We start from the raw sequence: 57671 nt of genomic DNA, 5'->3' as shown, positions 1-57671 counted from the left end.
GGGAACATTACCCCGGACCTCGTCTATTTCTCAAACCAGATCGGCACCTATGCCGCACCAGTGAGTCGTGTCCCCCTCAATCACCCCAACAACCGGGTCCTGTTCCTGCAATGGGGGCCCCGCCTTCTGGACCCCGGCCAGTCCGATACAATCATTCTTTCCATAGGGATGGCTGACCGTGACCCGATGTCGGGATTTCCGGTCAAGCCGGATACCCCCCTCGATCCAGCTCTTCTTGAGCCGTTCTTCGCCCCGGGGTCCTAACCCGCTGCCCCGCTCATTTTCCCCGCAAAACTCTCCACAAACCGCCTGTCGATGAAATCCTTGAGGCGAAACGCGAGTCGTCCCCGCCAGACGATACCGTTGCGCACGAGGAGGGCGGTGTCGTCTCCCAGGTTGAGAAGCTGCAGGAAACTGCGCTGGGGATTGAACGGCAACAGCCGCTTACCGGTGAGCTGTGCCTGAAGGTTGTGGAAGAGGATCGGCCCCTGGCGCACGGCATAGACGCCGACCCGCGGGAGTGGCTGCTCGGCCAGGGTGATGCAGTCGCCGCCTCCGAATACGGCCGGTGACCCTGTCGAACGGAGGAAGCGGTCCACGAGGAGCGAGCCGTCCGGGGCCAGGGGGAGCCCGCATTCCCCCAGAAGCGCAGGAGGTTTCACCCCCGTTGCCACCAACGCCAGGTCCCAGGCAACCGTTCGTCCGTCGGAGAGGACCGCTCCACCGTCCATCCATCCTTTCACGCTCACTCCTTCCACTGTTTCGATCCGACTCTCTGCAAGGGCATTGAGCACCACTTCGCGCGCCCGTGGGGGAAATCGGTGCAAAATTGGGCTTGAGGCAACGAGGGTGATATCCCCCCTGTCCCTGAGAAGTCGCCGGACATTGCCGGCAATCTCGACTCCCGCTGCCCCGCCCCCCACGACGAGAACATGGGGGGGCTTCGAACGTGCGACCGCCAGGAGCCGTTCCCGGGCAGCGACCAGGTTTGCGATGGGTTTCACCGGAACGATGCAGTCAGAGGGAAGGGGATTGTCGGCCACGATTGAGCCGATGTTGAGGGACAGGGCGTCGTAAGAGAGAGTGGTGCCGTCGGCCAGGTGGAGCCGTCTGGCCTGGGAATTGATCCTCTCAGCAGGGGCGACGACGCAGCGGGCGCCACCGCCCTCCGCGAGACTCTGCACGTCGATGCGGATATCCTCAGGGCGATAGCGCCCGCCAAGCATCCCCGGCCCCATTCCCGAGTAGTAGTGGAAGCGGTCCGGGGTGACAAGGGTAACGGCGATTCCCCGGCCGATGAGGACGCGAAGACGGCGAAGGGTGTAGAGGTGGGCATGCCCGCCCCCTACCAGGACCAGGTGTGGTGAGCCGCTGCCGGGTGGCATTGCTTTCGGGCCTGTTCAGGCCTGTGCAGAGAAGCGGCTTGCGGTGAGAGGCTCCGCTGGCTCCATCCTTATGCCGTGGTCCGGGTTGGCAGCCATATGGAGTAGCGTCCTGAAGACCGTCTCCGCTGTGTCGGGACGACCGAGGGCCGCGGCAATCTCATCGGCCGTCAGAGAGGAACCGGTCCCGCGCAGGTGGGCGATGATGCCGGCCTGGAGCGAGAGCACCGTGCCGGCCGCCTTCTTCCCCGCCTCCACCCCCGGCTGGTGATAGGCGTTGATGTTCACCAGCGAGGCGTAGAGCCCCACCGCCCGCTCGAACAGGGCGATGAGCATGCCGACGGTGCGGGGCGACACCTCGGGGATGGTGATGGTGAGGGATTCCCGCCCTTTTTCGCTGAGGGCCGTGCGGCTCCCCTGGAGAAAGCCGGCCAGGTAGTCGCCGCTGGTCACCCCCGGTTCCACTGGCAGGGACATTCCGCGCCGGTCCCGGAGCACTTCGACGAAGGTGACGAAGAAGTTGTTCACCCCCTCGCGGAGCTGCTGCACGTAGGCGTGCTGGTCCGTGGCCCCCTTGTTGCCGTAGACCGAAATCCCCTGGCAGACCACGTTCCCGTCACGGTCCAGCTCCTTGCCGATGGATTCCATGATGAGCTGCTGGAGGTAGCGGGAGAAGAGGAGGAGCCGGTCCTTGTAGGGGAGGACCACCATATCGCGGGAACCTTTGCCGCCGGTGGCGTGGTGCCACATGAGGGCCAGGAGCGCCGCCGGGTTGCGGGCCGTGTCGGTGCGGCGGGTTAGAGCATCGCAGAGCCGTGCCCCCTCCAGCATGCTGTCGATGTCGAGCCCCTGGATGGCGGCGGGGAGAAGCCCCACGGCCGAGGTCACGGAGGTGCGGCCCCCGACCCAGTCCCACATGGGGAAGCGGGCAATCCAGCCGGCCTGGGTGGCAGCCCGGTCCAACTCGCTTCCCTCGCCGGTGACCGCCACGGCGTACCGGGGGAAATCGAGTCCGGCCCGGCGGTAGGCGGCCTCGGCCTCAAGCATGCCGTTGCGGGTCTCCTTGGTGCCGCCGCTCTTGGAGATGACCAAAGTCAGGGTTTCGGCAAGGCCTGCGCCGATCCCGGCGAGGACCCGGTCCATGCCGTCGGGGTCGGTATTGTCGAAGAAGTAGGGAGTGAGCGGGTTGCCTGCATCCCCCAAGGCGTCGGCCACGAACTGGGGCCCCAGGGCCGAGCCGCCAATCCCCACCACAAGGAATTTCCGGAAGGGGCGCCCGTCCGGTGTCGCGATGCTGCCGTCGTGGACGCCGGCGGCGAATTCCCTGATCCGTCGCACTGTCTCGCCAATTTCCGCGGCGATCTCGCCGGTGGGGGCGAGGGCTGGAGTCCGCAACCAGTAGTGCCCCACCATCCGCCCCTCGTCGGGGTTGGCGATGGCGCCTCCCTCAAGCTCCGCCATCTCGGCGAATGCCTTGCGGATGGCCGGTTCCATGGCCTCCAGGAAGCCCTCAGAGAAATTCATCCTGCTGATGTCCAGCATGAGTCCCGTTTCGGGGTCGTGGAGAAGGTGGGTTCTGTAACGGTTCCAGAGGGTTATGGTATCCATGGTGGTCTCCTTTTTTACGCCAGTGAGCCGGTGCAGCTCGATCCCTCGCCGGCGGTGCAGCAGTAGCAGTGCTGGGCCAGGACGAGTTCAGTCCCCGTAGTGGCCGCCTCATCAAGGTTGTCTATGGTAAGAATTGTACCATTGCTCCCGGTTATCGGCTGGCCGATGGCCTGATTAAAGTCGCAGTTGTAGAGAATCCCCTGCCAGTCGATGCTGACGAGGGTCCGGCACATGATGGCGGGGGCCGCGTCGGGGTTGAAGCGGGTGGCGAGGGTGGTCAGGTAGCGCTCGTAGGTGCCGGTTGCCTCCAAGTGTTCCCGGAAACGGCCGATGGGGGCGTTGGCGATGGTGTAGAGGTTGTTGAAGCGGATGCCGTAGCGCGTCAGGAGTTCTGCCCGGTAGGCTTCTTCCAGCTCCCGCTGGGAGCCGGGTATGAAGGGACCGCCCGGGTTGTAGACCAGGTTCAGCTCCAGGGTGACACCGTAGCCGAGTACGTTCAAGGTCCGCAGGGCATCGATACTCCGGCCGAAGACACCCGGACCCCGCTGACGGTCCACGTTCTCCTCCAGATAGCAGGGGAGGGAGGCGATGACCACCAGTTCCTGATCCCGGTAGAAGGCCGGCAGCCACTCCATGCCCGGTTCGGTCAGAATGGTCAGGTTGCTCCGCACCATCCGGCGGGGGGAGTGGCCCCGGGTTCCCTCCACCAGGAAGCAGAAGTGGGGATTCATCTCCGGGCAGCCGCCGGTGATGTCAAGGGTAATGCCAGGGCGGCGGGACAGAAACCCCACGATCTTCTCCATCACCTCCGGCCCCATGATCCGGTCTCCGGCAGGGGATGCGTTCACGTGGCAGTGTGCGCAGCGCAGGTTGCAGAGGTTGCCCAGGTTCACCTGGAGGGCCTGGAGCTCCTCGAAGGTGGCGTACCCCGGGTCGAGTTCGCGCAGCCGTTCCTTAAATACAGCAACCATCAGCTTCTCCTTACGAGTTTTTTGTAGATGACCGGGATCAGGGAAAAGAGCCCCAGCAGGGCGAAGGAGCCCAGGACCCGGGGTGAGGCGGCGTCAGCCGGGTTCGTGATGGTGGCGAGGCTCGCCCCGGCGTTCACGTAGACGAAGCCGCCGGGGATGATGCCGATGAGGGTGCCGATGAAAAAGGTACGCAGCGGAAGGCGGGTGAGCCCGGCGGCAAGGTTGATGAGGAAAAACGGGAAGAGGGGGACGAGCCGGAGGAAGAGGAGATAGTTGAGCCCGGCCGTTTCCAGTTCCCGGTTGATGGCGGTGAGCCGATGGCCGAATCTCTTCTGGACCGCGTCGTGAAAAAGGTAGCGGGTCACGAGGAAGGCGAGGGTGGCGCCAATGGTGGCCCCGGTTACCGCATAGACCGTACCCATGAATGCTCCGAAGATGGCGCCGGCCGCTAGGGAGAGGATGGTGGCGCCGGGGAGGGAGAGGGCGGTCTGCGCCACGTAGATGCCTATGAACAGCGAGACGGCGGCGAGGCGGTTCTGCTCCGCAAACGAAACAAGAATATTCCGGTTCGCCTTGAGGGACTCAAGGGTCAGGTACTTGCCGAGCCCCGACGCGAAGAAAAGCGCCACAATAAGCACGATGACGGCGATGATGATGAATTTCTGTCTGGTCATGGGAAGTTTATAACTGCCACCTGAGCCGGGTGTCGAGTACTTTCTTGACGAAAAGGGGTACGCTGGGCCGGTTGTGGGAGTTGTCGGGAAGTAGGGCCGGTGCCATGGGGGCCTCTCTGGGGTGCGGTTACGTCAACCTCAGTATAGCCGAGGTGGGCCGCCGGGCAAATCAACCGGACGTTGAAAGCTGGTTAATCCGCGTTGGATGGCGGTTTGCGGGGGCAGAAAAGCTTTGACAAAACAGGCGTAATTCCCGTAGTATTGCCGAAATCTTAGTCTGAGGTTGTCTTAATGCATGCTGCTCTTGCCCTGGTCGGTGACGACCTGAAAAACGTCGAAGCACAGTTCAAGAAGGACCTTGAATCGGATGTCTACCTGATCCGCAAGGTGGGGGAATACGTCCTCGCCAGCGGCGGGAAGCGGATCAGGCCGGCGCTCCTTCTCCTCTCCGCCAAACTGTGTGGCTACACCGGTGATCGGCATGTGCCCCTGGCAAGCGTCATCGAATTCATCCACACCGCAACGCTCCTCCACGACGACGTGGTGGACAGTGCCACGTTGCGCCGCGGCAACGCCTCGGCCAACGAGGTGTGGGGCAACGAGGCATCGGTTCTCGTGGGCGATTTCCTCTTCTCCAAGTCGTTCTCCCTCATGGTTGAGGCCGGCGATCTGCGGGTCCTGAAGGTCATGTCCGGCGCCACCACCATCATCGCCGAGGGAGAGGTCCTCCAGCTTCTCTGCACGAGCGACATGGATATGACACAGGAGCGCTATATCGAGGTGGTTAAGAGCAAGACCGCCGTCCTCCTCTCCGCCGCATGCGAGGCGGGCGCCATCCTCGGGAAGGCCACGCCGGAGCAGGAGCTGGCCCTGCGGGACTACGGCATGGACCTCGGCATTGCCTTCCAGCTCATGGACGACACCCTCGACTATACCGCCAGCGAGGAGCAGTTCGGCAAGGAGATCGGCCACGACCTGGAAGAGGGGAAGATCACCCTGCCGCTCATCCACACCCTTCGCAAGTGCACTGACGAGGAGCGGGAGACGATCGCCGCCATCGTGGAGAAGGAAGTCATGGAGCCGGGCGACTTCGAGGCTGTTTTCACCCTCGTCCACAAATACGGCGGCATCCAGTACACCACCCAGGTGGCCGGCGAGTACATCGCCCGCTGCAAGGAGCACCTTGAGGCATTCCCCGACTCGACGGAAAAGCGCGCGCTCGTGGATGTGGCAGACTACGTTGTGAGCCGCAACCGCTAAAGCCCTTCACTGTTTCCCGGAAAGCACCCTCGACACCAGTCTTACCGCTCTCGGCTCATCCGGTCCGGCGCCAGCCGGGCCTGGCTGATTTCTCCCTTGCAATCTAGCCGGCCATCCTCTACATAATCAGTCCATGACGCTGACAGGCCCCCTCCGCATCCTGCTTCTTGCCGTTTTTGTCGTCGGGATCAGCCTTTTTCACTACCTGACCCCGCTTCATCTCCCCGCGCTTCATGACATCTTTCAGAGGCTCTACTACCTGCCGATTATTCTGGCGGCCCTCTGGTTCGGTCTGCGGGGCGGTCTCGCCGCCTCGGTCATCGTCAGCATCCTCTATGCCCCCCATATCCTCTTCCAGTGGGGGGCCAGCCCGTCCCTGGAGCTGGAAAAGTTTCTGGAGATTCTCCTCTACAACGTGGTGGGTGGGGTCACGGGATTTCTCTGCCAGAAGGAGGAGGAACGCCGCGAGGAGCTGGAACGGACTGCCCGGCGCCTGGAGGAGTCGTACCGCACGCTCCGGGGCCAGGCCGACCTCATCATCGGCATCGAGGAGCAGCTGCGCCGGGCCGAGCGGCTGTCGGCCCTGGGGGAGCTCTCGGCGATGCTGGCCCATGAGATACGCAACCCCCTCGGCTCCATCCGGGGGACCGCGGAGATCCTGCGGGACGATTTCCGGCCGGGGCATCCGAAATACGAGTTTCTGGAAATTCTCCTCAAGGAGACAGACCGGCTGAACCGGGTGGTGGAGGATTTCCTCCGGCTTTCCCGCCCCATCGACGGGGAGAGAAAGACCTGTGACCTGGCCGCCGAACTGCGGGAACTGGTAACGCTCCTCGGGAGCGACGCCGCGGCCCGGGGGGTGCGCATTTCCCTTGAGGTGGACGAGATCCCGCCGGTGACCGGAGACCGGGAAAAGCTGCGGCAGGCTTTCCTGAATCTGCTCCTGAACGGTATCCAGGCCACGGGCGCGGGGGGGACTGTGGCCGTGCGGGGGGCAGTGCTTCCCCGCCGCGGCGATGAGCCCCCCTTCGTGGAGCTTGCGTTTACCGATACCGGGGTAGGGATCCCGGGGGAGAGCCTCGGGAAGATCTTTACGCCATTTTTTACCACAAAAGAGGGTGGAACTGGCCTCGGGCTCGCCATCACCCAGCGGATTGTGGAGGGGCACGGCGGGATAGTGACGGTGGAGAGCGAACCGGGGCAGGGGACCACTTTCAGGGTGCGACTCCCTGTGTGAGGAGTGAAGAGTGGGGAATGGCGAAAAGAAAACTGTCAGGGTTCTGATTGTCGACGACGACGTGTCGCTGCGTCGGGTGCTCGAATACAACCTCCAGGAGGAGGGGTACGAGGTGCTTACCGCCGGCAGCGGCGAGGAGGGACTGCGTCTCTTCGATGAGCGGGGACCGGCGCTTGTGGTGACTGACCTCAAGATGCCCGGCATGGGAGGCTTTCAACTCCTCAGGGAGGTGAAGGAGCGCTCGCCCGATACGGTCGTCATCGTTATCACCGCCTTCGGCGCCGTGGAGGCGGCGGTGGAGGCCATGAAGGCCGGAGCCTATGATTTCATCACCAAACCCTTCAACCGCGAAGCCCTGAAACTGACGGTCCGCAAGGCCCTGGACATGCAGGGGCTCTCACGGGAGAACCGGCGCCTGAAGGAGGAGCTCTCCGAGCGGGAGGAGTTTCGCAGCATCATCGGCATTTCCCGACCCATGGAGGAGGTTTTTCGGGTCATCGACCGGGTGGCCGATACGGACGCCACGGTTCTCATAACCGGCGAGTCGGGGACCGGCAAGGAGCTGGTGGCCCGGGCCATCCATGGCCAGAGCTCTCGACGCACCGCCCCCTTTGTCGCCATCAACTGCGCGGCCATTCCGCGGGATCTGCTCGAAAGCGAGCTCTTCGGCCACGTGAAGGGGGCCTTTACCGGAGCGGTCCGGGACAAGGCGGGGAAGTTCCAGCAGGCCGAAGGGGGGACCCTCTTTCTCGACGAGGTGGGGGAGTTGCCGGTGGAGCTCCAGTCGAAGCTTCTGCGCGCCCTGCAGGAGCGTGAGGTGCAGCCGGTGGGGGGAACAGCTACGGTAAAGCTCGACGTGCGGATGGTGGCTGCCACCAACGCCGACCTGGAAGAGGCCATTGCCGACGGGCGCTTCCGGGAGGATCTCTTTTACCGTCTCTCGGTGATCCCAATACACCTGCCGCCACTCAGGGAGCGGAAGGAGGATATCCCGCTGCTGGTCCGCCACTTTGCCGCCAAGCACGGGGGTGCTACGGTGACTTTCACGCCGGAAGTCCTGGAGGCCATGGCCGCCTATGGTTGGCCCGGCAACGTGCGGGAGCTGGAGAACACCGTGGAGCGGATGCTCATCATGCGCAACAGCGACGCGATTCTACCTGACGATCTCCCCGAGAAGGTGAGGCGCGGCCGCCAGCCCCAGCGGGAGTGCCAGATCATCAACCTTCCTGACGAGGGGTACTCCCTGGAGCAGCTCGAAAGGGAGATTGTCGTCGAGGCCCTGGAACGTAACAACTGGAACCAGAGTTCGGCGGCCCGCTTTCTGCGGATACCGCGCCATACCCTCATCTATCGCATGGAGAAGTACATCATCACGACTCCGGAGAGAAAGAAATGAGAAAGATTTTCCTGGCCCTGCCGATTCTTATCCTGGTGACCCTCATGGGGTGCACCAAGGGGACGAAGCCCGCCGTCGAGGGGAACCCGGCCCCCGATTTTACCCTCAACACCCTGACCGGTGAGGTGGTGAAGCTATCGGACCTCAAGGGCCAGGTGGTGCTCCTCAACTTCTGGGCCACCTGGTGTCCCCCCTGCCGCCAGGAGATTCCCTCCATGATGCGGCTCAATGCAGCCATGGCGGGAAAGCCGTTCCGGATGCTCTGCGTCTCCATCGATGAGGGGGGGAAAGTGGCGGTGGAGGAATTCTTCCGCACGAGCGGTTTCAGCCTCCCTGCCCTCATCGACACCGACAAGCGGGCCGGCAAACTCTACGGTCTGACCGGTGTCCCCGAGACTTTTGTCATCGACAGGAACGGTGTTATACTCAAAAAGGTTGTCGGTGCCATGGAATGGGACCGCCCCGAGGTGATCGCTTTCCTGAACGACGCAGTTTCCAAGACGAGGTAGTTAATGGAATCATCCAACGTCAGTTTTTTCGGCGCCTTCATTGCGGGGCTTCTTTCGTTCCTCTCCCCGTGCGTGCTGCCGCTCATCCCTTCCTTCATAACCTACATCACGGGACTGTCTTTCGCCGATCTGCAGGAGGAGCACCCAAGCCACAAGGTACGGCAGCAGACCATCATCCATACGCTCCTCTTTATCGCCGGATTCACCACAGTCTTCGTCCTCCTGGGGGCATCGGCGACCTTTATCGGCGGTTTTCTCCATGAGCACATGAACGCCATCCGGAAGGTGGGGGGGATACTGATCATCATCTTCGGCATCCATGTTACCGGGCTTGTTCCTATCCATCTACTGCTGGGAGAGAAACGGGTCACCGTCCACCGCAAGCCGGCCGGCTACCTGGGAAGCTTCCTCGTGGGGCTTGCCTTTGCAGCCGGGTGGACCCCCTGCATTGGCCCCATCCTCGCTTCCATTCTCATGGTGGCGGCCACGGAGGAGACGGTTTCCAAAGGTATACTGCTCCTCTTCATCTACTCCATGGGACTCGCTATTCCGTTTTTCGCCTCGTCCCTGGCCATGCACCAGTTCCTCGTCGTCTTCAACCGCTTCAAGAAGCATATCCGTATCTTCGAGATCATTACCGGCGTATTCCTCATCATCGTCGGAGTCATGATTTTTTCCAACTACCTGAGCGTCCTGTCGCGGTTCAGCATGAAGTGGTTCGGCGGGGAGTGACATCGTGGCGGGGACCGGTGTCTCAATCCAGTTGACCGTCGTGGACCTGGATGCCACCGAGGCGTTTTACGCCGGCATCCTGGAGCTTGACGTCATGCGGGCGCTGACCGCCCGCGGAGCCCCTGAACACCTGACCCTGAAGCGGGACGGATGGGAGATCATCTTCGTGGAGGAGGATGCGGTGGTGCGGGCTCACCCGGCGCTGGGGGAGCATTTCGAGGAATTCCCCAAAGGGGTCGGCATGACCATCCACGTGGCGGTCGACGACATTCTTGAGACCTACGAGGCGGTGGTGGAAGAGGAACTGGAGATCTTCTATCCGCTGGAGACCAAGCCCTACGGCATCAAGGAATTCTGGTGCTTTGACCCCGACGGGTATCTCGTTGCCGTGGAAGAGGCCCGCAGCTGAGGGGTAGCAGAAAGCAGTTATAAGAAAAGGGTCGTGAATCTCACGCCCCTTTCTCGTCATCCTTCTTCTCGTTCTTCTTCCCGGAAGAACAGGTATCGGCCATTCAGGTGGGAACACCGAGCCTCGGCAGAACTATTTTGTTGAGGACGACCCAGAAGGCCAGGAAACCTGCCATCATCAAGAGTTCGTTCATGATATCACCTCCGAATCAACTCTACCAAATATACAGAAAGATGAATAGACATTTTCTCCTCTCCCCCACGTACTTTGTCAGCTGTCGCCTCCTGTGCTGCCGGGGTACGAGCGCCATTCCCGGCTCGTGATCAGGCGGGCTCCCCGGCCGAAGGTGAGATACGACCATCCCCAGTGGAGGATAACGAAGAAGCGGTTCTTGAAGCCGGCCAGAAAATAGATATGGACGAAGAGCCAGGCGAGCCAGGCGATGAAGCCGGAGAAGCGCACCCGCCGGATCTCGCCGATGGCCCTGCTTCTGCCGATGGTCGCCATGTGTCCTTTGTCCAGGTAGGAGAATGATTTGCGCGGCTCTCCCCGCTGGTCTCGAAGGATGTTCCGGGCGCAGAGGCGCCCTTGCTGGAGGGCGACGGGGGCCAGGCCGGGGAGCGGCTCCCCGTGCTCGTCCCTGCAGTGTGCCTGATCGCCGATGACGAAGACCTCGGGGCGCCCCGGAAGGCTCAGGTCAGGCTGCACGATAACCCGCCCCTGGCGGTCCAGCTCGCTTCCGAGCATTGCGCCGATGCCCGAAGCCTTCACCCCCGCTCCCCATAGGACCGTCGCGGCGGGGGTGGTTTCACCTCCCGCCTCGATGCCGTCAGCGTCGATCCGCGTTACCATGCACGAGAGTCTGACCTGGACCCCGAGTTCTTCCAGGTAGCGGGTAGCATCAGCGGAGAGTTTTTCCGCGAAGGCGGAGAGTATCCGCGGCCCTGCCTCGATCAGGATCACACGGCTCATGGTCGGGTCGATGGTCCGGAAGTCCCGGGCCAGGGTGTAACGGCTCATCTCCCCGATGGCGCCGGCCAGCTCAACCCCTGTGGCTCCCCCCCCGATGACGACGAAGGTGAGGAACTTCTGCTGTCGCTGCGGATCCCGCTCAAGCTCCGCCTCCTCGAAGGCGGAGAGGACCCGGCGGCGGATCTCCGTTGCCTGTTCCAGGGTCTTCAGCCCCGGCGCGAACTCCTCCCATTCCTCGTGACCGAAGTAGGCGTGCTGGGCCCCGCAGGCGAGGACCAGGTAATCGTACGGAAACCGTTCGGCGGAGACCGCGACGGTCCTTCCGGCGAGGTCGATCTTCGTCACCTCACCGAGCAGGACCCGGACGTTGCGATGCCCCGCCAGCAGGCCCCGGATCGGGGCGGCGATGTCGGCCGGGGAAAGCCCTGCCGTCGCCACCTGGTAGAGGAGGGGCTGGAAGAGGTGATGGTTCTTCCGGTCGATGAGGGTTACATCGACCCCTGGCCTGCTCCCCAGGACCTTGGCGGCATTCAGTCCGCCGAAGCCGCCGCCGACGATAACGACACGTTTCATGGCGCGATCCTGTCCGCCGGTGTGCCGGCGTTTCCGGTCACTCGGCCTTCATGAACTTCAGGGCCGCGGAGTTCATGCAGTAACGCAGCCCGGTCGGCTTCGGCCCGTCGTCAAAGACATGGCCCAGGTGGGCGTCGCAGCGGCTGCAGAGGACCTCTGTCCGGGTCATGAAGAGGCTGCGATCGGTCTTGGTGGCGATGTTCTCCGGGGCGATCGGTTTCCAGAAGCTGGGCCAGCCGGTCCCCGACTCGAACTTGTGTTCCGAGCTGAAGAGGTCGTTGTCGCAGCAGACGCACTGATAGATCCCCTTCTCGTGATGGTTCGCGTACTGGCCGGAGTAGGCCCGTTCGGTCCCCTTCTCGCGGGTGACGTGGTATTGCTCGGGAGTGAGCAGCTTGCGCCATTCGGCGTCGCTCTTGATGACCTTTTCACTCATGAAATACCCTTTCTTCTGCACCGAGTAGAGTTTGATGACGGCCGATTTCGCCCTTTCGCCCGAGGCGGCCGCAGCCAGGGCGAAGATTACCAGCAACACCGTCAGCACTTTCAACAGTTTCATGTCGCATCTCCTTTGATGTACCTCGATTCGTTCGTTCACCACGTCTCCGGATACCCCTGCGCCAACCGACGATAGGCGAGAAGGTCGCGGAGGAATTGCCGTACTGTCACGGGGCGGAACCCCCGCCGGCGGTTCCGGGCGCCGATCTCGAAGAGGATGCCGAACTGCTCGAAGAGCACTGAGTATCCCTCCGTGAGGCGTGTCCGGGCATCCCAGATGTGGGTCGCCTCGGCGCCGGCGCCGTTGATCTCGACGATGGCGAACCCTTCGCCCCGTGTAAGCTCTTCCTCGGACCGGAAGCGGAGGTCGATGCGGCCGAAGTGAAACTCCGGGATGGAGCGGGCGATTTCGTCGATCCGGGCGGCGAGCGCCGGCGTGGCCAGCTCTCTTCCGTTGCGAAAGATCGCCCCCTGACAGTGGTTCCCGGCAAAGACCAGGGGCACCCGCTCTCCGGTCGCCGGAATCGCCTCCTGCCTCTCCCGGTGGCGCCGAAGGTAGACCCGACGCAGGCGACGGGCACGGGGATCGGCCAGAATCAGCTCCCGCAGGGTCCGCTGCCCGTCACCCGTCACCGCGGGAAATTCCTTCCGGGTGACGGAGAAGATCCTCCCGCGCTCCTCCCCCGGCAGCCGGTACCAGAGGATCCCCGCCTCATGGGGAAAGGGAACGAGCGCCTGAAGGATCATCCGGGCGCCGGCTGGAAACGCCTCCAGGTAATCCCTGAGCTCCCGGCCGTCGTGAAGCGGCCTGACCCCCGCTCCCCGCTGTCCCACGTTGGGCTTTGCCACGAGGGGGAAGGCGAGGCCGCTCCGTTCCAGGACGGCGGCTGCTTCGGCGCAGGCCGCGTCGATGGAGACGCCGGCCTCCTTCCGCCAGGCCACCCACGGGGCCACCCAATGCCGCTGCTCCTGCGGCACGAGCGCCAGGATCGCCCCCTTCGACTCCCCGATGAATCCGCCGGCGTAGATGGAGGGGTTCGCCGCCGTCGGCAGCAGTATCCCCCGGTGCCGCAGGGAGAGCCAGAGCCACCAGGGGACCACCGGCAGGTAGAAGAGCCACGGGGGCCAGAATTCAAAGACAGAGGTGATCGGCTCCGTTGCCTCCCGGCCGATCTTCCTGCGGCGCCGGGCCCCGAGCCACTGGCCGAAGGCGATGAGCGCCACGAGGGTGAGTCCCACGGGGAGCTTCATCCGCCCCGCCCGTTCCAGGGCTGCCCCGCCGAGGTGGACGGTAAGGGAGAGGAGGATGAGGGTCCAGGCGACCGATGCGGCCACTGCCACGGCGAGGAACCTCCCCGCCGGCACCTTGAGAATGCCGGCGGCCACGTAGGTGGGGAGCCGCATCCCCGGCAGGAAGCGGGATGAGAGGACCGCCGAGGCCAGGTTCCGTCCGAACCAGGCCGAGGCCCGCTCCAACCGCTCGTGGTCGATGATTCCCCACCGCTCCACCCGTTCCTTGGCGAACCGCCCCAGGAGATAGAGGCCGAAGTCCCCTCCGGCGATTCCTATGGTGAGCCCCACAAAGGCGGTGGCGAACGACATCTTTCCCGCCGCCACCAGGAGGCCGCTGCCGACGGTGGTCGGGTCTTCCAGGACGAAGGTGCAGAGAGCGGCGATGGCTCCCTGGAGGAGCGGCATCCCCATCGCCCCGCGGGCGAGTTCCATGAACCAGTGGGCGAACTCCAAGGGCTACTTCAGGACGCCGGGCCAGTTCTTGTTGGCCTTCTCGATGAATCCTGGGATGTCCGCCTGCCACTTTTTCTGGATGTCCTGGTCGTAGTTCAGGTAGAGCTTGCTGTCGACGATCTTCCAGGCCTTCGGATCGATGTCGGCCGTCTTCCCCATGGCCACCGCATAGGCGCAGTAGCCGCCGTACCGGGGGGCGTACTTGTCAGGGGCGGCCTTGAATTGGTCACGGTGCTCGGCGCTTGCGAAGAACCACTTGGCCCCCTTCCATTCGTAGGTGAACTCCTTCTTCCCTTCTACCGGTTTCCCATCGGTGAAATAGGCCACCGGGTCGTACCCCTTGATTGCCTTCTTGCCGATGAGGGTGGTGTTGATCTCGCTCTTGGCTCCCCAGGCGACGGGGGCGGCGATGACGAGCATCAGGCCCACAAGTATGAGTGATGACAGCGTTTTCATGGTGAACCTCCTGTTTCATGTTGTGGGGAAAAAGCCGAACCCGGACCACGCCCGAAAGCGGGTCCGGGACGGCGGACAACACTATCGGGTTATGGGTTCCCCTGTCCCGAGAGGAGCGTCAGCGAGTATGTCGCCGGCGGCGCGTAGTGCTGCTGCTTGAAGAGCAGCTTCACGTCGATGCTCTGGCCGGGAAGAAGGACACCATCGGGGAGGAACACGCGCAGATACGGATCGCCGGCGCTCGTGGTCCCGCTGGCGTTGTCCAGTCGGCTTTGCTGCGAAAGGCCTTTGACGACCACGAGAAGGTGCGTGTCTACCATCGACGAACTGCTGTTGGTGAACCTGTAGTCGTCGATCTGGCTCCGGCCGTTGCCCCTGCGGGTGGAGTTGCTCAGTGCCATGTCCACCTGCCCGGTCACGTCCAGGAACTCGAGACCCATGTCGCGCCGGGAAAGGGCGTCGTTGTTGTCCTGCGGCAGGCCGCTGAGTGGCCGGCCGTCAATGGCGCCCAGGGCCGCGAGATCCGGACGGTATTTCGAGTAGGTGAAATCACGCTCGTTCAACTGGAACATCCTTGTCGGCGATTTGGGATCGTGGCGCACGAACGCGGGATCGTAGAGGCCGTTCTCGAGGAAGTCGGTGAGATCGTCCACTTGATTGTCGCTCAGGCCCAGGCCGGGAGGCGAGCCGGGTCCGCGCGGGTGCGTGAAGCGCTCTGACAGCGTCCCTGCCGCGGCGGCCTCTGTGTCCTGTGGCACACCGGCGTTGAAATACCGGACCACGTCCTTCACGCTCGTGAACGAGCCGTTGTGGAAAAAGAATCGGGCGTCCTTGAGCTGCCGTAGCGTCAGCGTGCGGAACTTGAAGGCATCGCTGTCACGGCCCGTGATTTCCCTGCGTCCGTCATCGCGGAAGTTGGGATCATTTCTCGCTACCTTATTCAAGGCCTGGAGCGGGTGGTCGGCGAGCCCGAGGTTGTGAAAGTTCTCTTCCACGAACTGACCGACGCCGGCCACGTCGGGATCGTTCACCTGCTTGTTGAGCATCGGTCCGCTGTGGCAGGTGTAGCAACCGGCTCCACCCTCTGTCGCCGGCGTGAAAAAGAGCCTGGCGCCCCGGCGCTGCTTGAGCGTCAGCGCACGATTATCTCCGGCCAGGTACCGGTCCCAGGGAGTGTCCCGGGTGACCGTGGTTCGCAGGAAGGAAGCCGTCGCCCGAAAGATGTTCATGTCGTTGATCAGCAGGTTCAAGTCGCCCGCGGCGTCGGCCTGGGCGGCCTCCTCGGGGAACGCATCCCGGAAGAGCTTCTGATAGGTGGCGTACTTCTGCAGTTCGGCCGACTGAGCTTCCAGCATCCGGTGAGCATCGAGCAGCAAGAGCGCGATGTTCTCCTGCGCGGGATGCCCGAACGGGTTGAGGCCCCCGGGCGATGCGTCGGGCTCGCCTGCGAACCCGCCCATCAAGAGGCGGTTGTTGAAGGCGGCGCCGATACAGCCTGGCGCATTGCGCGCGACGCTGTCCAAGGCGTCGAGTCGACCGGTTCGCAGCAGCTGACCAGGGTCCGGTAGCTTGCGACCCCGGGCTGGACTGCCCACCGCGAACTCGTAGATGTCCGTGAGCGTAGGGATCTCGTCCACCAGCGCGTCACCGGGGAAGAGAGGGGTCTGCCGCAGGATCGGGAGTATGGACAGGTCCGGCCGCCGGCGCGGAATGAAGTTCCCCTGTGCGTCCGTGTAGTGCCGCCCCTCGCCTCCGGCGGCGAAGTTCAGCAGCGTGCCGGCCTTCGACGCCGATTCGCCCTGGTGGCAGGTGGCGCAGGAGGCGGTCTGCGCGGTGGCGGGGATGCCACCGAACTCCGGCCGAATCCTGACCATTCTGACCGGGTCGTGGAAGAGCTGTTTGCCGAGGTAACGCTTCGCCTCGGTTGTCTGGAAGAACGGGTCAGGCATTCCATTAGGAAGCCGCGGCTGGGGAAGGTCGGCATCGTTTGCCGGAACCTTCAGCTTGGAGATGCCACCGACCTGCTGGTCGATGAACTTGCGCAGCTTCGTGGGGTTGTTGCCCTGAACCTGATCAGCCGAAGCGATTCCGCAACACAACAGGAAAGCGGCCAGGGTGCCGACCACCTTCTTCGGGAACACATGCCGGTAGACCGGCACCGCCGTTGGAGTGTCTCCTTGTCGATCAGCGGCCTCTGCAAACTGCCATTTCGGTTCGTCCTTCATGTTTGTGCCTCCTGAGGTCATAACGCTCCCTCGAAGAGGGAGGCATGACGGTTTTGGGCCGTCACAAAGACGGCCGTTCGGGTTTCCTCCTCTTGATTCACCCCTATGCGCTCCGCCGCACGGCCTCATCCCCCTCCCGGGAGTGCCAGGCGAGAAACGCCTTTGCCCCGTCCTTCCCCATGTACCGCTCCAGGGTTTTTCTCTCCGTCTCCAGGAGGTCCACGAGGACGAGGCCGTCAAGGACGTCGCTGAATTCCCGGTCGATGTTGAAGCCCAGAAACTTCCCCCCCAGATTGACGTAATGCCGTAGAAGGACCGGTATCCCCTTGTGATCCACCTCGATGTCGGCGACCATGGCGGCAACGTCCTCCAGGTCGAGAGCCGCGGGCAAGCCGCCGGCCGGTTCGCACCCCCGAACTTTGAGCGGCTTGAGCCTCAGGGGGGTCCGGGCGGTGACCATGCGGGCCAGCTCGGGGATGAGTCGCCCCTGCTGGAGGGAGCTGGCGATGAGCTGCCGGGAGAGGTCGCTGTACTCCCGGCTGATGCTGACCGCCCCGAAGAGGACACGGTAGCGGGGATTTGCGGTCACGAAGCGGCCGATCCCCTTCCAGAGCAGCAGCAGGGGGGCGTACGATTTCTGGTACTCGGGGCGGACGAATGATCTCCCCACCTCCAGGGCAGGGCCGATCCGGTCAAGGAAATCGACGCGGTAGGTGAAGAGTGTGCTGGTATAGAGTCCTTCCATGCCAAACCGCTGGATGATCGTGTCGGTCTCCCCCAGCCGATAGGCCCCCACCAGCTCCCGCTTCTCCCGGTTCCAGATGAAGAGGTGGCGATAGTGCCCATCGAACCGGTCCAGGTCGGCGGAGTGGCCGGTCCCTTCCCCCACCTCGCGGAAGGTTATCTCCCGCAGCCTTCCGATCTCCCGCAGGATTGCGGGAATCTGCACGGCATCGGCCTGGAACACGGCGAACGCTCCGCTCTCCGCCAGAAGCTGCCCGGCCGGCAGTCTCCCGATCTCCTCCTCAAGGCGCTGTGACTCCTCGGGAGGGGCCACCGGCCCATGGTCAGGGGTAAGACGACCTTTCTCCCTCCCCTCAACTTCTCCGCTTCCCAGGAGATAGGTGCGCAGACGCAGGTAGCCGACCAGTTCGCGGTCGGACGGAAAACCTGCCAGCTTGTTGACGGGAATGGGGGCGCCGATCCTGACGCGGAGAGTCGTTCCTTTCTTGTTAAGCAGCTCACGGGGAAGCATGGCTGTCCGGAGGCGGGGGTGGAGAAGCCCCAGAAGCTGGAAGAGGATGCTGTTGCGCCCGGCGAAGAACATCGGCAGTACCGGTGCCTCGCAGGCCCTGACGATGCGCGCCATGGTCCGGCTCCAGGGGGGATCGGCGATTTCCCGCCGCCGGAGGCTCAGGTGGGAGACCTCGCCCGCCGGGAAGATGACGAGCATTCCCCCCTCCCGCACCCACCGGATGCTCTCCCGGAGCGGCCGCCGGTTGCGGTGCGCGGCACCCTCCCCGCCGAAGGGGTCCACCGTGATGAACAGGTCGCGGAGTTGCGGGATTCGGTCCAGGAGGAAGTTTGCCATGATCTTCACGTCGGGGCGGACCTTCCTGAGGAGGTGGGCAAGGATGACCCCCTCGACGGCGCCGAAGGGGTGGTTTGCCACCACCACGACGGGACCCTGGCGCGGGATATGGCCCAACTCCTCCGCAGATGTCTCGTGGCGCAGGCCGAGCAGGGTCAGGACCCGCTCCGGGAAGGAGTCGTCCCCCACGGTTGCGACGGTCCCGTAGAGCCGCTCGCACCGACGCAGAAGCAGCAGCCGCTCCATGCCCCCGCAGGCAAGGGCGAATGCACCGCGGCGAAGCGGGTCGGTGAAGGGATTGGCGATCCTGAAGATGCCGGATGCGGAGATGTCACCATCCATGGTTCGATCCTCTCTACAATTTGTCGCCGATCACCGGGATCTCCCGGCGGTGGAGGAAGAGCACCACCGCGCAGCTCGCAAAGGTGACCAGGGCGAGGATGAAAAGGGTTCCGCCGTCATCCATTACTACGATCCCGAGCTTGGTCAGGTGGGCGCCTATGGCCCCCGCCATGGTGCCGAGGGCGATGATGGCGCCGACCGCCGCCGTGCGCGGCATGAGGAGCAGGATCGAGGCCACCAGCTCCACCACCCCCGAGCCGATTCTCCCCCACGGTTCCATCCCCAGGGTGGAGAAGATGTAGACCGACTCCGGGGCGCCGGTGAACTTGAAGAAGAGGGTCTGAAGCAGGATGACCGCCGCAACGATCCGCAGAATCCAACTGATGGTCTTTTGTCCTTTGCTGAGCATGGTTACCTCTCTTTTCAACTGGATGTCCGACCTGTTACCCCACGCGCCGGGTTTCCCGGATGCGGCAGCTGCGACCGATGCGCTGGAGCGATGTGGACCTGACCGGCTCGGCTTGACAGGGCGACCCCTCCCAGTAGCGGAACAGGACCGTGCCGGCGTCGACCCGGATATGGCTGAAACTCACCGTCTTCGCGTCGGGGCGATGCAGGCAGACGGAGAAAGGGCCAGCCTCGGGATCGTGGCTGGCATGGTACGCGGCGAGCAGATCCAGCGAAATCGTTTCCTGTCCTGCCGTCATCCGCTCAAAGAACCGCCGCCGGTGTTCGATCACATCCAAGGTTCGGAAAGACGACGTGGTGACCGGCGGTCGGACCGGTTCCCGCACGACTCCGGCTCCGGTACCATCCCAGGTGAGGGTGGCTGCTTTACTGCCCGGCTCGATAACAAGGAGGATGAACGGCCGGTAGCGCCCGGTCTGCTCCTGGGCACAGCGTGTCAGGACCTCCTCTTTAGTGGCGCAGGTAAGTAAAGAGCGTACGCGGTGCCCACGGCTCATCATGCCATCGCTATCTTCGTCGGCGGGCGCTTGGCCGGCGGGATAGTGGTTCACCAGCCCGACGGCAAGACCGAATTCGTTGACACCGAGCCATGTGCCGCCATGGTCCGTGTCGACCGGCGCGATGTATCGCACGCCTCTTTCCACGCGTATCTCCGGAGGCCGGGCGATGCCCCGGGTCCGCTGAACGTCGCGGTTGAAGAGCAGATCGTAGCCATTTTCAGTCATCACCCAGGTGGCAGTACACATGTTGATCATCCTTCATGCTTTGCGGTGGCATACCGCCGCCGGCACTCGATGGTCGACGCGGCAATACCAAACTCCTCGAAGGGCTCGAAACCCTGGATGCGAAGCATCATCGCAATGATGGCGAAGTGATGCACCGTGTGGGAAAGAAGGAACTTCAGCTCGCGTCCGACGGTGGAATGACAGGGGGAAGGTTTCCCCGTGCCGTCATCCCGCTCGTTGTCCCTGACCATTACGCGGCTTTCCAGCAGGCCCGATTGAAACCGGAGCACATCCAGTTCATCGATGGTTCTCCGGCTCTTCCCCATGGCGCGGCTTCTGTCCCGCGAAAGGAGCTCGTTGCGTTCCCGGGCGTCGTAGTCGATGCTCCTGTCGATCCCTGCAAGAAAGCAGGAGTAGTAATCGAGGATGTGGCGAAAGTGCATCCCGACGCCGGTGTTGAAGCAAGGGCCGACGGTGGTCTGGTACAACTGGTCGGTGAGCCGGTCGACCAGGTCGATTCCCTGACGCAGCTGCCGGATGTTTTCGTCAATGACCGTGAGAGTGGCCATCGAGCATCTCCTATTTCATTCTCCCGTCAAAGTTCCACAACTACCTTCAGGTCGCCGGGCTGCCGCTCGAAGGATTCGCGGAAGCGGTCAATCGGCACGCGGCGCGTGATGACGCCTTCGAGCCAGCCTGGCCACCGCTCCCGGGCGGCGGCCAGATCCCTGACTCCCTGCTCGAAGTCGGCCCTGTTGGCGTTTACGCTGCCGAAGACGGAGCGGTTGCCGAGGACGAGCTCGAGATTGAGGCAGCCGGCGCAGATCTCCATCGGCTTCTCGCTCCCGGTGACCGAGGTGAGGCAGAGGATGCCGTTCAGGCCGATGATGCGCATGGCGCTCAGGGCCACCTGCTCGGCCCCGGTCGCCTCAAGGATGAAATCGAACGCCCCGCACTGCTTGGGAAGCTCGCCGATGTGGTTGATCATCTCCCCCTTCTCGTCCAACTGGGGGATATACCTGGCGCCGATGGCGGCTACCCGCTCCGAGATGACCGGGCTGGTGTCGCGGGCGTAGACGATCGTTTCCAACCCCCTGAGCCGCAGCACCACCGCGGCCATCATGCCGATGGGGCCGGCGCCGAGAACCAGCGCCCGCTTCGGACTCCAGGCTTTCATCCGCCCCTGGGCGGCCCAGGCGTGGCGGATTCCCTTCTCGACCACGGTCAGCGGTTCGAGCAGCACCCCCACCTCCCTGAGGTCGGGGGGGATGGGAATGAGGTACTCGGGAGACTCCACGTAGTATTCGGAGAGAAAACCGTGCCGCCCCTTGATGCCCCGCTCCATGTAGTTGCCGGCGATGCACATGTCCTGCTCGCCGGCGCAGCAGTTGGGGCAGTCGTCGGGCCGCCGCACCATGGCGACTACATGATCGCCGGGGGCGACCCCCTTCACGTTCGCGCCGACCGATTCCACCTGGCCGAAGTTCTCGTGGCAGAGGATCAGGTACTCCTCGCCCGGCGGGGCCTGGCCGTACTCGGCCCGGTCGATTTCCAGGTCGGTGCCGCAGATGCCGACGCGGATCATCCGCACCCGGACCTGATCCGCGGTCGGGGCGGGCACGGGCACCTGGATCAGGCGGGCGCTCTTGGCGACGCCGGGGGTGACGGCAACAGCTTTCATGGTGCTCATGGCAAAGTCTCCTTTCGCAAATGTTACTTCAGGCGTGCCAGGAGATGATCCCCCACCCGCAGGGCGTTGGCCATGACCGTCAGTGCCGGGTTCACCGCCCCGGACGAGGGGAAGAAGCTGGCGTCCACCACGTAGAGGTTATCCAGCTCGTGGGCCTTGCAGTTTCGGTCAAGGGCCGAGGTCCGCGGGTCGTTGCCGAAGCGGACCGTCCCGTTCTGGTGAGCCACGCCGGCCAGCGGGATCCGTTGCCCCACGAAGAGGTTACGGGCGAAGATCCCCTGGTGGCACTCGTGGCCGTGCTCGGGACACGCGGTTTGCTGCTGCATCAAATTCTTGAGCTTGGCGATGAGGCGCTTGTGCCCCTCCTCGTTGTTGGGCTGATAGGCGAGAACGATGTTCCCCTGGCGGTCGAGGGTCACCCGGTTCTCGGGGGCCGGGAGATCCTCCGAGGTGAGCCAGAAGTCGACGGAGTGGTTCGCCATGTACTCCAGGGTGAAGCCGGGGGTCAGGGCAGGCGCTCCCGCCTTCAGGGTCTCGGCGTCGAGCTTGCCGACGAAGGAGATGTGCCCCATGGGGTACTCCCACTCCTTCGAGGCGAGGTAGAAGTCGTTGAACGACAGCGTCTTCTGGAAGACCGTCGGGTTAGGGCACTTGGAGATGGCCATGAGGACCGAATTGACGTGCCCCATGTAGTGGCGCCCCACCACGTCCGAGCCGTTGGCGAGGCCGTTGGGATGCCGGTCGCTGGCCGAGCGCAGAAGGAGCGCCGCCGAGTTGATCGCCCCGCAGGAGACCACCACAATGTCGCCCGTGTACTCCTCGCGGGTGCCGTTGCGGCTGACGATTACCTTCGTCACCTCCCGCCCTGAGGGACTCGTCTCCAGCCGCTCCACGCAGGCGCCGGTCAGGAGCGTCACGTTGGGATGATTGATCGCCTCGTCCACGGCCAGCACCTGGGCGTCGGACTTGGCGTAGACCAGGCAGGGGTAGCCGTCGCAGGTGTTGCAGCGGATGCAGCGGCTGCGGGGGTTCCCTTCGTCCAGCAGGATCCCCAGCGGCGTATGGAATGGCTTCAGGCCCAGACGGGCGAAGTCGTCGGCAATCTCCTGGATCCGCGGCTCATGGTTCACTGGGGGGCAGGGGTAGGGGGCGCTGGCCGGCGGCTCCGTGGGGTCCTCGCCCCGCTGGCCGTGGACCTGGTAGAGCTGTTCCGCCTTGGTGTAGTAGGGTTCCAGCTCGTCGTAGGAGATGGGCCAGGCAGGTGAGATGCCGCCATGGTGGCGGAGTTCGCCGAAGTCCCCCTTCCGGAGCCGGAAGAGGGCCGCCCCGTAGAATTTGGTGTTTCCGCCGACCCCGTAGTTGGTGTGGGGGTGCATCTCCTTGCCGTCTCGGTCGCGCCAGATCTCTTCCGTCTGATACTTCCCTTCGACGTTCACGGCCCGCGGGTTCCAGTTGTCCTTCTCCCGGGGGACGTATTCCCCCCGCTCCAAGAGGAGAACCCGCTTGCCGGAAGGGGCCAGGCGGTGCGCCAGGGTCCCTCCGCCCGCTCCGCTGCCGATGATGATGACGTCGTAACGCTCGCTGCCCATGGTTGTTCTCCTCACTGAGCATGGCATGCTCCTGTCCGGTTACAGGGGAATCTGGGCGTACGGCACCGCCCGGCGGGCCCATTCACTTTGCGGGTGTTGAGCGGCGAGCGTGTCGTAAGCCCGGCGCAGTGCCGTGGCGTCGTGATTCTTCCAGTAACCGGCTACCCCGAGGAGGAAGATCGCCTCGGGCACAACACCGGCCGTCGGGTGTCCATCGATAACCGCCTGGAATTCCGCCATCGCCTCCACAAAGCGAAAGCGGTCAAAATGCATCTTCCCCTGCCCAAGTTTCAAGTGTCCCAGGAAGTCGTCGCTCGGCACGAATCCCACTACCCGGTGGTGCTCGGCGCCGCTAGGGTCGAGGACCAGCAGGGTGGGAGTCCAGCTGACGTTGAACTGCTTCATGAGATCGGTCCGTCGATCCCAGAAACACTGGCTCTTGACCGGGATGAAATACTCTTCGAGGTACCGCTGCACCTTCTCTTCGGAATACGGACCCGTATTCATCGCCTTGCAGCCGAGTCAGCCGTCGAACCAGAAATCGAGAAAGATCGGTTTGCGGCTTTTCTGGGCCGCTTCAATCGCCGCCCCGAAGTCCAGATTCCACTTGATGTCTGCCATGGTTGTCTCCTTTCGTGTCTATCCCTGTCGCGCTGTGGCTTCACGCCGGGAATATCTGGGCGCATCCGGCAGAGAGCCAGCTGCACCGGTGAAAACTGTCTTCTACCGCTCCACCAGCCGCAGGGCGTGGCGGTCCGGGTCGCGCACCATGAGGGCCTTTGTCCCCTCCAGCCCCAGGTTCGTGACATCGACGGCCTCCGGCGAGACAAAGCGGGTCCGTTTTTCGGCGAGCCGGCTCAGGAATCCTTCCGCCTCCTCAACCCGTAGGGTCACCTGCCAGTGGAAGAGGTCGCACGGCTTCGCATCGTCGGGGTAGGGGCGGCCGTCCCGGGGGACGAGGTATTCGAGGAACTCGATCCCCGGACCTTCCGGCGCCTTGAGGCCGGTGATCCGGACTCGCGAGCCGAAGACGTGATTGAGGTACTCCTGCTCGATGCCGTGGTTAAGGCTTTCTCCGGCCACGGTGAGACCAAGCGTGTCCCGGTAGAAGGCGAGGCTACGGTCCGTGTCATCCACGGCGATGGCGGTGTGGTCGATGCCGAGGAACAGTGCCTCCGTCTTCTCCTGCCAAAGGGGATTACCCTTGCCGGCGGGGAACCAGATGAGCTCCAGGGGATGGCCGTCCGGGTCGCGGAAGTAGAAGGCGCGGATGCCGGCGGCAGTCCTGTTCCAGTCGGGGATCCGCTGGGGGGCCACCGAGATCGGCCGCGCCCGGTGCTTCCTGAGTCGCTCCCAGGCGGCGTCCATGTCCCGCACCACGATGGCGATGTGCTGGAACCACCCGTCGTTGCTCCGGGAATCGGGGGGAATGGGCCGGCATGCGGGGGTGAGGTACTCGGTCAGCTCCACCGCTTCCGTCCCCAGGGCCAGCCGCACCACCCGCACCCGGGCGCCGAAGACCCCGGTGAGCCGGTCGAAGCGGGGGTCGTGGAACTCGGTGTCCGAAAGCTTTCTGAAACCGAGCGTCTCCGTGTAGAAGGCGACCGATTTTTCCATGTCCGCGACGGTCATGCCGATGGCGCCGACTCCGACCACCTTCGGCGCGGCGAAGGCGGGGAGGGTGGCCAAGAGGGCGAGCACGAGGGCCGTTGCCGCTATCCGCATCCGTGAAACCATGTCATTTCCCCTTCAGCAGGTCGCCGAACCGGCAGCCGAGAAAGATGCAGCGCCGCGAGGTATGGTGGTTGAGCTTGGCGCAGTAGATGTCGTGCCCCTTCAGTATCCCCCGGTAGAAGCCCGCCGCCGCCAGCATCCCGAGGGGAGGGGCGGTGAAGTAGATCCAGAGGTTGTCCCAGAGCCCGCCGGGGAAGGCGGAGGCGAAAGAGCGGGCCGGGTTCATGCTCATCCCCGAGATGGGGGCCACGATGGTGATGTAGGTGGCCACGAGGCAGCCGGCAAAGAGCCCGGTGTAGCGCGACGTCTTCCGGATGTTGCTCGTGGTGAGCACCACCGTCATGAGGATGAAGGTGATGATCACCTCGGCCGTGAAGGCGACCCAGGGGCCGTATCCCCCCGGCATGGTCGCCACGTAGGAGACCGGTGGCTCGGCGAAGCGCTCTCCGAGGAGTGCCAGCACCGCATAGACTCCTGTCGTCCCCCCCACGAACTGGGCGAGGATGTAGAAGATGGCATCCCAGGGGGCCACCTTGCCGAGGGTGGTGAAGGTGAGGGTTACCGCCGGGTTGAGGTGGGCCCCCGACTGCCGCCCCCACGGGGAGTAGATGATGCCGATGGCGGTCAGGCCCATGGCCAGCCCCATGAGGATCCGGCGCGGCAGCGGATCGGGAAGGGCCTGGACCACCGCCGAGGCCGGATGAAAGAGGATGACCCCGAAGAGTCCGGCCGAGATCATGAAGATGCCGAGCCCCGCCGCTTCCATGAGGTATTCGGGCCAGTGGTTCCGGAGGGCGTCGAGCATCGCGGACACGGGTATTGCCTCCGTTTCTCGCTATGGCAGCGGCTCGGTCGTCACCGGCCTTATGGGCAGCTGCCGGTCGTACCGTCGCTTGATCAGGTTCGCCACCAGCGCCGTCCAGCCGGTCTGGTGGGCCGCGCCAAGCCCCTGGCCGGTGTCGCCGTGGAAGTATTCGTAGAAGAGGAGCAGCTCCCGCCAGTGGGGGTCGCTCTGGAATGGGCTCTCCGCCGGGTAGACCGGCCGCAGCCCCTGGCGGTTTCGCCGGAAGATATCGATGAGCCGCTCGGCCACCAGGTCCGCCGCCTGCTCCAGGGTCACCTCCTTTTCCCCGAGTGCGGGGGCCGGCACGGTGAAGCTCCCGGTCAGGTAGCGGTGGCACTTGTCGAGGGCCCGGACGAAGAGATAGTTCAGCGGCATCCAGATGGGGCCCCGCCAGTTGGAGTTGCCGCCGAAGAGCCCCGACTGGGACTCGCCCGGCTCATAGGCGATCATGGTCTCGCCTACCCCCGGGATGTCCCCGAACCGCTGCAGCCGTTCGTGGATCTTGCTCAGGCCCCGCACCCCGTGGGGCGCGATGAACTCCTCGGCGTCGAGGACCCGCCGCATGATGTCGGGGATGTTGGCCGGAAGGGCCAGGGAGAAGAACCGCTCGCCCCGCGGGTTCTCCGTATGGGGACAGGCGCAGACGATGTTGCCGTCGTATTTGCCGCCGGCGTGGCTCTTGAGGAAGGCCTTGTAGCGGTCGAGTCCCTCCAGTTGCTCCGGGTAGCCGAGCTCGATGCCGAAGACCGGTACAAGCCCCACCCACGAGAAGACCGGCAGGGAGTGGATGCCATGGGGAGTCACCAGGGCATCCTTGAAGAAGCGATCCTCTGGGTCCCAGAGGGGGACGCCGGTCTCGGTGTAGCCGTGGATGGCGTTGGCGATGGCGAAAAACTGGGCGTGGATCTGGATCGCCATCTCCTCGTATTCGGGCTCCTCCCGGGCCAGTTCGATGGCCATCACCGCCAGGTTCAGCGAGAGCATTGCCATCCAGCCGGTGGCGTCGGCCTGCTTGAGGCTGAAACCGGGGGGAAGAGGCTGGGAGCGGTCGTAGACCGAGATGTTGTCGAGCCCCATGAAGCCACCCTCGAAGACGTCGCGGCTGTCCGGGTCCTTTCGGTTTATCCACCAGCCGAAGTTGAGGACGAGCTTGTTGAAGACCCGGCGCAGGAAGGCCAGATCCGCCGTCCCCCGCTGTGTCTTCTCTTGATAGAAACACTCCAGGGCGGCCCAGGCGTGGACCGGCGGATTCACGTCCTCGAAGGACCACTCGTAGGCCGGAATCTGGCCGCTCGGGTGGAGGTAGCGGCGGTCGAGCAGCAGCTCGATCTGCTCCTTTGCATAGTCGATGTCCACCAGCGCCATGGCCACGCAGTGAAAGGCCAGGTCCCAGGCGGCGAACCAGGGGTACTCCCAGGTGTCGGGCATGATGAAGACGTCGGCCGCCTTCAGGTGGCGCCATCTGTGGTTCCGTCCCCAGCGGCGCCCCTCCGGCGGCGGGACGCCGTCACCGTCCAGCCACCGGGCTACGTCGTAGTGGAAAAACTGCTTGCTCCAGACGAGTCCGGCCAGGGCCTGGCGGAAGATGTTCGCGTCGTCGGGCGAGGCGCCGGGAAGGAACTCGCCGTAGAAGGCATCAGCCTCCTTGAGTCTGCTCGCAAGGGTCTTGTCGAACCCCTTGAAGGGGAGATACTCCTCGGTTGGCGAGTGGAAGGGGGGAATGGTGAGGACCAGATCGATGGTCACGGAGCCCCCCGGCTGCACTTCGTGGCTGCTCCAGGCGGCGAATTTGGTACCGGTCAAAGCTGGGTTGACCGCCTCCTGTTCACCATTCACCACGGCGCGGTGGAAGGCGTCCTTCACGTAGGGGGAAGCGTTCGGCGTACCCCAGAGGTGCTCGCTGTTGCTCTCGTTTTCGGTGAAGAGCTGTTTTGCGGAAGACGCGCCGTAGAGATGCCAGGTGTCGAGGGACGGGTGGGTGGCGCTCACCCCCCAGGCGGCACCGGTCGGCGGCGGGTCGACGGCGGCAAGGGCCGGTTTCTCTACCTCATCGTCCCCCCACGCCCAGTCGTTACGGAACCAGAGGGTGGGGAGGAGGTGGATCGTCTCCTTCTCCGGTCCCCGGTTGGAGGCGGTGATCCGGACAAGCATGGTCGTCGGGTCCGCCTTGGCGTAGACCGCCTCCACGTCCCAGTAGCGGTTTTCCGCAAAGGCGCCGGCGTCGAGGAGGCTGAAGGGGGGCTCATGACGGGAGCGGCGATGGTTCTCATCCACGAGGAGCGCGTAGGGGAACTCAGCCTGCGGGTACTTGTAGAGGTAGCGGAGGTAGCTGTGGGTGGGGGTGGCGTCGAGGTAGAAGTAGAACTCCTTTACATCCTCGCCGTGGTTCCCCTCGGTGCCGGTGAGGCCGAAGGCACGCTCCTTGAGGATCGGGTCCCGGCCGTTCCAGAGTGCGAGAGAGAGACAGAGCCGCTGCGCCTCGTCGCAGATCCCGCCGAGACCGTCCTCGTTCCAGCGATAGGTCCGGGAGCGGGACTGGTCGTGGCTGAAGTGCCCCCAGGCGTCCCCGCCGGGGCTGTAGTCTTCCCGCACGGTCCCCCAGGCCCGCTCCGAGAGGTACGGCCCCCAGAGCCGCCAGTTTTCCTTCCCCTTCCGCTGGTTCTCCAGGCGTTTTCGCTCCGCGTTCATACTCGTCACCCCCGAGACAGTCCATTGTGCCCGTTGTGTACTCCCTAAGCATACGGAGGCGGCCGGCGAATTAATCACGAAACTATCACAAATTATTCACTTTTCTCTGGTGACATCGCGTGTGGGGATCTGCTCCGATTGAGCGGTGCGAAGGCTGTGCTATAACTAAGCGTGAGGGAGATGCTGGCGCTCCACTGGCTGCGGGCATGGGGAATTGATGTCATGGGCGTGCGGATATATGAGAGGAGCGGAGCGGCTGCCGGCGAGCCACTCGCGTGGTTCGAAAAGCGGGAGGGGTTTCTTTCGGCCATCCTCGACACCATCGGCGTCAGCATTATCGTTGTGAAGGACGACTGCTCCATTGTCTACGCCAACCGGGCCTATTGCGAAAAATTCGACAAAGCGGCCGATGAAGTGATCGGCACCCGATGTTACGAGATCCACCACAACCCGGAAAAGCCCTGTTACATCAAGTATGACCAGTACCGATGCGCGGCCGGAGCCTGCTTCGATACCGGCCGGCGCCAGAAGGACCTGCACGTCGTCTACCCCACTGGAGACCTTCCGCACTACCTCGGCACCAGTGCCTACCCCTTGACGGATGCCGATGGCTCCGTAAGGCTCGTCGTCATGACAATGCTCGACGTGACCGACCGGGTCAACCTGGAGCAGAAGCTCGTGGAGGCGGTGGACAAATACCGCACGCTGTACGATAGCGCACCGGATATGATGTATTCCCTCGACGGCGATGCCGTCATCATCCTCTGCAACCGGACCATGGCCGCGACCCTCGGCTACGAGCCGGACGAGATGATCGGCAGAAGCCTCGCCGGCTTCCTGACACCCGAGTCACGGAGATGGAGCTTTGATCGTTTCCTGCAGCTGAAAAAGAAGGGATACTTCGAGGGGGAAATGGACTTCCTGACCCGGGACGGCCGGCAGGTGCCGGTCTTCGTCAAGTCGAAGGTCATCTGCGACGAGCACCAGCGCTTTCTGATGTGCGATTCAATCGCCCGGGACATCCGTGAGAAAAAAGAGATGGAGGAGCAACTGCTCCATTCCGAGAAGATGCGAGCCCTCGGCCGGATGGCCGGCGGGGTCGCCCACGACTTCAACAATGTCCTCACCGCCATAACCGGCTACGCCGAGCTGATCGTCGACGACCCGGAAACGGGCGCGAAGGCGCGACATTACGCCGAACAGATCCTCGCGTCGGTGGGGCATGCTGCGGGCATCAACAGGGGGCTCCTGACCTTCAGCCGCAAGCATGCCGCCGACTTCAGGCCGGTTTCACTGAACGACGTCATTGAGGAGCGGCTCGACTTCCTGGAACGACTCCTCGGTACGGGGATCCGGATCACCGCAGCTCTGAGCGCCGAAGACCCGGTCATCGTCGCCGATGCGGTGCAGATCGGGCAGATCCTCATGAACTTCGCTTCTAACGCCCGTGACGCCATGCCGGAGGGGGGTGAATTCACCATCAGGACCGACGTGGTGGAGTCATCCAACCTCGCGCCGGAACTGGCTGACCATCAGGAGGCGGAACGGTATGCGGTCATGACGGTCAGCGACACGGGGAAGGGGATGGATGACGCTACGTCCAGAAGGATTTTCGAGCCGTTCTTTACCACAAAGGAACCGGGGAGGGGGACGGGGCTCGGACTTTCCATTGTATTCGGTCTCGTCAGGCAGCACAACGGCGTCATCACGGTGGAGAGCGAACCGGGCAAGGGGACCGTTTTCAGGGTCCTGTTTCCGCTTCACCGGGTCGCGTAAAACGCTGCGCGGATTCAATCCCGTCATCGTTCAGCTTGTATCCGACCCCCCAGACGGTCAGCATTAGTTCTGGCCGGGAAGGATTCTCTTCGAGCTTGGAGCGGAGTCTGTTTATGTGAGAATCAATCGTATGAGCATAGCAGTCGTTCGTGTATCCCCACACCTCACGGAGGAGCTGAGTCCTGGAAAAAACCTTGCCGGGATGTTTGGCCATGAGCGAAAGGATCTCAAACTCCCGGGGGGTTAGCTTCATCTCTCGGCCGTTCCTGAAAACACCCCGTCTCTCGGTGTCCAGAACAAGAGCCCCGACACGCAGGACATTATCGAAGGAGGGACTCTCCCTCTTGCCAAGTTTTTCCACCAGCCGCACTATTGCCCTGACCCTGGCAACAAGTTCCCGGAAGCTGAACGGCTTTGTCAGGTAATCGTCGGCGCCAACTTCGAGCCCGACGACCCTGTCGACCACGTCATCCCGTGACGTGAGCATAAGGATCGGAATGTATTCTTTAAGGGACCGGATCAGTCGGCAAAGTTCGATCCCGTCAATCCCCGGGAGGATCAGGTCAAGGATGACGAGATCGTACGCTAGCCTCTCGACTTCGGAAAGGCCGGCTGCGCCGTCGTGGGTCAGGGTGACGTCGTAGCCGTCGTTTTCGAGGTGCTGCCGTATGAGCTGTGCGATTTCAAGGTTGTCTTCGATGACGAGAATTCTGGTTGCCATGTGCATGGACCGTAATAAAATCAATGAAATATAAAATGTAGTGCTATTAGTATAGTCACTCAATGCAGAATTTAAAGCCAGAGACACCATTTCTTTCCGTACGGACTCACGAAGAGCGGTCACGGGGATGACTTCTTGGTTTCTGCTGAACGTACGGTAGAGGTAGTGAAAATAAGTATTGACTCGTCCGCACTAATTTCTTAGAGTGAAAATCACTTTCAGTTGAGGTCGGAAATGAAGCGGGCCAAACAGAAAATATTCCAGGACTACATTGCCAAGCAGGGTCTCAAGTCGACCCGCCAGCGCGACGTCATCCTTGACGCCTTTCTTTCCTCCGACCGGCACTTGAGCATTGAGGAGTTATATCTCAAGCTGAGGGCCAAGCATCCCAGCATCGGTTACGCCACGGTCTACCGCACCCTGAAGCTCTTTGCCGAGTCGGGAATAGCGCGGGAGATCCATTTCGGTGACGGCCAGACCCGCTACGAACATGTCTCGGAGGGGGAGCACCACGACCATCTGGTCTGCACGGAATGCGGCGCCATCATCGAGTTCGAGAATGAGAGCATCGAAAAGCTCCAGAACGAGGTGGCGGCTGCCCATGGTTTTCTGATCAGGTACCACAAGCTGGAACTCTACGGGCTCTGCACGAAATGCCACCCGTAGTGCGCGACGAAGTTCTCCGTCGTGTATTTTTTTGCCCTTTTAGCTGAAAGTGAATATCAATAACAGTGCTTCATGAAGGAGTAACCATACAATGGGAATGTTTGAGCGCAAACGCTCCAGCCACGACCGTGTCGCGGCGCCGGCCGGGAACGTGAAAAAGGTGGCCCTGGTGGGGAACCCCAACGTGGGGAAGAGTGTCCTCTTCAATGCCCTTACCGGTGCCTATGTGGCGGTTTCAAACTATCCCGGAACATCGGTGGAGGTGTCCCGCGGTTCCACCACCATCGAGGGGCGGGCCTGCGAGATCATCGACACCCCCGGCATGTATTCCATCCTCCCCATCACCGAGGAGGAGCGGGTTGCGCGGGAGATTCTCCTGAACGAGCGGCCCGATGTCGTGCTCCACGTGCTCGATGCCCGGAACCTGGAGCGGATGCTGGCCATGACGCTCCAGCTCGTGGAGGCGGGGCTGCCGGTGATCCTGGTGGTCAACATCATGGACGAGGCCGAGCGGATGGGGCTTGCCATTGACATACCTCTTTTGCAGGAGAAACTGGGTATCCCGGTCATCGGTGCCGCAACGGCCAAGAAGCGCGGGCTCCCCGAAATCCGCCGGGCCATCGCCTCCTTCGACGGGAGCCGCCATGCGGCCTTCGGCTACAGCCGCAGGCTGGAGGGGGATATCGCCGAGATCACAGAGCTTCTGCAGGGGAACTACACCCTGGCGAAAAAGGCTCTGGCGCTCCTGATGCTCCAGCGGGACGAAGAGATAGCGCGACTCGTGGCAGGGAACGAGGGCGCACGGGCATCGCTCATCGCCGAGCGGGTAAAGGAGAAGATCTTCGAGCGCCGCGAGTCGTTCCACCTGGATCTTTCGCTGGAGCGCAAGGGGATTGTGAAGGGGCTCCTGGAGGGGGTTATCGTGTTCCCCGAGAAGCGGCGGGTCACCTTCGGCGAGCGCCTCTCATCCTGGGCGGTCCACCCCATTACCGGTGTCCCTCTTCTGTTTATCGCGCTCTATTACGGGCTCTACCAGTTCGTGGGGGTCTTCGGCGCCGGTACCCTGGTCGACTTTCTGGAGGGAACCCTCTTCGAGGAGTACTTCAACCCGTGGGTAACGGATTTCGTCAAGGGGATCGTGCCGTGGGAGATCATCCAGGAACTGTTCGTGGGGGAGTACGGCATCATAACCCTGGGGCTTCGCTACGCGGTGGGGATCATCCTCCCCATCGTCGCCACGTTCTTTCTCTTTTTCTCGTTGCTGGAGGACAGTGGCTATTTCCCGCGACTGGCGCTGCTGGTGGACCGGCTCTTCAAGAAGATCGGCCTCACCGGCCGGGCGGTGATCCCGATGGTGCTCGGCTTCGGCTGCGACACCATGGCCACCATGGTCACCCGAACCCTGGAAACGGTGCGGGAGCGGATCATCGCCACGGTGCTCCTGGCTCTGGCCATCCCCTGCTCGGCCCAGCTGGGGGTCATCATGGCCCTCCTTTCCAAGACGCCGGGGGCACTCATGGTCTGGAGCCTCTGCCTGCTGGCGATCTTCCTGGTGATCGGGCTTCTGGCGGCCCGGATCATGCCGGGGGAGACCCCCATGTTCTACATGGAGCTCCCTCCCATGCGGCTCCCCCAGTTCTCCAACGTCATGACCAAGACCTACACCCGGATGCAGTGGTACTTCATGGAGATCCTGCCGCTCTTCATCCTGGCGTCGGTGTTGTTGTGGCTCGGGAAGATCACCCACTTCTTCGAGAAGCTCGTGGCATGGATGGAGCCGATCATGGCGACCATCGGGCTTCCCAAGGAGGCGGCGGTGGCCTTCATCTTCGGCTTCTTCCGGCGCGACTACGGGGCAGCCGGCCTCTACGACCTCCAGGAGAAGGGGCTCATGGAGCCGCGGCAGTTGGTGGTGGCGGCGGTGACCCTCACCCTCTTCGTCCCCTGCGTGGCCCAGTTCCTCATGATGAAGAAGGAGCGGGGGCTCAGGAGCGCCACCCTCATCGCGGTTTTCGTCTCCTTCGTGGCGTTCGGGAGCGGCTATCTGCTGAACCGGCTCATCCTGGTGACGGGGATTTTATGATCCGCTGCGGCTTCTGCGGTAACGAGTTCTCCGAAGAGGAGGGGATCAGGGGATGCGGCCGGTGCGGGAAGACCTGCCGGTCGGTCCGTTGCCCGAAATGTTTCTACGAGAATCCGCCTGAGCCGAAGGCCATCAAGGCATTGAAGGGTGTCCTGAAAAGAGACAAGAAAACGCGATAAAATTACGGTGTCGTCGTTTGAAAACCATAAAGGAGAACGTCATGAAACTGTCCGATAAAGCGGAAGAGATCCTCGAAGCCCTCTGGATAGCCTGCGAGGAGGAGGGGAAGCCCCACCTCGATCTGGAAGGAATCACCGTTGCGGCCGACGACCCGGCCTACGGAGAGCTGGCCTCCCTGGCCTTCATCGAGGTGCGGGGGGGGCGCGTCTTCCTGCGGCCCGAGGGGAAAGACGAGGGGAAGCGGACCGTGCGGCGCCACCGGCTCGCCGAGCGCCTCATGATGGATGTGCTCAATATCCGCGGCGACAGCGCCGAGGCCAAGGCCTGCGAATTCGAGCACCTGCTCCACGAGGAGGTGGACGCCAAGGTCTGCACCATGCTCAACCATCCGGCCACCTGCCCCCACGGCAAGCCCATCCCCCCCGGTGACTGCTGCGACACGGCGAAGAAAAGCGGTGATCTCGGCGTGGTGCCCCTCACCGAGCTCAAGGCGGGGGAGGAGGGGGACATCGCCTACATCCTCACCGAGGACGACACCAAGATGCGCAAGCTCATGGCCATGGGGGTTCTGCCGGGGAACCGGATCAACCTCATGCAGACCTTCCCGTCGTACATCTTCCGGATCGGCTACTCCGAATTCGCCATCGACACCGCCCTGGCGCGGGAGATCCACGTGCGGAGATAAGGGTGAACGAGTAGACATAATTGTGGAGAGGCCGGGCTGACATGAAGCCCGGCTTTTTTTGTTTTCTGGCTGGCCCAATTATTGCTGCAAATATCCTGAAAAAAGCATTTGCAACACGGAGCAACGGCGAAAAATCCGAGAGGGAATTGCGCCTAATTTTACGTAAGAGCCCTACCCATTAGGGATTTTGAGCTGACTATTGACTTCTCCGTTGCTCCGTTTCTCCGTGTTATTACAACTGCCGTTTTCATGTTTATTGACAGACACCGCTCTTTTTTGTTGCCCGACAGTGTTACCGATGTTAAGAATCGTAACACGATTGGATGGTGGTCCATGTTAGGGAGGGCCATAAATGCATATGGCTGACGCACTCATTTCCCCTGGGGTCGGCGGCGCCCTTTGGGCGGCCACGGCCGGCACCATTGCCTGGTGCGGCCGAAAAGTACAACAGGAGCTCGACGAGCGGAAGGTGCCGCTCATGGGGGTTCTGGGGGCGTTCGTTTTCGCTGCCCAGATGATCAACTTCAGCATTCCGGGGACCGGCTCCAGCGGCCACTTGGGGGGAGGGTTGCTGCTGGCGGTGCTTCTTGGTCCCCACGCGGCATTTCTGACCATCGCTTCGGTCCTCGTGGTGCAGGCCCTGTTCTTTGCCGACGGGGGACTCCTGGCGCTGGGGTGCAACATCTTCAACCTGGGGTTTTTCCCCGTCTTCATCGCCTATCCCCTCATCTATCGCGCAGTTGCCCCCCCCGGAGCCGGCCAGGGGCGGATCACCGCCGCATCGGTTGCAGCCGCGGTGGCGGGGTTGCAGGTCGGCGCCTTTGCCGTGGTGCTGGAGACAGTCCTCTCGGGAATCTCGGCGCTTCCTTTTTCCTCTTTTGTCCTTCTGATGCAGCCGATCCATCTTGCCATCGGCATTGTGGAGGGGCTTGTCACCGCTGCCGTGGTCGGTTTCGTGGCGAAGGCCCATCCGGAAATCATCGGTATTTCCGTACCGGCTCAAGCCGCGTCAGATGGCGCCGGTTTCAGGAAGGTGGTGGTCTCGCTTCTTGCGGTGACAGTTTTTGCCGGCGGGGTCGTCTCCTGGTTTGCCTCCGGGAAACCGGACGGTCTTGAGTGGGCCATCGCGGGGGTAACCGGCACAGGAGAGCTGCAAGCACCGAAGGGGGGCGTCCACGGGAGACTGGCGGCGCTTCAGGAGAAAAGTGTCTTCCTTCCCGACTATTCCTTTGCCAAGCCCGTTGGGCATGAGGCGCCGGGACCGGCGACCCAGGGAGGGGCCTTTGCGACAAGGCCCGCGGCACAATCGGCAGGGGATGGCAGGATTGGCTCCTCCGTGTCGGGGATCGTCGGCGGTGTGCTGACCCTCGCTGTCGCCTTTCTCATCGGCTTGGTTCTGCGCCGTCGCACGTCCCCGTGATTCTGCCGATGGCGGGTTCATCTGTCCACAGGGAAGAGCCCCCGCGCGCTCCCCTTCGTTTTCTATCCCATGCCCCACATTGAAACAGCACTCCGCGACCTGAACCGCCTCGACCTCCTCGCCGGCGGTGATTCGGCCGTTCACCGTCTGGACCCCCGGGCGAAGGTTCTCGTAACCCTCGTATTCATAGTGACGGTGGTCTCCTTCAGCCGTTACGAGGTCTCGGGACTCATCCCCTTTATTCTCTTTCCGCTGGTTATGGTTGCCGTCAGCGGCATCCCGCCGGGGGTCGTGACCCGCAAACTGCTGGTGGTCCTTCCCTTCGCCGCCGTGGTGGGGCTCTTCAATCCGCTGTTCGACCGGGAGCCGCTCACGATGCTCGGTTCCCTGGCGGTGTCGGGAGGGTGGGTGTCGTTCCTGTCGATCATCCTCCGGGCCGTACTCACCGTGGGGGCGGCCGTGGTGCTCGTGGCCGTGACCGGCTTCGCCGGGGTCTGCCTGGCGCTCCAGCGGTTCGGCGTTCCCCAGGCCTTCGTGGTGCAGCTCCTCTTCCTCTACCGCTACATCTTCGTTCTGGGGGACGAGGGGGTACGGATGGCCCGGGCCAGGGAACTCCGCTCCTTCGCGGGACGGGGGATGGGGATGAAGACCTACGGTGCCCTGGTGGGGAGCCTCCTTCTCCGAACCTGGGACCGGGCCGAACGGATCCATATGGCAATGCTCTCCCGGGGGTTCCGGGGTACGTTCCACGTCGGGCGTGAGTGTTGTTTCGGACGGCGCGAGGTTGTCTTCACGGTCGGCTGGTGTCTGCTCTTCATGCTTTTGCGCTTTGTCAACGTGCCGCACCTGATCGGTGTGCTGGTAATGGGGGTACTCCCATGAGTCACCATATCGTCGAGGTCAAGGACCTTCGCCATTCCTATCCCGACGGGACCGAGGCCCTTCGAGGGGTTTCCTTCAAAATCCACCACGGAGAATCGGTGGCGGTTATCGGCGCCAACGGGGCCGGCAAGTCGACGCTGCTCCTCCACCTGAACGGGTATCTTCCGCCCACGGGAGGGGAGGTCCGGATCGGCGATACGCCTGTGGTCCGCACGACCCTTGCCGAGGTGCGCCGCACCGTCGGCATGGTCTTCCAGGATCCGGACGACCAGCTATTCATGCCGACAGTGGGAGACGATGTCGCCTTCGGCCCTCTCAACCTGGGACTTCCTCCCCACGAGGTGGAGCGGCGGGTGGCTGAATCCCTCGCGCGGGTCGGTGCCGGGCACCTGCGGGGCAAGCCCCCCTACCGGCTCTCGGGGGGGGAGAAGAAGCGGGTCGCCATCGCCACGGTTCTCTCCATGTCACCGGACATCCTGGTCATGGACGAGCCGACGGCGGGGCTCGACCCCTTTGCCCGGCGGCAGCTCATGGGGCTTCTGCGCGAGTTTCGGCATACGAAGATATTCACGAGTCACGACCTGGACATGGTGCTGGAGCTCTGTGAGCGGACCATCGTCCTCAGGGAGGGGACGGTGGCGGCCGACGGGCCGCCCCGGGAGATCTTCCGCAACGCCGAGCTCCTCGCAGCCTGCCGCCTGGAGCCCCCCTTCTCCATGCAGGGGTGCCCGGTCTGCAGCGCGGCAGGGTAGGGGTGCGAACTGGCGGATTGCTTGGCAGTAATCAAAGGGGCGTGTTTTTTAGAGTGAAGTTCGGTTGATTGATGCCGATAAGTTTTAATGACGCAGGCTGGAGTTGCTGAGCGTGTCGGCTCCTGTAGCGGCCTCGTCCCGTCGGAAACATCAATCCGGGGAGAAGGGACCGAATTCCATGAAAAAGAACATAGTATTCGCCGCGCTATCGCTCGCCCTCGTCGGAGGTGGTGAGAATCTGCTTGCCGCCACAATGGCAGCAACGGAACCGCCGGCCGTGGCGGAGCCCGTCGTCTGCCGGCACATTGCCGATCTGGCGCACCGGTATGGTGCCGAGCGGGCCCTCCCGGCCGCCATGGCGGTGGAGGGGAAACCCTGTCTGCAGAGCGAGGCGGCGGACTGCTTTCTCGCCATTGTCGATAAAATTGTAGTCAAGTACCGGACAGAGGGGGCGGACGCCCTGCCGGCGGACGATCGTGAGCTGATCGGTCGGCTCCATACCGATCTCGCCGACGAACTGGAGAAGCACCACGGCTACCACTCCCTGCGGGGAGAGGTGGAGTCGATGCTGGCAAAGCCGGATCGCTATGACTACCTCTACCGGTTCGGGGTGAACAGCTTTGTGCGGGGAGAAGGGGCCGGAAATCTCCGGCTACCCGATTTCAGCCATGCTCCCGGCCATGCCGAGGGGCGCTTCCTCTACCGGGTGAAACCCTATCTCTTCTGGCATCCGGTCGGCTGGCTCGACCTTCATGCCGAGGGGCAGGGGTACGGCTACACCGGCGGCGACCAGTACTATGGCAAGGTTTCCCTCTACCAGGGGTTTGCGGAAATCCTCTGCCTCACCCGGGAAGGGAACTCCCTCAAGGTGGGCCGCCAGGAGCTCGTTTACGGCAGCGCCTTCATGATCGGCAGCAACTCCTTCTACCAGGGGCTTACCTTTGACGCCTTGCGGCTGCAGCTGACCCCGGCAAAGCCCTTCACGGTGGACTTCTTCGGCGGCTGGTACGCCACCCCCTGGTCAGACGGCATCGAAGGGGGGCTTGCCGGCGCCTACGCCACCTGGACCGTTGCGGAAGGGACCGCCCTTGAGCTCTACGGTTTCCGGGACAGCGGCTCCGATGACCGCCAGGCCGGCGAGCACCGAAACTCCTTCGGCCTGCGGGCCACCACGAAGCTGGGGCCGGTTTCCCTGGAGGTGGAACCGGTCTGGCAGCGGGGACGACTCCACAACGGCGTTGACGCCAACGAGAGCATCAACGCCTGGGGTGGGCATGTGGACCTGTACGCCGACGCCGAGCTTGCCGGCTTCACCAACCACCTCTTCGCCGGCGCCGCCTACGGCTCCGGGAGCCGCGCGTCCGCCGACGGCACGAGCGGCCGCAAGGAATTCCTCAACCAGCTCACCGATTCTTCCCTGGCCGGCGACATGAGCGTCGTAGGTGACCTCTCGGGGCTTGATGTGGGGAGTATCCACGCCAGTGGCCTCCAGATCTACAACCTCGGCTGGGGCATCGACCTTACGAAGGAGTTGAACCTCTCTGTCACGGGCCGTTACTTCCTGGCCAACTACGTCCCTGACGGAGTGAGCCGCCGCATCGGCCTGGAGACTGATTTTACCTTGACCTACGCCATGGGCGGCAACTTCTCTGCCATCGCCGGCTACGACCGCTTCTTCACCGGCAAGTTCTTCCGCGATGCCTCGGGGAGCGGCGACGATATTCACTACGGCTACCTGATGCTCCAGTTCGATCTGTCCCACACCAGGCCGAAGAAGGTGGCCGGGAGGTAGACAATCGTTTCCCGTTGGGCTATTCTTCCCGTTCATATTACCAGTGAAGGGGGAAGCGATGAAAAGAACCGCATGGGCGGCGGCAGCCGTTCTTCTGGTCGCCACGGCGGCCGCCACGGCCGCAGAGAAGGTCGCGCTGCCGAAGGGATACGAGAAGTGGCAAAAGAGCACGGAGAAAGTGGTGAACGACAAGTCGTCGCTCTTCTACGGCATCCACAACATTTACGTGGACAAGAAGGCCATGCCCGCCTACCAGAAGGGTGGCCCGTACCCGGAGGGGAGCCGCTTCGTGGTGGTGCAGCACACCATCAGGAATGAGGGGGGCAAGCCGGTCAAGGGGAAGAAGAGCATGGTCGTCCTCATGAAGAAGGACGCAAAGCAGACCGCCACGGGCGGCTGGCTCTTCGCCGGTTTCACGCCGGAGGGGAAACTTTCGGGGGTCGATTCGGTGAAGAACTGCTTCGAATGCCACCTGAAGGAGGCGAAGGACCGGGATTTCGTCATCTCCCGGTACGCCGACTTCAAATAGCCATCCTTTTCCTGGTGAGACACAAAAAACGCTGCGGGTGACCGCGGCGTTTTTGCGTTTTGAGACGATGACGACTCAGGGAGCGCCATTTTTTTCTCAATAATCTCCCCGAATGGTCGATAAGCAATCCTGTGAACCTTGTGCGCGAAAGGAGACGGCAGGAATGAAGACACTGATAGTCGAGGATGATTTCATATCCCGCAAGATCATGAAGGAACTCATCACCCCCCTGGGGGAGTGCGACATCGCCATCGACGGCGAGGAGGCCGTGAAGGCCTTCCGGCTTGCCCACGAGGAGAAGCGTCCCTATGACCTGGTCTGCATGGATATCATGATGCCGAACCTTGATGGCCACGGGGCACTGGAACGCATCCGGGAGATGGAGCGGGAACTGGGAGTCGCATGCGCCCATGAGGTTAAGGTTATCATGACCACGGCCCTCGATGATCCCCGAAACGTGGTGGAGGCGTTGTACCGTGGCGGAGCCATCTCCTACCTGGTGAAGCCGATCACCCGGCAGAGGCTGTTGAAAGAGATCAGGAGCCACGGCCTGGTGTAGCCACGGCCATGGGTGACATCAGGAATTTCCTGATTCCCTGAGCTTTTACTAAAGATATCAGGCCCCGTGACGATAGAGTAAACAGTATGTGATCCTGAACAGTGACCGGATCCGGCCCCGGGCCGATCCCGACTATTCCCTTCCCCCAAAGGCGGTCTTTTGTGGAACTATCGTTCTTGCGCAGGTTTAATAGAGAGCCCGACCACTCCGCAGCTGCACCGGGTATTCCCTCGGCTGCTACGGCAGATCAATCCCTCGCCGGTCATTTCGAAGAGTGGCACGGGCGGCTCTCGACCATCGGCAGCCGGATTACCCTCCTCAATGGCTCCACCGAGGAGGAGTTTCTCGCCATCGGTTCCCGGCTCCACGACTTTTACGCCCGGGCCGGGGAGATCGAGGGGATGTCCCGCCAGGTGGCCGACCTGATTCTGGGCGAAGAGGTCGGCCGTGACATGGCAGCGCTCCACGGCATTGTCGACCGGATTACTGACTACCTCAACCGTGCCGAGGCGGAAACCGAGCAGAGCTCCACCACCCTCCAGACGATTCTTTCCTACATCGGCTGCGTCGACGAGCCTCTGGAGGGGTTCCGCAAGATTATCAAGAACCTCCACATGCTGAGCACCGCGGTCAAGATCGAGAGCGCCCGGCTCGGGGAAGGGGCGGCAGGGTTCACTACCCTGGCCGACGACGTGGAGCGGCTTTCAGTCTCCATCAAGGAGAAGTCCGTCGCCATCCTTGCCGAGAAGGATACGCTCTCCGCCATGATTGGCGGGACCCTCGCCCGGGTCACCGCCACGGAAGCGGAGCAGCGGGGAAACGTCCGCCAGATCCTCGACAGAACCCGCGAGAGCCTCGCCACCCTGGCCGAGATCCATGGCCGCTGTTCCGAGGCCGTTGCCATCGTAACCTCTTCCTCCGCCGAGACGGCGGAGAGCATCGCCGAGGTGGTCACCTCGCTCCAGTTCCACGACATCACCCGCCAGCAGATCGAGCACGTTAAGGAGGCCCTTGACGACTTAAGCCCGCATCTGACCGGCCAGGCCGGCGACCCTGTCAAGAGGGCCGGCGAGGTGGCCGACGTCTGCGAGCTCCAGGAGGCGCAGCTTCGCCACGCCCGCGAGGAACTTTCGGCCGCCGTGGCGCGGATCGTGGAGAACCTGCGCGACATCGCCCGCCAGCAGACCCGCATGTCGGACGAAACCCGCGTCATGGCCGGAACCGCCGATCAGGCCGGAAGTTCCTTCTTCGTGGAAATGGAAAGCGGCATTGGGCGGGTGACGGACGTCCTATCCGACAATGCCGTGGCCAACCGGAACCTGGCGTCGGCCATGGAATCGGTGGTGTCATCGGTGCGGGACATCGCCGGTTTTGTCACCGACATTGAGGAAATCGGCTCCGAGATCGAGCTGATCGCCCTCAACTCCCAGGTAAAGGCCGCCAATACCGGCGACGGTGGAGCCGCCCTCGGCGTGCTTGCCGAGGCGATCCAGCACCTGTCGGTTGAGGCGCGGGCCCGGACCGGCGCCGTTTCCGATACCCTCCGGAAGGTCACGGAGGTGACCGAAAGCCTGAGCCACGGGATCGACACCGACGTCCGTTGCATAGCCGAAGAGGTGGACGGCTTCATTGTCGAAATCCGGAGCCTCCTCGGCTCGGTCCGTGGCGTCAATGAGCGGCTCCTCTGCCTCCTTGGCCGAATCGACACGGCTGTCCAGTCACTTTCCCGCGACATCGATCTGGTCACGGGTATGATGTCGGTCCATGAGACTTCGGCGGCGGTCATCGACGAGGTGCTGGCGGAGATCGACAGCGTCGTTGGGGAGGTGCGGCGGTTTGTGCCTGCCTCGGCGGACCATTCCAAGGAGCAGCGGCTGCGGGAGCTGGCCGACCGGTATACCATGCACAGCGAACGGAAGGTGCATGACGCGCTGCTCAAAGGGAGCGGCACGAAAGCCGCGCCGGCGCCGGCAGCGTTCGCCGCGCCGCCTGTCCTGGCGGCCTCAGCAGATGACGGGCTCGGCGACAACGTGGAACTGTTTTAAGGCCGGGACCGGGGACCGGTAAAGGTGCAGGCCTTACGGGGAGAGATTATGGACGGATTGACTATTGAGAAGGAACAGTCGACGGAACAGGGCGGAACTTTCGTTCTCCGTGTGGGGGGCGATCTGACGATTCCCTTTGCCGGCGAGTTCAGGGGGGCGCTCCTCGATGCCTTCGACGTGGCGGGAAGGGTCGTCGTCAACCTGGAGGGGGTAAGCGCCGTGGACATCACGGGGCTGCAACTCCTCTGCTCGGCCCACCGGTCGGCCTGTGCCCGCGAGAAGGGATTCGGCGTCGAAGGTCTGACGAATAGCGTCCTGGCTGAGGCGGTGGGCCTTGCCGGATTCCGGCGCCATGTGGGGTGCGCCGCTGACGTGGGAAAATCCTGTATCTGGATTGGAGGATACGAGTAATGGCCAAGACAATCATGACAGTTGACGATTCCGCCAGCGTGCGCCAGATGGTTGCCTTCACCCTCAAGCAGAACGGCTACGACGTGGTGGAGGCGGTGGACGGCAAGGATGCCCTGGGAAAACTGGGGGGCGTAAAGGTCGACATGGTGATTACCGACCTGAATATGCCGAACCTGGACGGAATCGGGCTCATCAAGGGGGTACGGGGACTTCCCGCCTTCCGCTTCACCCCGATCATCATGCTCACCACCGAAAGCCAGGATTCCAAAAAGGCCGAAGGGAAGGCCGCGGGGGCCACCGGCTGGATCGTCAAACCCTTCAAGCCCGAGCAGCTCGTGGCGGTGGTGAAGAAGGTGCTCGGCTGATGGACGCCCACAGACAGGCATACAAGGAAGAGGCCTACGAGCTGTTGGCCGAACTGGAGACCTCGCTTCTGGAACTGGAGGAGACCCCCGAGGACATGGACCTCATCAGCCGGGTCTTCCGGGCCATGCACACCATCAAGGGTTCGGGGGCCATGTTCGGCTTTGACGACATTGCCACTTTCACCCATGAGGTGGAAACCGTCTTCGACATGGTCCGCAACGGCCGAATGCAGGTCTCGCGGGACCTGGTGAATCTCACCCTCAAGGCCCGGGACCTCATCAAGGGGATGCTCGACGCCTCCGACGGGGGAGGCGAGGCGGTGGAGGGGCGCGAGGCCGAGGAGGTCATCGCCGGACTCAGGCATCTCGTCCCGGCGGCGCCGGACGCTGGGGCGACCCCCAAATCGTCCCCGGCGGAATCGACTCCCGAGGCAAAGGGAAGGGAGGCGGCGGTAACCTACCGCATCCGCTTCGTGCCCGTTCCCGAGGTGACCGTCAACGGCACCAACCCGCTGCTCCTTTTAGCGGAGCTTCAGCAGCTCGGCGACTGCCGGGCCGTGGCCCAGATGGCGAAAGTGCCGCGTCTGGAGGAGATCGACCCCGAGCACTGCTTCATTTTCTGGGACGTGATCGTCACCACGAAGCGGGGGATCGACGCCATTCGCGACGTCTTCATCTTCATCGAGGACGACTGCGAGTTGAAAATCGACGTCATCGACGACGGTGGTGCCCTCGATGTCGACGCCGACTACAAGAAGCTCGGCTTCATCCTCGTCGAGCGGGGTGACCTGACGCGGCAGGACATGGACGCAATCCTCGCCAGGCAGAAGCGCTTCGGCGAGCTGCTCGTGGAGCAGGGAATCGTACCCCCCGAAAAGGTGGAGTCGGCCCTCATCGAGCAGCAGCACGTGAAGGAGGTCCGCAAGGACCGCCAGGCCCAGGAGAGCGCCTCCAGCATCCGGGTGCCGGCCGAAAAGCTGGATATCCTGGTGAACCTGGTGGGGGAGCTGGTCACGGTTCAGGCTCGCCTTTCCCAGACCGCCGCCAGCCGGGCCGATGCGCTCCTCGTCACCATTGCCGAGGAGGTGGAACGGCTCACCAACGAACTCCGCGACACGGCCCTGAACATCCGGATGCTTCCCATCGGCACCACCTTCAGCAAGTTCAAGCGCCTGGTGCGGGACCTGTCGGTGGAACTGGGCAAGGACATCGAGCTGACCACCGACGGTGCCGAGACCGAGCTGGACAAGACGGTCATCGAGAAGCTGAACGACCCCCTGGTGCATCTCATCCGCAACTCCATCGACCACGGGATCGAATCCCCCGATGCGAGGGCCGCCGCCGGCAAGCCCCGCCAGGGGACCGTGCATCTTGCCGCCGTCCACTCCGGAGACAGCGTCCTCATCACCATCACCGATGACGGGGCTGGCCTCGACCGGGAGGCGATCCGGGCCAAGGGTATCGAGCGGGGGATCATTCCGGCCACCGCCGAGCTCTCCGACAAGGAGATCTTCAGCCTCATCTTCGCCCCCGGCTTCTCCACCGCCAAGGCCGTCACGAGCGTGTCGGGGCGCGGGGTCGGCATGGACGTGGTGAAGCGGGCCATTGACGCCCTGCGGGGCACCATCGACATCAGCAGTGAGCAGGGCACGGGAACCGTCATCACCATCAAGCTGCCGCTGACCCTGGCCATCATCGAAAGTCTCCTGGTGAAGATCGGCCCCGACTGTTTCGTCCTCCCCCTCTCCATCGTGGAGGAATGTGTCGAGTTGACCCGGGAAGATGTGCGAAACGCCCACGGCCGCAACCTGGCCACGGTACGGGACCAGATCGTCCCCTACATCCCCCTGCGGGAGCGGTTCCTGATCCGGAGCGAGCAGCCGGAGATCGAGCAGATCGTCATCACCCAGGTGGGGGGGAGCAGGGTAGGCTTCGTGGTGGATCACGTTATCGGCGAGCACCAGACGGTCATCAAGTCTCTGGGCAAGATGTACAAGGATGTCCATGGTCTCTCGGGGGCCACCATCCTGGGCGACGGCTCCGTGGCGCTCATTCTCGATATCCCCCAACTCGTGCGCGAGGTGGAGCTTGAGCAGATGGCCCGGTGACGCGGAGACTGTAATGGCACGTTCGAGCCGCCGCGATTGGTTTTCGCGGCGGTTTTTTCGTGTATGAGGGACCATTTGTTGTTTCCGGCAGGAATTGTGCATTAATTTGATGATTCTCTCTCATCTCATGGTAATAGGGGGCAGATCGGCCCCGCTGTAGTTTTGCAAGAACCTCAGAGGATAAGGAAGAGATGACGTTCCAGATGCAGGCTTCCTCAATCAAGGTACGGCTTCTCCGGATAAATATCCTTCTTCTCGGAGTCACATCCGTTGCCATCGTCCTGGTGGTCAACGTCGCCCAGAAACAGCTGGCCCTCACCGATGCCGGCAGGGATGCCGAACGAATCCTCGCGCGTCATCTTGCTATCCACACCTACATCAACAAGCAGCTCAAGCCTCGGCTTCTTGACTTCACAGCGCCTCAGCGCGACAAGGAGTACTTCGATCCGGTCTGGATGTCCTCCACCTACGCCGTTCGCGAGATTGACAAGATATTCCAGTCCCGCCACGGGAAGGGGTACTACTATAAGGAATGCGCCATCAACGCCCGGAGCCCCCAGAACGAGGCAGACCCCTTCGAGCGTAAGTTCCTTGAGCAGGCCGGCCACAACTCGTCGATTACCACGTTCAATGGCGTGCGCGAGATTGATGGGAAGATGTTCTTTGTCTCCATGGTACGGGGCGAATCGATGGAGAAACCGTGCCTCCTCTGCCACAGCACCCCGGAGAAGGCGCCTGGGGGACTTGTGCACGCCTATGGGCCCGACCGCAGCTTCAGCCGCCATGAGAACGAGCTCGTGTCGGCCGTCTCCATTCGTATTCCCCTGTCTGGGGCGTATGCCGAGGCCAACAGCTTTTCCCTTAAGCTGTCGGCGCTTCTCCTTGCTGTGATTACCATGCTGTTCGCTGTTCAGAACCGGATTTTAGGGCGTCTCGTTTTCATGCCCCTGGCCGTTGTTGGTGAAAGCGCCCGCCGGATTGCCAACGACCGGCGTTACCTTGGCGAGCAGATCCCCCTCAGCCACGGACGCGAAATGGACGAACTTGCAACATCCTTCAATGTTATGTCGTCGGAGCTTCACGCCTTCATCAACAATCTGGAGGAAAAGGTCGATGAAAAGACCGCAGAACTCGTGACAGCCAGGAAGGAGGCCGAGGAGGCCAGCCGCGCCAAGGGGGATTTCCTCGCCACCATGAGCCATGAGATCCGCACCCCCATGAATGCCATCATCGGCATCAACCAGCTGCTGCAGAACACCCTTCTCACCCAGGAGCAGCGCCGGTTGGTTACGGATTCAAGCAGTGCCGCCGAATCGCTTCTGACCATCATCAACGACATCCTTGATTTTTCCCGGGTCGAGGCCCGGCGCCTGGAACTGTCGGACGAGGCCCTGGAACTGCGTTCCTTCGTCGAGTCCCTCCGCCGCCTCTTTGCCGTGCAGGCGGAGCGGAAAAACATCGACCTTGCGGTAGCGGTGGTCGAAAGGGCCCCCCAGTTTATTTTCGGCGATCCGGCCCGCCTCTGCCAGATACTGACCAATCTCATCTCCAATGCCCTCAAGTTCACCCCGGCGGGGGGGATGGTCACCCTTGCCGTGGACGCGGACCCTGCCGCCGGTGAGCTGTTCTTCTCGGTGAGCGATACTGGCATCGGGATCGACAGGGAGAAGCAGGAAGGTATCTTCGAGGTGTTCCGCCAGGCAGACTCTTCCACGACCCGCATCTACGGCGGTACCGGACTCGGGCTCGCCATCGTCAGGGGGCTCGTGGAGCTGATGGCGGGAACCATCGGGGTGGAGAGCGAGGCCGGGAAAGGGGCGACATTCCGGGTACGCCTCCCCCTGAGGCCCGCCGCCGGCCCCCCCGTGGCCGGGACGGCCAGCGACGACATTCCCGACAGTGCCCTTCCTCCCCTGTCCGTCCTCGTGGCCGAGGATAATGAGCTGAACCGGATGGTGGCCATTGGTCTGCTCACGGCCCTCAACCAGCGGGTCACTGCCGTCGCCAACGGCAGGGAGGCCGTTGAAGCCTTCCGGCACGGATCCTTCGACCTGGTGTTCATGGATGTTTCAATGCCCGAAATGGACGGTATCGAGGCCACCAGGGCAATCCGCCGGGGAGATGCGGGCGAAGGGGCCCGCGCCATTCCGATCGTCGCCTTGACGGCCCATGCCCTGAAGGATGACCGGGCCCGCTTCCTTGCCGAGGGGATGACCGACTACCTCTCGAAACCCCTCTTCCGCAGTGAACTGCGGAGAATGGTCCTCTGTTTCGCCGGAGATGGTGGCAAGCCGTCGCTGGAGGCGGCGCTGACGGCGGAACATGCCTCCGACGAGGGCTCCCCCTTCGACCTGGAATTCCAGCGGTCCCAATTCCACGATGCGGGACTAGAGGACTTCCTTGCCGATATCCTCTCCACGTTTGCCCGATCATCGGCCACGGAGTGCGAGCGGATGGAGGAATACCTCGCCGCCGGCAGGTACGCCGAACTTGCCGCCGCCGCCCACTCCGTGAAGGGGGCGGCGGCCACCATCGGCGCCCCCCAGGTAAGCAAACGCGCCGGTGAACTGGAAGCGGCGGCAGAGAAAAACGACGGCCCCCTTGCCGCACGGCTCATTGTCCAGCTTCGGCGCGAAGTCCGCAGGATCGAGGCCGCAGTCAGCAAACTATCCTGATTCCCGCCACCTGGTTGTGCTCTTCCGGCGACGACACGCTCGTGCTGGGGATGCTGGCCGACTCGTTCAGGAGGTGTTCGAACTGGAGCCCGATAACATCGAGCCGGCGCCCCGCATCGGCACGAAGCTGGACACTTCCCTCATCACGTGTTTTTCTGTTTCTGCTCTGTGCCCCTCAAGAATTCCGCACCGTTGCCGATACAGTTATAGGTGAGAGGTTTTGTCTACGTTACGGGGCGGATTTCATGACGAGCACAGTTGAAGGGCAGGCACTACTCCTTGTCGATGACGACCGCGGGGTTCTTCGTACCCTTGCCGCCACTCTCCGCACGATAGGTTACTCTGTTACCCCTACGGCCAGTCCCCTTGAGGCCGTTACCCTCCTCAAAGCAAACCCGTACCATACCCTCGTGACCGATATCATGATGCAGGAGATGTCCGGGCTCGATCTCCTGGTGGAGGCGCGGCAGATTGATCCTGATCTTCCCGTTATCCTCATGACCGGGTATGCGGAGATCGACACGGCAATCAGGGCGATCAAGCGGGGGGCCTTCGACTTCATTACCAAGCCGATTGATTTCGAGTATTTCTCTTTGACGGTGGGGAAGGCAATCCGGCACCGGACGGCAATCCAGATTCAGCGCGATTACAAGGCCGCCCTGGAAGAGATGGTACGGGTACGCACCCTCAAGCTGACCGAGAGCATGGAGGAGTTGCGTATTGCCAAGGAGCGGGCCGAGGACGCCCTTCGGGTGAAGTCGCGGTTCATCTCCACCATGAGCCATGAAATCAGGACCCCGGTAAACGGTATTGTGGGAATGATAGAGCTGGCCCAGGAGACGGGCTGTCAGGGGGAGCAGTCAGCGTACCTCGATTATGCCAGGGAGGCCGCCCTGCGGCTCACGCGGGTCATGGACAGCATCCTGACCTATTCCCGGATTTGCGGCGAATCGCCCGACGTGATGGCCGGCACCTTCAACCCCCGGGAGGAATGCGATCGGATAGCCCAGGATGTGTCCGCCGAGTGCCGCAAGAAGGGGCTCTCATGCACTTGGGACGTCAGTGATGCCGTCCCTCCTATCGTTGCCGGCGACCGAGAGGGTTTTGGGGAAATTCTGCGCCAGTTGGCCGATAATGCGATAAAATTCACTCCGTCGGGTTCGGTTTCCCTTGAGGTTTCCGTTCGGCTCAAGGCTGACGAGTCTGTTTTGCTCGCCATTGCCGTGGCGGACACGGGAATTGGCGTACCGGAAGCGTGGCGCGCGCGGATTTTTGAACCGTTCTGTCAGGTGGACGGCTCACTCACCCGGCAGTATGAGGGGACCGGCCTGGGGCTCAGCATCGTGAAGCGCTGCGCTGAACTGGCGGGGGGCGAGGTGTGGGTGGAGTCGGGTGCCGCGGGGGGGGCCGTCTTCCTCTGTACCCTGTGGGTCAAGGACGTTTCCCCCGAGAATCGGTAATCGTGCAGAGATATGGCAACAGGAGTTACCCCATGAACCTGCGTATCTTCCTGTTTCTGGCAGCCATGGTGCTGTTCACCCATGGCGCCCATGGCAGGGTCATCGAACTGAGTGCTGCCGACGGGCCCCCCTATTCGACTTCCGACGGGGCCGGGGTCGCCGACCGGATCATCCGGGAGGCGTTCCGGCGTGCAGGGGTGCCGGTCAGGGTTCTCTATGCTCCCTCCGAGCGTTCCCTGGTCAATGTGAACGAGGGAATTGTCGATGGCGAATACCTGAGAATCTCGGGGCTCCAATCAAAGTATCCCAACCTGGTAATGGTGCCGGAACCGATCTGCGAGTACGAATTCACGGCATTCGCCAGGAATCGCGGCATCAGGATCGGGGGGTGGGAAAGCCTCAGGCCCTACAATGTGGGCTTCATAACCGGCTGGAAAATCCTGGAGGAGAATGTGACGGGGGCTAAATCCCTGACAAAGGTAAAGGATCACGATGCGCTCTTCGAAGTGCTCCGCAGCGACCGGGCCGACCTGATCATCTTCGAGCGGCTCCAGGGTGAGGCGTATCTGAAACGGACGGGGGAAAAGGGGATAATCTCCCTCAAACCACCCCTTGCCCAGCGCAAGATGTATCTCTATCTCAACCGGAGGAACGCTCCTCTCGTTTCCAAACTGGCCGATGCCCTCAGGCAGATGAAGCAGGACGGCACGACGCGGCGGATCATGTCGTCAGTGCAGGGAGCGCCACGGTAGCCCATGTCTATCAATCCCTCCCGGAACAGAATCGGCAAGCGGCTCTTCAGGCAGGCGGTCCTTCTGGCGCTGGCGCTCAGCGTGGTCTTTTCCGCTCTCCTGACCGTTATCGAGTACCGCCGCGCCGCGAATTCCCTCAACAATACCGTCGAGCTCCTCCAAAAATCCCAACTGGCGGGAATCACTGCCGCGCTGTGGAGTTACGACCGGCAACAGATTACGGCACAGATCGAGGGGATACGCCACTATCCCTACATCGGCTACGTGGCCATCCTCAATCAGGACAAAGTCATCGGCGAATCCGGCACCAGGAGAGAGCGGTACGTGGATGCCAGGACGATGCCGCTGTCGGTGGAATACAACGGGCGTCAGGTTCCCGTGGGAAGCCTGTACATCGAGATGGACCGGCTGAGTGTCGTTCGACAGGCCTTGGCCACCGCCGCGGTTACCCTGGCGGGCCAGACGGCGATCATCATGCTCGTGATGATCTTTGCCTTCATGCTCTTCGAGCGGCAGGTGACCCGCCATCTTGTGGCCGCCTCCTCGTATTTCACCTCTCTGGATATTGCCCGGGTGAAACATCCCCTCTCCCTGGACAAGCCCCACAACGGCGACGAGATCGATGAGCTGGTGGATGCCTTCAACCAGATGAGGGAATATCTTTCCGTCGCCTACCAGCAGCTGAACCAGGCCCAGAAACTGGAGGCCGTCGGCCGACTGGCGGGCGGCGTGGCCCACGACTACAACAACAAACTTACGGTCATTCTCGGCTATGCCCAGCTCCTCAGGCACAGCGGCGTGGGGAGCGAGGAGAACGCGGAACAGATCGAAGAGATCATTCGGGCAGCGGAGCATTCCCGCGACATCACCAGCCAGTTGCTGGCGTTCGCACGCAACCAGAAAGTGGAGCCGGTCCTCGTTGACTTGAACCGGCTGATCTCCCGGGCTCAGAAATCCCTCGTCAGGCTCATTGGCGAGGATATCAACCTCACCCTGAAGCCCGGCGACGATCTCTGGCCGGTGCGGATGGACCCGACCCAGGTGGACCAGTTGCTCATGAACCTGGTCCTGAACGCCCGCGATGCAATTGTTGGAAACGGCAGTGTCACGGTCGGGACAGAGAACGTCGTGCTGGATGGTGCTGCCTGCGGAAAGATTCCGGGCGCGGTGGCAGGCGAGTATGTACGGCTGACCGTGAGTGATACGGGCAGCGGCATGGATCGCGAGACCATGGAGCATATCTTCGAACCCTTTTTCAGCACCAAGGAACTGGGGAAGGGGACCGGTCTGGGACTTGCCATGGTGTACGGGATCGTGCAGCAGAATGGCGGGGCACTGGCCGTGGAGAGCGAACCGGGCAAGGGGGCGGTTTTTTCCATCTATCTCCCCCGGTTCTGTGGAGAGGAAATGGCCGGTGAACCGTCGCCCGTTTCGAGGTCTGTGGCACCATGCGGCACTGTTCTGCTTGTGGATGACGACGAAGCGATCCGGCAGATAACGGCACATATTCTCCGGCAGTCGGGCTTTACGGTGCTGGTGGCCCAGGGGCCCGAGGAGGCCATTGGCATCTGCCGACGGCCGGGCACGGCCATAGACCTGATCCTGACGGATGTGATCATGCCGACCATGAATGCCGGGGAGATGATCCCGATTCTCATGGGACATCAGCCTGAGGCCAAGGTGCTCTGCATGTCCGGGTATACGGCAGATATCATTGAACGGAGGGGAAAGATAGGGGATGACGTTCCGTTCGTTCAGAAACCGTTCTCGCCTGATAAGCTTTTGCAGGAAATCGGGCGGGTCATGGTCGCCGGGAATTGACGCCAAGCGATAAGGGGAAACAGATGCCGAACAACAACCTTACCAGGCAGGAATACCAGACACTCGTGGAGCAGTCGCCGATCCTGATCTGGCGTGCCGGTACCGACGCGCTCTGCAACTACTTCAACGAACGATGGCTCCATTTCAGGGGCCGGACCCTCGAACAGGAAGTGGGCAACGGATGGGCTGAGGGGGTGCATCCCGATGATTTCGACCGGTGCCTCCGGATTTTCCTGGATGGCTTCAGCCAGCGGGAGATCTTCGAGATGGAGTACCGCCTGCTTCGGCACGATGGGGTCTATCGCTGGATTTTCGACCGTGGAGTTCCCTTCCATGACGACGGTGGGGAATTTGCCGGCTATATCGGCAGCTGCATCGACGTAACCGCCTGGGTTGATGCCCAGGAGGCGCTCCGCAAGGCAACCGAGACGGAAATCCTCCGCCTCAAGGGGCTCCTTCCCATCTGCTGCTCCTGCAAAAAAATCAAAAACGGCAAAGGTTACTGGGAGCAGGTTGAAGTGTACGTCAGTGAGCATTCCGACGCCGAATTTTCCCATGGGCTCTGCCCAGATTGCCGGCATGCACTCTATGGGATTGATATCTCGCCTACCGTCGCGGCGTGAGTTCACCCTGTGTCGATTGCGATAGGCCCCGAAGATGGGGCTTTTTTTGTTTTTGGGCGGTTTCTGATGAACGAAAGAGGCAATTCTATGAAGTGTTAATGGACTGGCACCAATTGTGCTTTTGTTACGGTGTTGCTGAGTAATTGTCTGTAATTAATGAAATTACTTCTTTCATGGAGGAAATGGCGATGCTGCAAACGCACATGATGGCGGGCACCTGCACGGTAAAACCGGCTCGGATATCACCGACCTCCTTCACACGGCAGGGACGGGGAACGGAGTTTATTCCCGGCGACGGAGCTCCTGCCGCCATGGGGCGGCGGATTGAGGAGCTGCTTCTCGTTGCGGAGTTCGGCGCGGCTGTCGGCACCCTCCTTGACCCGCACCAGGTCTGCGCGGCTGCTGGCGAGTGGCTCTGCTCGGCCATCGGGTGGCAACTGCTCTCGGTCTGTTGTCATGGGGATGCTGCCGGCACGCTCCGGCATAACGACGGGACTCGTAATCGTCGAGAGTCAAAAAAATGTCAAAAGAGTGCCGCCGCTCCCGTCTATGTGGCAAAGACACTGAATGGCCTCAGTGACGCCTCCGATGTTTACACAATCCCCTTTCCGGATGGGTCGGGAACCCTCTCCCTGTCCCGTAAATCGATGGTCGAAAGTCAATATTCCGACGAGTTCGTGCTGGGAATTGTCGAAAATCTCGCGCGGTCCCTGGTCAATGCCCGTGAGTGCGACAGGCTCAAGACCCTTTCCATGAGGGATCATCTGACTGGCCTTTACAATCGTCGGGTCTTCGAAGCGATGCTCGAAGTGGAGACCCGGAAGCGGACCTCGAAGCCTTTTTCCCTGCTGCTGATCGACCTCGACAACTTCAAGATCATCAACGATACCTATGGTCACGGAACCGGGGACCAGGTTCTGGTTGCCGTCGCGAAGATGCTCCGGCTCAGTTTCCGGAAATCGGACGTCGTTTCCCGGTATGGCGGCGAGGAGTTTGCGGTGCTCCTCCCGGAAACTGCACCGGACTCCGCCTGGATGGTTGCGGAGCGTTTCCGCGAAAACGTCGCATCTCTCTCGATAGGTTACAGAGCCGAGAATATCATGCCGACGGTCAGTGTCGGCATCGCCTCGATAGCGTACCGGTTCGGCATTGAAGTCGCCGACGTGCTCGAAGAGGCCGATCGGGCCCTCTATCAAGCCAAAGCCAACGGCAAGAACCGGGTGTGCGCCTCACTTCTCGGTGAAAATGGATAGATGGTGGTACAAGAGAAGCAAGAGCCGGAATCGATCGTGACCTTGATGGTGGACGTGGCCCCTGGACGTCAAGTCAAAGCTGATCTGAGCGGTGTCGCGGGTTGGGACGAAACCAGGCGCCGTTGATCTCTGGATGGGGAAAGTAGGGGCATGGTAAGCGGGGTGTGCCGTTGAGGCGACCCCGCTTTTTTTGTAGTGAAGGAACATTAATGAGTAATGACGCAGGTAATCAGAACCGTGTTTTGAAAATAATAGTTAAACTTCAGTAAATAATGCCGAAAAGGGTAGAGAGATTTATGTAAGGAAATGAGGACATATCTGGGGCCGGTTCTACCGTCTGCCCGGTGACGTTCGGAGTAAAACAAAGGAGGATGTATGTTTAAGAATCTGAAGATTGCATCGAAACTTTGGTCGGGATTTGCCGCCGTCCTGATGATCATGATTGTGTTGGGGGTGGTGGCTTACTTCCAGACTCACCTCATTGATGACAATATCGAAATGATTGCTCGGGAGGATTTCCCCAAGACTGTCCAGGCCCATGAAATGGTCAACCAGGCGAACATCGTCGCCCGGGCGGTCCGCAATGCCATCCTCCTGGATGAACCGGCCCAGAAACAGAAGGAGTTGGCCCGGATTCAGGAGGCCTTCAAAAAGACCGAGGATATCGTCACTGCTCTGGAGAAAACGGAAAAGAGCGACGAAGGAAAGGCGAAGCTGAAGGCCGTAACCGACAACTGGAAAGGGTATCAGGAGGCCCTTACCAACGTCGTTGCGGTTATCAAGGGGGGGAAGTATACCCAGGCCAAAGAGCTTCTGATAACCAGCGTGAGAGATCGGCAGACGGCATACATGAAGGGTGTTGACGAGTTGGTCCAGTATCATACCGAAGTGGTGGAAAAGCTTGGCACCCAGGGAATGGCAGCGGGTGAACGGACACGGCTAATGATCATTATCCTGACCATGGCCGGTGTTCTGCTGGGTGGTGTTCTGGGGTTGGTCATCGCCCGTTCCATTGCACGGCCGATCCGCGACTGCATGGCCGCCGCCGACAACATCGCCGCAGGAAACCTGAATGTGAGCCTCGATTCTGATGCCAAGGACGAAACCGGCCAACTTCAGGCTTCCATGGCCCGGATGGTGGAGGCGATCAAGGCGCTTGCCGCCGATACCGGCACACTCTCTGCGGCTGCCGTCGAGGGACGCCTCACCCATCGTGCGGATGTCACAAAGCATCAGGGCGAGTACCGCAGGATTGTGGAAGGTGTCAACGGGACCATCGATCGGCTGGTTGGTTTCCTCGACACCATGCCTGCCCCCGCGATGATCATCGACAACGATTACTCGATCCTCTACATGAACGAACTGGGTGCCAAGGTGGGGGGGAGGACGCAGCAGGAGGTGGTCGGCCGCAAGTGTTACGACCACTTCAAGACCTCCGACTGCAAGACCGACAAGTGCGCCTGCTGCCGGGCCATCCGCGATGGCCAGGTCTCAAGCAGCGAGACCGACGCCCACCCCATGGCGGGACTCGATCTCGATATTTCCTACACCGGCGTGCCGATCCGGGATGCTGCCGGCAAGGTGATTGGCGCCTTCGAGGTGGTTACCGACCAGACAGCGGTCAAGAAGGCGGCGCGGCTTGCCGCTAAGATTGCCGACTACCAGAAATCCGAGACTGACAAGCTCGTGGCCGGCCTTTCCAAGCTGGCGGAAGGGGATACCGGCTTCAGGATCGAGCCTGCTCCCGGCGATGCCGAGACCAAGGACGTACACGATACGTTCCTCGCCCTCGGCAATGCGATGAACACGTGCGTCGAAGCGGTCAATGCCCTCGTGGCTGATGCCGACGGACTCGCGAAGGCAGCCGTTGAAGGCCGCCTCACCTGCCGTGCCGACGCGGCAAAGCACCGGGGTGAATACCGAAGGGTCATCGAAGGGGTCAATGGGACCTTTGACCGGCTCGTGGGCTTCCTCGATGCGATGCCTGCTCCTGCGATGATCGTCGACAACGATTTCTCGATCCTCTACATGAACGAACTGGGTGCCAAGGTGGGAGGAAGGACGCAACAGGAGGTGATTGGCCGCAAGTGTTACGACCACTTCAAGACCTCCGACTGCAAGACCGACAAGTGCGCCTGCGGCCGGGCCATCCGCGATGGCCAGGTCTCAAGCAGCGAGACCGATGCCCACCCCATGGCGGGGCTCGATCTCGATATTTCCTACACCGGCGTGCCGATTCGGGATACTGCCGGCAAAGTGATTGGCGCCTTCGAGGTGGTTACCGACCAGACGGCGGTCAAGAAAGCCGCCCGCATTGCCCAAAAAGTTGCCGATTACCAGGATGCCGAGGCGGCAAAGCTGACCGACACCCTCGTTCGGCTGGCCCAGGGTGATGTGAACGTCCACATCGAACCGGCCCCGGCCGATGGCGATACCGAATTCGTCCATAAAACCTTCTTCGAAATTGCGAACAACATAAATTCCCTTGTCGCGGCTACCCGTTCCATGGTTGCGGCCGCCAAGGAGGTGGCTGCTGGCAATCTTACCGTCGAGCTCACCCAGCGATCCGAAGGCGACGAGTTGATGAAGGCGCTGTCGGAAATGGTCAGGCAGCTGACCGCCGTCGTTACTGAAGTGAAAGTCGCTGCCGACAACGTTGCGTCCGGATCGGCCCAGATGAGTTCTGGCTCAGAGGAGATGAGCCAGGGCGCCACCGAACAGGCGGCGGCGGCCGAGGAGGCCTCCTCGAGCATGGAGCAGATGAGCTCCAACATCAGGCAGAATGCCGACAACGCCACCCAGACCGAGAAGATCGCCATGAAGAGCGCCCAGGATGCCAAGGCAGGGGGGCAGGCGGTGGCTGAGACCGTGGTCGCCATGAAGGACATTGCCGCCAAGATCAATATCATTGAGGAGATCGCCCGGCAGACGAACCTCCTCGCCCTCAACGCAGCCATTGAGGCGGCTCGCGCCGGTGAGCACGGCAAAGGCTTTGCTGTGGTGGCTGCCGAGGTGAGAAAGCTCGCCGAGCGGAGCCAGAAGGCAGCCGGGGAGATCAGTCAACTGTCATCGGCCAGTGTCGAGGTTGCTGAACGGGCTGGCGAGATGCTGGGACGGATGGTGCCCGACATCCAGCGGACCGCCGAGCTTGTCCAGGAAATCAGTGCCGCGAGCCGGGAGCAGGATACCGGCGCCGAGCAGATCAATAAGGCGATCCAGCAGCTGGACCAAGTGATCCAGCAGAACGCCGGAGCAGCCGAGGAGATGGCTTCCACTGCTGAAGAGCTCACGGCCCAGGCAGAGCAGCTCCAGTCGACCATCAGCTTCTTCCGGATCGGCGACAAGGGGAGCCGCAAGCCGGCACCCAATTCGGCGAAAGCTCGAAACCGTGTTCAGGTCGGTCATGTTGAATCCGGCCCTGCTTCCGCCAACGGCTATTCTGGTAAATCAGTTTCTACTGCCGCCAATGGATACGCTTTCGAAATGGAAAGCAGTGACCACATGGACGCCGAATTCGAAAAGTTCTGATTTTTTTCATCTCTGTAATGTATAGAGAACGCCGTGGCCGATGCCGCGGCGTTTTTTTGTGTATTCTTGGATTTGTATAATGATTTGTTCCTATAAATTAATATGTTACATAAAATTCATGTAAAGTGAGCCTCTTGCAAAAGGCTTGAAAGTTGGCGGCCAGAGGCCGCGTGCGGTGAAATTTTCACCAGTGTGCAGCATTAAGCAGAGCCTCTGATCGTTTTCATCGGCATTTATCCGGAATCCGGGCGCACCCCCCCCACGGA

General features: G+C 62.3%; 49 protein-coding genes and 1 pseudogene (1 of these 50 running past the window's edge). 30 read left to right on the top strand and 20 right to left on the bottom strand.

From position 1 onward, the window contains the following. Window positions 1–264 carry the end of a hypothetical protein gene (locus tag RCH91_RS19200; RefSeq protein WP_306536688.1) on the top strand. The gene continues 960 nt to the left of window position 1, outside the view, so only the last 264 of its 1224 coding nucleotides appear in the window; its start codon lies beyond the left edge, outside the window; it ends in the stop codon at window positions 262–264. Here the strand turns inward: RCH91_RS19200 and RCH91_RS19195 are convergent. The 4 genes from RCH91_RS19195 to RCH91_RS19180 are packed head-to-tail and all read right to left on the bottom strand — an operon-like array spanning window position 261 to window position 4635. Beyond that, on the bottom strand, window positions 261–1385 hold the full coding sequence (locus RCH91_RS19195; RefSeq protein ID WP_306536686.1) for an NAD(P)/FAD-dependent oxidoreductase: 1125 nt from the start codon (window positions 1383–1385) through the stop codon (window positions 261–263). The two genes, RCH91_RS19200 and RCH91_RS19195, sit on opposite strands and share 4 nt — an antisense overlap. Window positions 1386–1400: 15 nt before the next feature. Beyond that, on the bottom strand, window positions 1401–2990 hold the full coding sequence (locus RCH91_RS19190; protein ID WP_306536684.1) for a glucose-6-phosphate isomerase: 1590 nt from the start codon (window positions 2988–2990) through the stop codon (window positions 1401–1403). Between the two features lie 14 nt (window positions 2991–3004). Next, entirely contained in the window at window positions 3005–3961 is a 957-nt protein-coding gene (arsS, locus tag RCH91_RS19185) for an arsenosugar biosynthesis radical SAM (seleno)protein ArsS (protein WP_306536682.1), read from the bottom strand. Further along, window positions 3961–4635, bottom strand: a complete 675-nt coding sequence (locus tag RCH91_RS19180) for a TVP38/TMEM64 family protein (RefSeq protein WP_306536680.1) — start codon at window positions 4633–4635, stop codon at window positions 3961–3963. Before RCH91_RS19180 ends, arsS begins: the two co-directional genes overlap by 1 nt. Before the next feature lie 291 nt (window positions 4636–4926). Between RCH91_RS19180 and RCH91_RS19175 the strand changes: the two genes are divergently transcribed. From RCH91_RS19175 to RCH91_RS19150, 6 genes are all read left to right on the top strand, one after another. Then, a complete protein-coding gene (locus RCH91_RS19175) occupies window positions 4927–5895 on the top strand; it encodes a polyprenyl synthetase family protein (protein ID WP_306536679.1) in 969 nt (322 codons plus the stop codon). 133 nt (window positions 5896–6028) lie between these two features. After that, entirely contained in the window at window positions 6029–7132 is a 1104-nt protein-coding gene (locus RCH91_RS19170; RefSeq protein ID WP_306536677.1) for a nitrogen regulation protein NR(II), read from the top strand. A 10-nt stretch (window positions 7133–7142) separates the two neighbouring features. Further along, window positions 7143–8528: a sigma-54 dependent transcriptional regulator gene (locus tag RCH91_RS19165; protein WP_306536676.1), complete on the top strand. Its 1386-nt coding sequence runs from the start codon at window positions 7143–7145 to the stop codon at window positions 8526–8528. After that, on the top strand, window positions 8525–9037 hold the full coding sequence (locus tag RCH91_RS19160; protein ID WP_306536675.1) for a TlpA disulfide reductase family protein: 513 nt from the start codon (window positions 8525–8527) through the stop codon (window positions 9035–9037). Before RCH91_RS19165 ends, RCH91_RS19160 begins: the two co-directional genes overlap by 4 nt. Before the next feature lie 3 nt (window positions 9038–9040). Beyond that, the gene (locus tag RCH91_RS19155; RefSeq protein WP_306536673.1) at window positions 9041–9769 is read left to right on the top strand and encodes a cytochrome c biogenesis CcdA family protein; all 729 of its coding nucleotides are present in this window, start codon (window positions 9041–9043) and stop codon (window positions 9767–9769) included. A 4-nt stretch (window positions 9770–9773) separates the two neighbouring features. Next, entirely contained in the window at window positions 9774–10178 is a 405-nt protein-coding gene (locus RCH91_RS19150; protein WP_306536671.1) for a glyoxalase/bleomycin resistance/extradiol dioxygenase family protein, read from the top strand. Window positions 10179–10448: 270 nt separating this feature from the next. On the opposite strand, the gene RCH91_RS19145 is transcribed toward RCH91_RS19150, so the two are convergent. The 15 genes from RCH91_RS19145 to RCH91_RS19075 all read right to left on the bottom strand — a co-directional run bounded on the left by RCH91_RS19145 (window position 10449) and on the right by RCH91_RS19075 (window position 28319). Beyond that, window positions 10449–11723, bottom strand: coding sequence for an NAD(P)/FAD-dependent oxidoreductase (locus tag RCH91_RS19145; RefSeq protein ID WP_306536669.1), 1275 nt, complete (start codon window positions 11721–11723; stop codon window positions 10449–10451). A gap of 37 nt (window positions 11724–11760) precedes the next feature. After that, window positions 11761–12282 carry a peptide-methionine (R)-S-oxide reductase MsrB gene (gene msrB, locus RCH91_RS19140; RefSeq protein ID WP_306536667.1) on the bottom strand — a complete coding sequence of 174 codons (522 nt, stop codon included), beginning with the start codon at window positions 12280–12282 and terminating at the stop codon, window positions 11761–11763. A 35-nt stretch (window positions 12283–12317) separates the two neighbouring features. Further along, entirely contained in the window at window positions 12318–13946 is a 1629-nt protein-coding gene (locus tag RCH91_RS19135) for a DedA family protein (RefSeq protein WP_306536665.1), read from the bottom strand. Window positions 13947–13970: 24 nt separating this feature from the next. Beyond that, window positions 13971–14423, bottom strand: a complete 453-nt coding sequence (locus tag RCH91_RS19130) for a YHS domain-containing (seleno)protein (RefSeq protein ID WP_306536662.1) — start codon at window positions 14421–14423, stop codon at window positions 13971–13973. An 89-nt stretch (window positions 14424–14512) separates the two neighbouring features. Beyond that, a complete protein-coding gene (locus RCH91_RS19125) occupies window positions 14513–16648 on the bottom strand; it encodes a cytochrome-c peroxidase (protein WP_306536660.1) in 2136 nt (711 codons plus the stop codon). A gap of 103 nt (window positions 16649–16751) precedes the next feature. Continuing rightward, the gene (locus tag RCH91_RS19120) at window positions 16752–18581 is read right to left on the bottom strand and encodes a lysophospholipid acyltransferase family protein (protein ID WP_306536659.1); all 1830 of its coding nucleotides are present in this window, start codon (window positions 18579–18581) and stop codon (window positions 16752–16754) included. A gap of 13 nt (window positions 18582–18594) precedes the next feature. After that, complete coding sequence (locus RCH91_RS19115; RefSeq protein ID WP_306536656.1) at window positions 18595–18990, bottom strand: DoxX family protein; 396 nt, start codon at window positions 18988–18990, stop codon at window positions 18595–18597. Window positions 18991–19024: 34 nt separating this feature from the next. After that, window positions 19025–19795: an NRDE family protein gene (locus RCH91_RS19110; protein ID WP_306536654.1), complete on the bottom strand. Its 771-nt coding sequence runs from the start codon at window positions 19793–19795 to the stop codon at window positions 19025–19027. Between the two features lie 5 nt (window positions 19796–19800). Further along, window positions 19801–20343, bottom strand: a complete 543-nt coding sequence (locus RCH91_RS19105; protein ID WP_306536652.1) for a hypothetical protein — start codon at window positions 20341–20343, stop codon at window positions 19801–19803. A gap of 26 nt (window positions 20344–20369) precedes the next feature. Continuing rightward, complete coding sequence (locus tag RCH91_RS19100) at window positions 20370–21464, bottom strand: glucose 1-dehydrogenase (protein ID WP_306536650.1); 1095 nt, start codon at window positions 21462–21464, stop codon at window positions 20370–20372. A gap of 23 nt (window positions 21465–21487) precedes the next feature. Continuing rightward, window positions 21488–23053 (bottom strand): GMC oxidoreductase, encoded by a 1566-nt coding sequence (locus tag RCH91_RS19095; protein ID WP_306536649.1) that lies wholly within the window; start codon window positions 23051–23053, stop codon window positions 21488–21490. Window positions 23054–23092: 39 nt separating this feature from the next. Continuing rightward, window positions 23093–23560: a hypothetical protein gene (locus RCH91_RS19090; protein ID WP_306536646.1), complete on the bottom strand. Its 468-nt coding sequence runs from the start codon at window positions 23558–23560 to the stop codon at window positions 23093–23095. Window positions 23561–23776: 216 nt separating this feature from the next. Further along, the gene (locus RCH91_RS19085) at window positions 23777–24790 is read right to left on the bottom strand and encodes a VOC family protein (protein WP_306536644.1); all 1014 of its coding nucleotides are present in this window, start codon (window positions 24788–24790) and stop codon (window positions 23777–23779) included. 1 nt (window position 24791) lies between these two features. Continuing rightward, window positions 24792–25592, bottom strand: coding sequence for an MIP/aquaporin family protein (locus RCH91_RS19080; protein ID WP_306536698.1), 801 nt, complete (start codon window positions 25590–25592; stop codon window positions 24792–24794). A 30-nt stretch (window positions 25593–25622) separates the two neighbouring features. Next, window positions 25623–28319, bottom strand: a complete 2697-nt coding sequence (locus RCH91_RS19075) for a glucosidase (protein ID WP_306536642.1) — start codon at window positions 28317–28319, stop codon at window positions 25623–25625. Window positions 28320–28541: 222 nt separating this feature from the next. On the opposite strand from RCH91_RS19075, the gene RCH91_RS19070 reads away from it, so the two are divergent. Continuing rightward, on the top strand, window positions 28542–30095 hold the full coding sequence (locus tag RCH91_RS19070; protein WP_306536640.1) for a PAS domain S-box protein: 1554 nt from the start codon (window positions 28542–28544) through the stop codon (window positions 30093–30095). Here RCH91_RS19070 and RCH91_RS19065 read toward each other — a convergent pair. Next, window positions 30061–30816, bottom strand: coding sequence for a response regulator transcription factor (locus RCH91_RS19065; RefSeq protein WP_306536638.1), 756 nt, complete (start codon window positions 30814–30816; stop codon window positions 30061–30063). The two genes, RCH91_RS19070 and RCH91_RS19065, sit on opposite strands and share 35 nt — an antisense overlap. A gap of 234 nt (window positions 30817–31050) precedes the next feature. Here RCH91_RS19065 and RCH91_RS19060 point away from each other — a divergent pair, with 234 nt between their 5' ends. From RCH91_RS19060 to RCH91_RS18955, 22 genes and pseudogenes are all read left to right on the top strand, one after another. Next, window positions 31051–31482 carry a Fur family transcriptional regulator gene (locus RCH91_RS19060; RefSeq protein ID WP_306536636.1) on the top strand — a complete coding sequence of 144 codons (432 nt, stop codon included), beginning with the start codon at window positions 31051–31053 and terminating at the stop codon, window positions 31480–31482. Window positions 31483–31573: 91 nt separating this feature from the next. After that, window positions 31574–33565, top strand: a complete 1992-nt coding sequence (feoB, locus tag RCH91_RS19055; protein ID WP_306536634.1) for a ferrous iron transport protein B — start codon at window positions 31574–31576, stop codon at window positions 33563–33565. Beyond that, the gene (locus RCH91_RS19050; protein ID WP_306536632.1) at window positions 33562–33744 is read left to right on the top strand and encodes a hypothetical protein; all 183 of its coding nucleotides are present in this window, start codon (window positions 33562–33564) and stop codon (window positions 33742–33744) included. Before feoB ends, RCH91_RS19050 begins: the two co-directional genes overlap by 4 nt. 41 nt (window positions 33745–33785) lie before the next feature. Then, window positions 33786–34430, top strand: coding sequence for a metal-dependent transcriptional regulator (locus tag RCH91_RS19045; protein ID WP_306536630.1), 645 nt, complete (start codon window positions 33786–33788; stop codon window positions 34428–34430). A 352-nt stretch (window positions 34431–34782) separates the two neighbouring features. Continuing rightward, complete coding sequence (locus RCH91_RS19040) at window positions 34783–35850, top strand: energy-coupling factor ABC transporter permease (RefSeq protein ID WP_306536627.1); 1068 nt, start codon at window positions 34783–34785, stop codon at window positions 35848–35850. A gap of 69 nt (window positions 35851–35919) precedes the next feature. After that, window positions 35920–36732, top strand: coding sequence for a cobalt ECF transporter T component CbiQ (gene cbiQ, locus RCH91_RS19035; protein WP_306536625.1), 813 nt, complete (start codon window positions 35920–35922; stop codon window positions 36730–36732). Further along, a complete protein-coding gene (locus RCH91_RS19030; RefSeq protein ID WP_306536623.1) occupies window positions 36729–37484 on the top strand; it encodes an energy-coupling factor ABC transporter ATP-binding protein in 756 nt (251 codons plus the stop codon). The genes cbiQ and RCH91_RS19030 overlap by 4 nt, the downstream gene beginning before the upstream one ends. 178 nt (window positions 37485–37662) lie before the next feature. Beyond that, window positions 37663–39276, top strand: a complete 1614-nt coding sequence (locus tag RCH91_RS19025) for an alginate export family protein (protein WP_306536621.1) — start codon at window positions 37663–37665, stop codon at window positions 39274–39276. Window positions 39277–39334: 58 nt separating this feature from the next. Further along, window positions 39335–39805, top strand: a complete 471-nt coding sequence (locus RCH91_RS19020) for a cytochrome P460 family protein (protein ID WP_306536620.1) — start codon at window positions 39335–39337, stop codon at window positions 39803–39805. A gap of 163 nt (window positions 39806–39968) precedes the next feature. After that, window positions 39969–40364, top strand: coding sequence for a response regulator (locus tag RCH91_RS19015; protein WP_306536618.1), 396 nt, complete (start codon window positions 39969–39971; stop codon window positions 40362–40364). A gap of 161 nt (window positions 40365–40525) precedes the next feature. Continuing rightward, a complete protein-coding gene (locus tag RCH91_RS19010; protein ID WP_306536616.1) occupies window positions 40526–42409 on the top strand; it encodes a methyl-accepting chemotaxis protein in 1884 nt (627 codons plus the stop codon). 48 nt (window positions 42410–42457) lie between these two features. Further along, a complete protein-coding gene (locus tag RCH91_RS19005; RefSeq protein WP_306536614.1) occupies window positions 42458–42820 on the top strand; it encodes an STAS domain-containing protein in 363 nt (120 codons plus the stop codon). Next, the gene (locus RCH91_RS19000) at window positions 42820–43185 is read left to right on the top strand and encodes a response regulator (protein ID WP_306536613.1); all 366 of its coding nucleotides are present in this window, start codon (window positions 42820–42822) and stop codon (window positions 43183–43185) included. The genes RCH91_RS19005 and RCH91_RS19000 overlap by 1 nt, the downstream gene beginning before the upstream one ends. After that, on the top strand, window positions 43185–45293 hold the full coding sequence (locus RCH91_RS18995; RefSeq protein WP_306536611.1) for a chemotaxis protein CheA: 2109 nt from the start codon (window positions 43185–43187) through the stop codon (window positions 45291–45293). The genes RCH91_RS19000 and RCH91_RS18995 overlap by 1 nt, the downstream gene beginning before the upstream one ends. A gap of 191 nt (window positions 45294–45484) precedes the next feature. Further along, window positions 45485–47968 (top strand): DUF3365 domain-containing protein, encoded by a 2484-nt coding sequence (locus tag RCH91_RS18990; RefSeq protein WP_306536609.1) that lies wholly within the window; start codon window positions 45485–45487, stop codon window positions 47966–47968. A 32-nt stretch (window positions 47969–48000) separates the two neighbouring features. Beyond that, a pseudogene (locus RCH91_RS18985) lies at window positions 48001–48113 on the top strand (chemotaxis protein CheW); the annotation flags it as partial. Window positions 48114–48213: 100 nt separating this feature from the next. Next, window positions 48214–49428: a response regulator gene (locus RCH91_RS18980; RefSeq protein ID WP_306536607.1), complete on the top strand. Its 1215-nt coding sequence runs from the start codon at window positions 48214–48216 to the stop codon at window positions 49426–49428. Between the two features lie 32 nt (window positions 49429–49460). After that, window positions 49461–50180, top strand: coding sequence for an ABC transporter substrate-binding protein (locus RCH91_RS18975; RefSeq protein ID WP_306536605.1), 720 nt, complete (start codon window positions 49461–49463; stop codon window positions 50178–50180). Between the two features lie 3 nt (window positions 50181–50183). Then, window positions 50184–52001 carry an ATP-binding protein gene (locus tag RCH91_RS18970; protein ID WP_306536603.1) on the top strand — a complete coding sequence of 606 codons (1818 nt, stop codon included), beginning with the start codon at window positions 50184–50186 and terminating at the stop codon, window positions 51999–52001. A 23-nt stretch (window positions 52002–52024) separates the two neighbouring features. Further along, window positions 52025–52624, top strand: coding sequence for a PAS domain-containing protein (locus tag RCH91_RS18965; protein WP_306536601.1), 600 nt, complete (start codon window positions 52025–52027; stop codon window positions 52622–52624). A 188-nt stretch (window positions 52625–52812) separates the two neighbouring features. Then, a complete protein-coding gene (locus RCH91_RS18960; protein WP_306536600.1) occupies window positions 52813–53877 on the top strand; it encodes a GGDEF domain-containing protein in 1065 nt (354 codons plus the stop codon). Window positions 53878–54252: 375 nt separating this feature from the next. Then, complete coding sequence (locus RCH91_RS18955; RefSeq protein ID WP_306536598.1) at window positions 54253–57405, top strand: methyl-accepting chemotaxis protein; 3153 nt, start codon at window positions 54253–54255, stop codon at window positions 57403–57405. Window positions 57406–57671 lie beyond the last annotated feature (266 nt).

Origin of the sequence: Geobacter sp. (assembly GCF_030834625.1) — a bacterium.
In the GTDB taxonomy this organism is placed as follows: domain Bacteria; phylum Desulfobacterota; class Desulfuromonadia; order Geobacterales; family Geobacteraceae; genus Geobacter.
Note: the sequence above shows the minus strand (reverse complement) of the source record. Positions and strands in the feature narration are given on the sequence as shown.

Coding starts and splice junctions, on each gene's coding strand:
- RCH91_RS19195 (WP_306536686.1), bottom strand. CDS start 1,385: ATGCCACCCGGCAGCGGCTCACCACACCTGGTCCTGGTAGGGGGCGGG.
- RCH91_RS19190 (WP_306536684.1), bottom strand. CDS start 2,990: ATGGATACCATAACCCTCTGGAACCGTTACAGAACCCACCTTCTCCAC.
- arsS (WP_306536682.1), bottom strand. CDS start 3,961: ATGGTTGCTGTATTTAAGGAACGGCTGCGCGAACTCGACCCGGGGTAC.
- RCH91_RS19180 (WP_306536680.1), bottom strand. CDS start 4,635: ATGACCAGACAGAAATTCATCATCATCGCCGTCATCGTGCTTATTGTG.
- RCH91_RS19175 (WP_306536679.1), top strand. CDS start 4,927: ATGCATGCTGCTCTTGCCCTGGTCGGTGACGACCTGAAAAACGTCGAA.
- RCH91_RS19170 (WP_306536677.1), top strand. CDS start 6,029: ATGACGCTGACAGGCCCCCTCCGCATCCTGCTTCTTGCCGTTTTTGTC.
- RCH91_RS19160 (WP_306536675.1), top strand. CDS start 8,525: ATGAGAAAGATTTTCCTGGCCCTGCCGATTCTTATCCTGGTGACCCTC.
- RCH91_RS19155 (WP_306536673.1), top strand. CDS start 9,041: ATGGAATCATCCAACGTCAGTTTTTTCGGCGCCTTCATTGCGGGGCTT.
- RCH91_RS19145 (WP_306536669.1), bottom strand. CDS start 11,723: ATGAAACGTGTCGTTATCGTCGGCGGCGGCTTCGGCGGACTGAATGCC.
- msrB (WP_306536667.1), bottom strand. CDS start 12,282: ATGAAACTGTTGAAAGTGCTGACGGTGTTGCTGGTAATCTTCGCCCTG.
- RCH91_RS19135 (WP_306536665.1), bottom strand. CDS start 13,946: ATGGAACTCGCCCGCGGGGCGATGGGGATGCCGCTCCTCCAGGGAGCC.
- RCH91_RS19130 (WP_306536662.1), bottom strand. CDS start 14,423: ATGAAAACGCTGTCATCACTCATACTTGTGGGCCTGATGCTCGTCATC.
- RCH91_RS19125 (WP_306536660.1), bottom strand. CDS start 16,648: ATGAAGGACGAACCGAAATGGCAGTTTGCAGAGGCCGCTGATCGACAA.
- RCH91_RS19120 (WP_306536659.1), bottom strand. CDS start 18,581: ATGGATGGTGACATCTCCGCATCCGGCATCTTCAGGATCGCCAATCCC.
- RCH91_RS19115 (WP_306536656.1), bottom strand. CDS start 18,990: ATGCTCAGCAAAGGACAAAAGACCATCAGTTGGATTCTGCGGATCGTT.
- RCH91_RS19110 (WP_306536654.1), bottom strand. CDS start 19,795: ATGTGTACTGCCACCTGGGTGATGACTGAAAATGGCTACGATCTGCTC.
- RCH91_RS19105 (WP_306536652.1), bottom strand. CDS start 20,343: ATGGCCACTCTCACGGTCATTGACGAAAACATCCGGCAGCTGCGTCAG.
- RCH91_RS19100 (WP_306536650.1), bottom strand. CDS start 21,464: ATGAGCACCATGAAAGCTGTTGCCGTCACCCCCGGCGTCGCCAAGAGC.
- RCH91_RS19095 (WP_306536649.1), bottom strand. CDS start 23,053: ATGGGCAGCGAGCGTTACGACGTCATCATCATCGGCAGCGGAGCGGGC.
- RCH91_RS19090 (WP_306536646.1), bottom strand. CDS start 23,560: ATGAATACGGGTCCGTATTCCGAAGAGAAGGTGCAGCGGTACCTCGAA.
- RCH91_RS19085 (WP_306536644.1), bottom strand. CDS start 24,790: ATGGTTTCACGGATGCGGATAGCGGCAACGGCCCTCGTGCTCGCCCTC.
- RCH91_RS19080 (WP_306536698.1), bottom strand. CDS start 25,592: ATGCTCGACGCCCTCCGGAACCACTGGCCCGAATACCTCATGGAAGCG.
- RCH91_RS19075 (WP_306536642.1), bottom strand. CDS start 28,319: ATGAACGCGGAGCGAAAACGCCTGGAGAACCAGCGGAAGGGGAAGGAA.
- RCH91_RS19070 (WP_306536640.1), top strand. CDS start 28,542: ATGGGCGTGCGGATATATGAGAGGAGCGGAGCGGCTGCCGGCGAGCCA.
- RCH91_RS19065 (WP_306536638.1), bottom strand. CDS start 30,816: ATGGCAACCAGAATTCTCGTCATCGAAGACAACCTTGAAATCGCACAG.
- RCH91_RS19060 (WP_306536636.1), top strand. CDS start 31,051: ATGAAGCGGGCCAAACAGAAAATATTCCAGGACTACATTGCCAAGCAG.
- feoB (WP_306536634.1), top strand. CDS start 31,574: ATGGGAATGTTTGAGCGCAAACGCTCCAGCCACGACCGTGTCGCGGCG.
- RCH91_RS19050 (WP_306536632.1), top strand. CDS start 33,562: ATGATCCGCTGCGGCTTCTGCGGTAACGAGTTCTCCGAAGAGGAGGGG.
- RCH91_RS19045 (WP_306536630.1), top strand. CDS start 33,786: ATGAAACTGTCCGATAAAGCGGAAGAGATCCTCGAAGCCCTCTGGATA.
- RCH91_RS19040 (WP_306536627.1), top strand. CDS start 34,783: ATGCATATGGCTGACGCACTCATTTCCCCTGGGGTCGGCGGCGCCCTT.
- cbiQ (WP_306536625.1), top strand. CDS start 35,920: ATGCCCCACATTGAAACAGCACTCCGCGACCTGAACCGCCTCGACCTC.
- RCH91_RS19030 (WP_306536623.1), top strand. CDS start 36,729: ATGAGTCACCATATCGTCGAGGTCAAGGACCTTCGCCATTCCTATCCC.
- RCH91_RS19025 (WP_306536621.1), top strand. CDS start 37,663: ATGAAAAAGAACATAGTATTCGCCGCGCTATCGCTCGCCCTCGTCGGA.
- RCH91_RS19020 (WP_306536620.1), top strand. CDS start 39,335: ATGAAAAGAACCGCATGGGCGGCGGCAGCCGTTCTTCTGGTCGCCACG.
- RCH91_RS19015 (WP_306536618.1), top strand. CDS start 39,969: ATGAAGACACTGATAGTCGAGGATGATTTCATATCCCGCAAGATCATG.
- RCH91_RS19005 (WP_306536614.1), top strand. CDS start 42,458: ATGGACGGATTGACTATTGAGAAGGAACAGTCGACGGAACAGGGCGGA.
- RCH91_RS19000 (WP_306536613.1), top strand. CDS start 42,820: ATGGCCAAGACAATCATGACAGTTGACGATTCCGCCAGCGTGCGCCAG.
- RCH91_RS18995 (WP_306536611.1), top strand. CDS start 43,185: ATGGACGCCCACAGACAGGCATACAAGGAAGAGGCCTACGAGCTGTTG.
- RCH91_RS18990 (WP_306536609.1), top strand. CDS start 45,485: ATGACGTTCCAGATGCAGGCTTCCTCAATCAAGGTACGGCTTCTCCGG.
- RCH91_RS18980 (WP_306536607.1), top strand. CDS start 48,214: ATGACGAGCACAGTTGAAGGGCAGGCACTACTCCTTGTCGATGACGAC.
- RCH91_RS18975 (WP_306536605.1), top strand. CDS start 49,461: ATGAACCTGCGTATCTTCCTGTTTCTGGCAGCCATGGTGCTGTTCACC.
- RCH91_RS18970 (WP_306536603.1), top strand. CDS start 50,184: ATGTCTATCAATCCCTCCCGGAACAGAATCGGCAAGCGGCTCTTCAGG.
- RCH91_RS18965 (WP_306536601.1), top strand. CDS start 52,025: ATGCCGAACAACAACCTTACCAGGCAGGAATACCAGACACTCGTGGAG.
- RCH91_RS18960 (WP_306536600.1), top strand. CDS start 52,813: ATGCTGCAAACGCACATGATGGCGGGCACCTGCACGGTAAAACCGGCT.
- RCH91_RS18955 (WP_306536598.1), top strand. CDS start 54,253: ATGTTTAAGAATCTGAAGATTGCATCGAAACTTTGGTCGGGATTTGCC.